Source organism: Solilutibacter tolerans (assembly GCF_900155935.1).
Classification (GTDB): domain Bacteria; phylum Pseudomonadota; class Gammaproteobacteria; order Xanthomonadales; family Xanthomonadaceae; genus Solilutibacter; species Solilutibacter tolerans.
This window is the reverse complement of the sequence record NZ_FTLW01000002.1, coordinates 566,629-624,299: the sequence shown is the minus strand read 5'-3', so window position 1 is coordinate 624,299 and position 57,671 is coordinate 566,629. Positions and strand designations below refer to the sequence as shown.

51 protein-coding genes and 1 pseudogene (2 of these 52 only partly in view) are annotated in these 57,671 nt (G+C 62.9%); 25 read left to right on the top strand and 27 right to left on the bottom strand.

The window, feature by feature from the left end:
• Positions 1-458, top strand: the 3' portion of a protein-coding gene (locus BW989_RS06065) for a PH domain-containing protein (RefSeq protein ID WP_083688294.1). It extends 82 nt beyond the left edge of the window; 458 of the gene's 540 nt are visible here — the last part of the coding sequence; its start codon lies off the left edge, out of view; it ends in the stop codon at positions 456-458.
• Positions 448-1,980: a PH domain-containing protein gene (locus BW989_RS06060; protein ID WP_076586325.1), complete on the top strand. Its 1,533-nt coding sequence runs from the start codon at positions 448-450 to the stop codon at positions 1,978-1,980. Before BW989_RS06065 ends, BW989_RS06060 begins: the two co-directional genes overlap by 11 nt.
• 3 nt (positions 1,981-1,983) lie before the next feature.
• Here BW989_RS06060 and BW989_RS06055 read toward each other — a convergent pair whose 3' ends face one another.
• Positions 1,984-3,015 carry a glycosyltransferase gene (locus tag BW989_RS06055; protein WP_076586323.1) on the bottom strand — a complete coding sequence of 344 codons (1,032 nt, stop codon included), beginning with the start codon at positions 3,013-3,015 and terminating at the stop codon, positions 1,984-1,986.
• A 31-nt stretch (positions 3,016-3,046) separates the two neighbouring features.
• On the opposite strand from BW989_RS06055, the gene BW989_RS06050 reads away from it, so the two are divergent.
• On the top strand, positions 3,047-3,829 hold the full coding sequence (locus tag BW989_RS06050) for a glycosyltransferase family 2 protein (RefSeq protein ID WP_207551619.1): 783 nt from the start codon (positions 3,047-3,049) through the stop codon (positions 3,827-3,829).
• Here the strand turns inward: BW989_RS06050 and BW989_RS06045 are convergent.
• The 4 genes from BW989_RS06045 to def are packed head-to-tail and all read right to left on the bottom strand — an operon-like array spanning position 3,800 to position 8,241.
• Positions 3,800-5,494 (bottom strand): ArnT family glycosyltransferase, encoded by a 1,695-nt coding sequence (locus tag BW989_RS06045; RefSeq protein WP_076586319.1) that lies wholly within the window; start codon positions 5,492-5,494, stop codon positions 3,800-3,802. The two genes, BW989_RS06050 and BW989_RS06045, sit on opposite strands and share 30 nt — an antisense overlap.
• Before the next feature lie 22 nt (positions 5,495-5,516).
• Positions 5,517-6,806 (bottom strand): 16S rRNA (cytosine(967)-C(5))-methyltransferase RsmB, encoded by a 1,290-nt coding sequence (gene rsmB, locus BW989_RS06040; protein ID WP_076586317.1) that lies wholly within the window; start codon positions 6,804-6,806, stop codon positions 5,517-5,519.
• Between the two features lie 3 nt (positions 6,807-6,809).
• Positions 6,810-7,721, bottom strand: coding sequence for a methionyl-tRNA formyltransferase (fmt, locus tag BW989_RS06035; protein ID WP_076586315.1), 912 nt, complete (start codon positions 7,719-7,721; stop codon positions 6,810-6,812).
• A gap of 10 nt (positions 7,722-7,731) precedes the next feature.
• Entirely contained in the window at positions 7,732-8,241 is a 510-nt protein-coding gene (gene def, locus BW989_RS06030) for a peptide deformylase (protein WP_076586313.1), read from the bottom strand.
• A gap of 141 nt (positions 8,242-8,382) precedes the next feature.
• Between def and BW989_RS06025 the strand changes: the two genes are divergently transcribed.
• The 9 genes from BW989_RS06025 (at position 8,383) to BW989_RS05985 (ending at position 17,327) form a co-directional block, all read left to right on the top strand.
• Complete coding sequence (locus tag BW989_RS06025) at positions 8,383-9,543, top strand: LysM peptidoglycan-binding domain-containing protein (protein ID WP_076586527.1); 1,161 nt, start codon at positions 8,383-8,385, stop codon at positions 9,541-9,543.
• A 72-nt stretch (positions 9,544-9,615) separates the two neighbouring features.
• Positions 9,616-10,749, top strand: coding sequence for a DNA-processing protein DprA (gene dprA / locus BW989_RS06020; RefSeq protein ID WP_076586311.1), 1,134 nt, complete (start codon positions 9,616-9,618; stop codon positions 10,747-10,749).
• 45 nt (positions 10,750-10,794) lie between these two features.
• On the top strand, positions 10,795-11,274 hold the full coding sequence (locus tag BW989_RS06015; RefSeq protein ID WP_076586309.1) for a DUF494 family protein: 480 nt from the start codon (positions 10,795-10,797) through the stop codon (positions 11,272-11,274).
• Between the two features lie 39 nt (positions 11,275-11,313).
• Positions 11,314-12,186 (top strand): RDD family protein, encoded by an 873-nt coding sequence (locus BW989_RS06010; protein ID WP_076586307.1) that lies wholly within the window; start codon positions 11,314-11,316, stop codon positions 12,184-12,186.
• 126 nt (positions 12,187-12,312) lie between these two features.
• Entirely contained in the window at positions 12,313-14,808 is a 2,496-nt protein-coding gene (locus tag BW989_RS06005; protein WP_076586305.1) for a DNA topoisomerase I, read from the top strand.
• Between the two features lie 84 nt (positions 14,809-14,892).
• Entirely contained in the window at positions 14,893-15,312 is a 420-nt protein-coding gene (locus BW989_RS06000; protein WP_076586303.1) for an organic hydroperoxide resistance protein, read from the top strand.
• Positions 15,313-15,339: 27 nt separating this feature from the next.
• Entirely contained in the window at positions 15,340-15,903 is a 564-nt protein-coding gene (gene tsaC, locus BW989_RS05995; RefSeq protein WP_076586301.1) for an L-threonylcarbamoyladenylate synthase type 1 TsaC, read from the top strand.
• Between the two features lie 63 nt (positions 15,904-15,966).
• On the top strand, positions 15,967-16,683 hold the full coding sequence (locus BW989_RS05990; protein WP_076586299.1) for a DUF4124 domain-containing protein: 717 nt from the start codon (positions 15,967-15,969) through the stop codon (positions 16,681-16,683).
• Positions 16,684-16,685: 2 nt separating this feature from the next.
• Positions 16,686-17,327 carry a DUF4124 domain-containing protein gene (locus BW989_RS05985; RefSeq protein WP_165688565.1) on the top strand — a complete coding sequence of 214 codons (642 nt, stop codon included), beginning with the start codon at positions 16,686-16,688 and terminating at the stop codon, positions 17,325-17,327.
• Here the strand turns inward: BW989_RS05985 and BW989_RS05980 are convergent.
• The gene (locus BW989_RS05980) at positions 17,315-18,091 is read right to left on the bottom strand and encodes an SDR family oxidoreductase (RefSeq protein WP_076586294.1); all 777 of its coding nucleotides are present in this window, start codon (positions 18,089-18,091) and stop codon (positions 17,315-17,317) included. The genes BW989_RS05985 and BW989_RS05980 overlap by 13 nt on opposite strands.
• 82 nt (positions 18,092-18,173) lie before the next feature.
• Complete coding sequence (locus tag BW989_RS05975; RefSeq protein WP_076586292.1) at positions 18,174-18,566, bottom strand: hypothetical protein; 393 nt, start codon at positions 18,564-18,566, stop codon at positions 18,174-18,176.
• Between the two features lie 87 nt (positions 18,567-18,653).
• On the opposite strand from BW989_RS05975, the gene BW989_RS05970 reads away from it, so the two are divergent.
• Together BW989_RS05970 and BW989_RS05965 are read left to right on the top strand one after the other, a co-directional pair.
• The gene (locus tag BW989_RS05970) at positions 18,654-18,962 is read left to right on the top strand and encodes a hypothetical protein (protein WP_129582831.1); all 309 of its coding nucleotides are present in this window, start codon (positions 18,654-18,656) and stop codon (positions 18,960-18,962) included.
• Between the two features lie 24 nt (positions 18,963-18,986).
• Entirely contained in the window at positions 18,987-19,580 is a 594-nt protein-coding gene (locus BW989_RS05965) for a helix-turn-helix domain-containing protein (RefSeq protein WP_076586288.1), read from the top strand.
• A gap of 61 nt (positions 19,581-19,641) precedes the next feature.
• Here the strand turns inward: BW989_RS05965 and sppA are convergent, their stop codons facing one another.
• Both sppA and BW989_RS05955 read right to left on the bottom strand, forming a co-directional pair.
• Complete coding sequence (gene sppA, locus BW989_RS05960) at positions 19,642-21,591, bottom strand: signal peptide peptidase SppA (protein WP_076586286.1); 1,950 nt, start codon at positions 21,589-21,591, stop codon at positions 19,642-19,644.
• A 67-nt stretch (positions 21,592-21,658) separates the two neighbouring features.
• Positions 21,659-23,047, bottom strand: coding sequence for an MATE family efflux transporter (locus BW989_RS05955; protein WP_076586284.1), 1,389 nt, complete (start codon positions 23,045-23,047; stop codon positions 21,659-21,661).
• 75 nt (positions 23,048-23,122) lie between these two features.
• Here BW989_RS05955 and BW989_RS05950 point away from each other — a divergent pair, with 75 nt between their 5' ends.
• The 3 genes from BW989_RS05950 to BW989_RS05940 are packed head-to-tail and all read left to right on the top strand — an operon-like array spanning position 23,123 to position 24,557.
• Positions 23,123-23,881 (top strand): DUF3667 domain-containing protein, encoded by a 759-nt coding sequence (locus tag BW989_RS05950; protein ID WP_076586282.1) that lies wholly within the window; start codon positions 23,123-23,125, stop codon positions 23,879-23,881.
• 23 nt (positions 23,882-23,904) lie between these two features.
• Positions 23,905-24,240 carry a hypothetical protein gene (locus tag BW989_RS05945; protein ID WP_129582830.1) on the top strand — a complete coding sequence of 112 codons (336 nt, stop codon included), beginning with the start codon at positions 23,905-23,907 and terminating at the stop codon, positions 24,238-24,240.
• A 5-nt stretch (positions 24,241-24,245) separates the two neighbouring features.
• The gene (locus BW989_RS05940; protein ID WP_076586523.1) at positions 24,246-24,557 is read left to right on the top strand and encodes a DUF4286 family protein; all 312 of its coding nucleotides are present in this window, start codon (positions 24,246-24,248) and stop codon (positions 24,555-24,557) included.
• A 14-nt stretch (positions 24,558-24,571) separates the two neighbouring features.
• Here the strand turns inward: BW989_RS05940 and BW989_RS05935 are convergent, their stop codons facing one another.
• Together BW989_RS05935 and BW989_RS12590 are read right to left on the bottom strand one after the other, a co-directional pair.
• A complete protein-coding gene (locus tag BW989_RS05935) occupies positions 24,572-25,147 on the bottom strand; it encodes a DUF3106 domain-containing protein (RefSeq protein WP_076586278.1) in 576 nt (191 codons plus the stop codon).
• Complete coding sequence (locus BW989_RS12590; protein ID WP_165688564.1) at positions 25,137-26,045, bottom strand: hypothetical protein; 909 nt, start codon at positions 26,043-26,045, stop codon at positions 25,137-25,139. Before BW989_RS12590 ends, BW989_RS05935 begins: the two co-directional genes overlap by 11 nt.
• Positions 26,046-26,474: 429 nt before the next feature.
• Here BW989_RS12590 and BW989_RS05925 point away from each other — a divergent pair, with 429 nt between their 5' ends.
• The gene (locus tag BW989_RS05925) at positions 26,475-28,679 is read left to right on the top strand and encodes a primosomal protein N' (RefSeq protein ID WP_076586274.1); all 2,205 of its coding nucleotides are present in this window, start codon (positions 26,475-26,477) and stop codon (positions 28,677-28,679) included.
• Here BW989_RS05925 and BW989_RS05920 read toward each other — a convergent pair whose 3' ends face one another.
• Positions 28,680-30,317 (bottom strand): phosphoethanolamine transferase, encoded by a 1,638-nt coding sequence (locus BW989_RS05920; RefSeq protein ID WP_076586273.1) that lies wholly within the window; start codon positions 30,315-30,317, stop codon positions 28,680-28,682.
• On the bottom strand, positions 30,314-31,057 hold the full coding sequence (locus BW989_RS05915) for a phosphatase PAP2 family protein (protein WP_076586272.1): 744 nt from the start codon (positions 31,055-31,057) through the stop codon (positions 30,314-30,316). The genes BW989_RS05920 and BW989_RS05915 overlap by 4 nt, the downstream gene beginning before the upstream one ends.
• Positions 31,058-31,213: 156 nt before the next feature.
• Here BW989_RS05915 and BW989_RS05910 point away from each other — a divergent pair, with 156 nt between their 5' ends.
• From BW989_RS05910 to BW989_RS05900, 3 genes are read left to right on the top strand one after another with little or no spacing between them, the layout of a single operon-like run.
• The gene (locus tag BW989_RS05910) at positions 31,214-31,888 is read left to right on the top strand and encodes a response regulator transcription factor (protein ID WP_076586270.1); all 675 of its coding nucleotides are present in this window, start codon (positions 31,214-31,216) and stop codon (positions 31,886-31,888) included.
• The gene (locus BW989_RS05905; protein WP_076586268.1) at positions 31,875-33,137 is read left to right on the top strand and encodes a histidine kinase dimerization/phospho-acceptor domain-containing protein; all 1,263 of its coding nucleotides are present in this window, start codon (positions 31,875-31,877) and stop codon (positions 33,135-33,137) included. Before BW989_RS05910 ends, BW989_RS05905 begins: the two co-directional genes overlap by 14 nt.
• 41 nt (positions 33,138-33,178) lie before the next feature.
• Positions 33,179-33,715 carry a pyridoxamine 5'-phosphate oxidase family protein gene (locus BW989_RS05900; RefSeq protein ID WP_083688280.1) on the top strand — a complete coding sequence of 179 codons (537 nt, stop codon included), beginning with the start codon at positions 33,179-33,181 and terminating at the stop codon, positions 33,713-33,715.
• 94 nt (positions 33,716-33,809) lie between these two features.
• Here the strand turns inward: BW989_RS05900 and rpoH are convergent, their stop codons facing one another.
• The 6 genes from rpoH to rhlB form a co-directional block, all read right to left on the bottom strand.
• Complete coding sequence (gene rpoH / locus BW989_RS05895) at positions 33,810-34,688, bottom strand: RNA polymerase sigma factor RpoH (protein ID WP_076586266.1); 879 nt, start codon at positions 34,686-34,688, stop codon at positions 33,810-33,812.
• A gap of 143 nt (positions 34,689-34,831) precedes the next feature.
• Positions 34,832-35,548, bottom strand: a complete 717-nt coding sequence (gene ung, locus BW989_RS05890) for a uracil-DNA glycosylase (protein ID WP_076586264.1) — start codon at positions 35,546-35,548, stop codon at positions 34,832-34,834.
• Entirely contained in the window at positions 35,545-36,396 is an 852-nt protein-coding gene (locus BW989_RS05885; protein ID WP_076586262.1) for a response regulator, read from the bottom strand. The genes ung and BW989_RS05885 overlap by 4 nt, the downstream gene beginning before the upstream one ends.
• Positions 36,396-37,331 carry a permease-like cell division protein FtsX gene (gene ftsX, locus BW989_RS05880; RefSeq protein ID WP_076586259.1) on the bottom strand — a complete coding sequence of 312 codons (936 nt, stop codon included), beginning with the start codon at positions 37,329-37,331 and terminating at the stop codon, positions 36,396-36,398. The genes BW989_RS05885 and ftsX overlap by 1 nt, the downstream gene beginning before the upstream one ends.
• Positions 37,324-38,013, bottom strand: coding sequence for a cell division ATP-binding protein FtsE (ftsE, locus tag BW989_RS05875; RefSeq protein ID WP_076586257.1), 690 nt, complete (start codon positions 38,011-38,013; stop codon positions 37,324-37,326). Before ftsE ends, ftsX begins: the two co-directional genes overlap by 8 nt.
• 67 nt (positions 38,014-38,080) lie before the next feature.
• On the bottom strand, positions 38,081-39,763 hold the full coding sequence (rhlB, locus tag BW989_RS05870; RefSeq protein ID WP_076586255.1) for an ATP-dependent RNA helicase RhlB: 1,683 nt from the start codon (positions 39,761-39,763) through the stop codon (positions 38,081-38,083).
• A 153-nt stretch (positions 39,764-39,916) separates the two neighbouring features.
• Between rhlB and trxA the strand changes: the two genes are divergently transcribed.
• Together trxA and rho are read left to right on the top strand one after the other, a co-directional pair.
• On the top strand, positions 39,917-40,243 hold the full coding sequence (gene trxA / locus BW989_RS05865) for a thioredoxin (protein WP_076586253.1): 327 nt from the start codon (positions 39,917-39,919) through the stop codon (positions 40,241-40,243).
• Between the two features lie 187 nt (positions 40,244-40,430).
• Complete coding sequence (rho, locus tag BW989_RS05860; RefSeq protein WP_076586251.1) at positions 40,431-42,131, top strand: transcription termination factor Rho; 1,701 nt, start codon at positions 40,431-40,433, stop codon at positions 42,129-42,131.
• 69 nt (positions 42,132-42,200) lie between these two features.
• Here the strand turns inward: rho and BW989_RS05855 are convergent, their stop codons facing one another.
• The 4 genes and pseudogenes from BW989_RS05855 to BW989_RS05840 form a co-directional block, all read right to left on the bottom strand.
• The gene (locus tag BW989_RS05855; RefSeq protein ID WP_076586249.1) at positions 42,201-43,151 is read right to left on the bottom strand and encodes an energy transducer TonB; all 951 of its coding nucleotides are present in this window, start codon (positions 43,149-43,151) and stop codon (positions 42,201-42,203) included.
• A gap of 23 nt (positions 43,152-43,174) precedes the next feature.
• Positions 43,175-44,122 carry a GGDEF domain-containing protein gene (locus BW989_RS05850; protein WP_076586247.1) on the bottom strand — a complete coding sequence of 316 codons (948 nt, stop codon included), beginning with the start codon at positions 44,120-44,122 and terminating at the stop codon, positions 43,175-43,177.
• Between the two features lie 113 nt (positions 44,123-44,235).
• Positions 44,236-46,893 (bottom strand): annotated as a pseudogene (locus BW989_RS05845) (ankyrin repeat domain-containing protein); the annotation flags it as partial.
• Between the two features lie 823 nt (positions 46,894-47,716).
• Complete coding sequence (locus BW989_RS05840; RefSeq protein WP_076586519.1) at positions 47,717-47,989, bottom strand: YcgL domain-containing protein; 273 nt, start codon at positions 47,987-47,989, stop codon at positions 47,717-47,719.
• A gap of 119 nt (positions 47,990-48,108) precedes the next feature.
• Here BW989_RS05840 and BW989_RS05835 point away from each other — a divergent pair, with 119 nt between their 5' ends.
• Entirely contained in the window at positions 48,109-50,478 is a 2,370-nt protein-coding gene (locus BW989_RS05835; RefSeq protein WP_076586242.1) for a S9 family peptidase, read from the top strand.
• A gap of 49 nt (positions 50,479-50,527) precedes the next feature.
• Positions 50,528-51,463: an oxygen-dependent coproporphyrinogen oxidase gene (hemF, locus tag BW989_RS05830; RefSeq protein WP_076586240.1), complete on the top strand. Its 936-nt coding sequence runs from the start codon at positions 50,528-50,530 to the stop codon at positions 51,461-51,463.
• A gap of 6 nt (positions 51,464-51,469) precedes the next feature.
• Here hemF and BW989_RS05825 read toward each other — a convergent pair whose 3' ends face one another.
• From BW989_RS05825 to BW989_RS05810, 4 genes are all read right to left on the bottom strand, one after another.
• Positions 51,470-53,500, bottom strand: coding sequence for a diguanylate cyclase domain-containing protein (locus BW989_RS05825; RefSeq protein ID WP_165688563.1), 2,031 nt, complete (start codon positions 53,498-53,500; stop codon positions 51,470-51,472).
• Positions 53,501-53,648: 148 nt separating this feature from the next.
• Positions 53,649-54,119: a DUF421 domain-containing protein gene (locus tag BW989_RS05820; protein WP_076586236.1), complete on the bottom strand. Its 471-nt coding sequence runs from the start codon at positions 54,117-54,119 to the stop codon at positions 53,649-53,651.
• A gap of 51 nt (positions 54,120-54,170) precedes the next feature.
• Entirely contained in the window at positions 54,171-57,260 is a 3,090-nt protein-coding gene (locus BW989_RS05815; protein ID WP_076586234.1) for an efflux RND transporter permease subunit, read from the bottom strand.
• On the bottom strand, positions 57,257-57,671 hold the end of the coding sequence (locus tag BW989_RS05810; protein ID WP_076586232.1) for an efflux RND transporter periplasmic adaptor subunit. Its footprint extends 773 nt past the window's final position; 415 of the gene's 1,188 nt are visible here — the last part of the coding sequence; the start codon falls outside the window, past its right edge; the stop codon is at positions 57,257-57,259. Before BW989_RS05810 ends, BW989_RS05815 begins: the two co-directional genes overlap by 4 nt.

The following is a 57,671-nucleotide window of genomic DNA, read 5'->3' as shown; positions in this document are numbered from 1 at the left end:
CGGCGCGTGGACGCGGCTTGTTTCGCTTGAGCCATGCGGTGTGGATGGGCTTGATCGGTGCAGGCGCAGGCACAGGCCTTGGCGTGTTGGCTCATGGCTTCCTCGACACCCCGATCTGGATCGGCCCCATCGCCGGTTTATTGCTGGGCACGTTGTATGGCGCATATCTCGGCGGACGTCGTCACGGGTATTACCGCTGGAAACTGGACGATGAAGGCTTCGCCGTGCGCAAGGGGCGAATGTGGCAGAGCGAGACGCATGTGCCGGCGACCCGCGTGCAGCATCTGGACGTAAAGCGCGGCCCGCTAGAACGCAGTCGCAAACTGGCGACGCTGGTCATCCATACTGCGGGCACGCGGCTGGAATCGATTCGCGTGCCGTGTCTGGATGAGGATGATGCCGAAGCGTTGCGCAGCACGCTGGCTTCACGCATCGAGCCCGAGCGCGATGACGACTGACATCGTCGCACCACCGGTGCCGCCCGTATCGCCGCTGCAGATCGACGGCGAAGAGCATCGACTGCACGCATGGTCGTGGTTGTTCGTGACCCTGCAGCACATGAAGCAATTCATACTGCCGCTCCTGGTGTTGCTGTTTGCCGGGCGCGGCGATCGCAACGAGCTATGGCCGCTGATTGGCGTGGGCGTGTTGGCGTTGGCATCGATCTGGCAATACTTCACCTATCGCTATCGCTTGCTACCTGACCGCATCGAGATCCGCAGCGGCTTGTTGGAACGCAAACTGCGTCAGATTGCCTACGCACGCATCCACAACGTGGCGCTGCACCAGACGGTACTGCATCGCATCTTCAATGTTGCGGAGGTACGACTGGAATCGGCCGGCGGGATGAAACCCGAAGCCGAGATGCGCGTGCTGCGCTACGACCAGGCCATCGCACTGGAAAAATTGGTGCGCGAACGAGGTGGCGAAGCGGCTCCGCTGACGGGCGACGATGCACATGCCGAGCCAGCATCGACCATCCTGCTTTCATTGCCCACCAGCGAAGTGATACGCCACGGCTTGATATCCAATCGCGGCCTGGTACTGGTCGCTGGCGGTTTTGCCGCGATGTCGCAAATTTCGCCACGCTTCTTCGCCAATTTCAGCGAGCGCTGGGTGAAAGCCGGTGCCGGCTACGCCGAAAGCCATCACTTTGGCTGGGTGGATTACAGCATCGGTGCACTGTCCTTGCTGGCGGTGTTCGTGGTGCTGCTGCGTGCGCTGTCGGTATTGGCATCGCTGCTGCAGTACCACGGCTTCACCTTGTCGGAGACCGGTCGTCGGCTGACCGTGGTGCGTGGCTTGCTGACACGCATACGCACCAGCGCACCGAAGCGACGCATTCAGGCATGGACGTTACGCGAGAGCGTATTGCATCGTTTGTTCAAGCGCCGCGCCTTGTCCATCGACAGTGCGGCCAGCCAAAGCAGCGGCCAACAAGGCGGACGCGGCCTGCGCGAGTTGGCACCGATCGCCAAACCGGAAGTCTGCGATGACTTGATTCGCCACTTCCTGCCCGGTGCGCAGTGGCCGCCTGCAGACTGGCAACCTTTGCATCGCCGCGCCTGGTTACGCATCTGGCTTGGGGATGTGTTGTGGGTGCTGCCCGTCACGGCCGCATTAATCTGGCGCTTTGGTGCATGGGGCGCGTTGTTGCTGTTGTGGCTTCCGTGGTCTGCATTGCTCGCGTGGAAAGCTGCAACCAAGGCCGGTTGGAGTCTGGATGGCCGCTTGGTGGCGGTACGTCGCGGTTGGTGGTCACGCCAATGGCGTTTTGCCGAAGTGGACAAGCTGCAAGCGCTGCAAGTGTCACGCTCACCACTGGACAAGCTGTTTGGGATGCGCGGGATGACGCTGGACACGGCGGGTGCAAATGCGATTTCGCCGACGATGCAGATCGCTTACCTCACTCCGGAAGCCGCAGAGACGTTGCAACGCGCGTTGTCGAAACGGCTGGCGCGTAGTGCGTTGCGTTGGTGAGGCTCAGCCACGCGTGATGCGTGCTCGGTAGAAGGCTTCTACCTCGGCCAACTTGTCATCGATATTGAATCGTTGCATCGGATAGTCACGCCGCACAGGTCGCGCACCGTACATTTGTCGTAGCGACGCCGCCAGCGTATCGGCATCCCCCACCGGCACGAGCGGCGTTTCGATCACATCGCGCAGATGCGTTGCACCTTCACTGGCCGAGGCAAGTATGGGCAAGCGCGCACCCATAGCTTCGAGCAATACCAAGCCGAACGGTTCGCTGCGTGCCGCCGTCACGAACACATCGAATGCTTCAAGCCAATCGCGTGGCACGTCTGTGAAACCTGGCATGACGACATCATCTGCTGCTTGCGCCCGCACGGCATCCCATGCGCCACCCTGCCCGACAATCACCAGCCGCGCATCGGCAGGCAAAGCTGCACGTTTCCATGCATCGACCAGCACATCGAGCCCTTTGCTTGATTCGGCACGACCCAGCGCGCCGAAGACGAAGGCGTCCTGCGCGATGCCAAATTCCTTGCGCAACCGCATGCGTGCATCAGCAGACGCCTCGCGCGGGACTGTCCAGTTGTCGATCTGCACACTCTTCGCACGCAGGCGCGGCGGCATGTCGTCGAACTGCCAGGGCGCGATGGCGATCAGCCCATCCAACTCGTCGTGCTGTTGCGGCTTGTAGCGGATGTGCAAGGTGGCGATGCGTGGGGTGTGGGTACGACGCCATCCTTTCAACGCGCGTGCGCCACCGGACAAATGCGCATGGGCGATGTCGGGCTTCAATTTCTTCAACGCGCGACGCGCCTGCCATGGCGACAGCAGGTCGCCAACCACGATCACGCGGACATCCTTCGACACGCGATGGGCGATGGCATCCGGGCGATCTTCCGCGCCCGCCTTGCGCAGGATGAGGGTGACATCGTGCCCCTGCGCGGCTTGTGCGTTGGCTAGTTCCACTGCGTGACGCTCGGTGCCGGCAAAGCGCCGCGTCAGCAGCAGGTGGGCGATGGAAAGCGGTGCATCGGTGGTCATGCCGAAAGTGTCGCATGACATACTCGGCGCGATGAATCCCGCCGACGACATCGCACAAAAACCGCCGCTCACAGGCGTGGTGGTGGCCAAGAACGAGGGCGACCGCATCGGCCGCTGCGTCGCATCCCTGATGCCGGTGTGTCGCGAGGTGATCGTGCTGGACTCCGGCTCTACCGACGACACCGTCGCGGTCGCACGCGGACTCGGCGCACGGGTGGAGCATCGGGACTGGGACGGTTTCGCGCGACAGAAGAACGCGGCGATCACGATGGCGTCGCAACCGTGGGTGATCCTGCTGGATGCCGACGAGTGGCTAACGCCCTCCGCGCAGGAAGCGTTGCGCGCGCTGTTTGCCGGCGACATCGAACAATCGGACGTGTGGCTGCTACTGCGCCGCACGCATTGGCTGGGCACGCCAATGCGACACGGCAGTTTTTCGCGCGAGGCGATTGAACGGTTGTTTCGCAGCGATTTACGCCACGCCGACATTCCGGTGCACGAATACCTGGATACCCAAGGCCGCACGGTGAAGCGTTCGGACATCGAGTTGGAGCACGACACCGCACGCAACACGCTGGAATATCGCGACAAACTGGCCAAGTACGCGGCGCTATGGGCGAAGGAACGCGCGGCGCGAGGCAAGACGGCATGGCCCGGGCGCGGGCTGCTGGCGGCATCGGCCTATGCGCTGAAGAACCTGATCCTGCAGGGCGGCGTGCTGGATGGAAAAGCCGGCATCGCCTTCCACCGCGAGCACATGCGCTACGTCGCGCTGAAGTACCGGCTACTCCGCGAGCTCGGCCTCGGGCGTTGAATGCGGCGTGGGCGTGCAGCCCGCGCGCATCGCCGCCGCCGGCAAGAGCAGCCAGCGACGCCGGTTGTAGATGCCCATGTCCACCGCGCGGGCTTGATCGATGCACTCATCCAATGCGATGTCGTGCAGCAGTATCCAGCGCGTGGCGGGGGCTTCGCGCTGCCAATCTCGCGCATCGGCCAGTTGCAGGGCGAAATCGCGCTTGAAGCCAAAGGTGCGCGCAGGGCGGTCGGCCATCAAGAGGTTTTGCTCCTTCCAGGCGACCAGCGCCAGCTCGGCCTCCGGCCCGATCTTCGCGCCCACCGCGCGCATCAGGCCCCGCGATGAACTGGCATCGTTGAGCAGCGGATAGCCGATGAAGCTGTAGCCCAGCCACAGCGCGGCCAGCACCGCATACAGCGCCGCGACGCCGCGCCTGGGACGCAGGATGAGCGCGGCGATCAAGCCCGCGCCGCCAATGGCGGCCAGCATCCAGCCGAGTGCATCGCCATCGACCGTGCCGCGAATCGAAGCAAGGCGATCCTCGAAGCCAGGATGGCCGAGCGCCGCCGCCAGCCCTGCGCCGAGCAGCACGCCCGCGAACAACACCGCAGCAATGAACGCGCCGATGCGCACGCCGCGGCGTGATACGACATCGGCCAACCACGGCCCCATCGCCACGCACAGCATCGGCAATGCAGGCAGGATGTAGACCTCGCGCTTGCCGCTGGAGAGCGAGAAGAACAGCAGCACGCACGCCACCCAACCGAGCAAGAGCAAGACGCGAGAATCGCGCGCCTTCAATGCATCGCGCCAACGCGGCGCAATGAAGGGTACGGCCGCGACCGCAGGCACCCATTGTGTCGCCATCACCATCAGGAAATACCACCACGGCTGATGGTGATGCCAGGCCTTCGCGTAACGCTCGGCGGTTTGCTTGAGCAGGATGTTGTCGGCATAGCCTTGCAAGGCAGGGTCACCGCTGGCCTTGACGCTGAGCAGCATCGGGATGAGCCAGAGCAGGATCGGCAGCAGCAACATGCCGATGCCGCCAAGCCACGCGACGCCGCGCACACGCCCGATCCCCAGCCATGCCCGCCACCAGGCGAACGCGGCCGGAATCAGCACCAGCAGCGCCACCACACCCACGCCCTTGCTGATCACGCCAAGGCCCGCCGCGCACCAGCCAATCAACCACCACTTGAGATCCGGGCCGCGCAACAGGTGGCGCAGGATGCCGTACACCGACAGCGTGATGCAGAAGACCACCAGCGGATCGATCTGCGCGCGTTTGGCCTGAAAGGTGAACTGGAAGGCGAAGAGCAACGCCCATGCGGCATACGCGCCGGCCTGCGGGTTCCACAAGCGGCGACCCAGATCGCGCACCAGTGCCAACGTGCCGAGCGATGCGAGCAAGGTCGGCAGCAGGAAGGACAAACGCAGCGACCCGGTGAGCGAATAGAAGATCGCCTGCAGCCACATCAAGAGCGGCGGCTTGTCCGGATACAGCTCGTCGCCGCGCATCGGGAACAGCCATTGCCCGCTCTCGACCATCTGCCTCGCGACCAGGGCAAACCGCGGTTCGTCCGCTGGCCATGGATCACGCAGGCCAAGGCCCGCGAACAGCAGGACGATGGCGGTCAGCCAGAAGAAAAGGCGTTCGCGGCGGGCATCGGAATCAATCATGCCGCGCAGGATAGCGGAGCACTCAGGCTTGCTTGTCGATACGCGCGTAGAAGAAGCCGTCCGTGCCGTCCTCGCCCGGCAGGCGCTGGTGGCCGTGACCGGTATCGCGGCCAAAGCGTGCATCCAGCGGCTGCAGGCGGGCATCGGCATGGCGGGCGATGAAATCCGCCACGTTGCGGGTGTTCTCTTCCGGCAGGATCGAGCAGGTCGCGTACAGCAGCGTGCCGCCGGGTTTCAGCATCGACCAGCTCGCTTCCAGCAAACGAATCTGCAGGCCGATGAGGGCATCGACATCGTCCGCACGACGGTGCAGCAGGATGTCGGGCTGACGACGCACAATGCCGGTCGCGCTGCAGGGTGCGTCGATCACGATGGCATCGAAGCCGCCTTCGGCCGGAATGCTCTTGGGTGATGTCGCATCGGCCACGCCCGTGGCGATATCAAGGCCCAAGCGCGCGAAACCTTCCTGCATGCGACGCACGCGGCGTTCATCGACATCAATCGCCAGCTGACGCGTATCGGGATGACGTTCGGCAATGTGTGCGGCCTTGCCGCCGGGCGCGGCGCAGGCGTCCAGCACCTTCGCATCCGCAGGCAAGCCTTCGAGCGCATCGACCAGGCGCTGCGCGCTGCCGTCCTGCACGGACACCTGCCCTTCCTCGAAACCGGGCAACGCAGTCACGGGGATCGGCGTGTCGAGACGAATCGCATCCTCCAGCACATCGGAGAGATGGTGGTCGATGCCGACTTCGGCCAGCCGCTCGGCGTACAGGGCGCGCGGGATGCGTTGGCGATTCACGCGCAGCCACATCGGCGGCGGTTCGCTGCTGGTAGCGAAGATTTTGTCGGCATCATCGGGCCATGCCGCGCGGATGCGATTCGCCAACCATTCCGGCCATGCAGCATCCACGCGCGCTGGCGGTAGCGGCTCGCGCAGTGCGCGTCGCAACAGTGCATTGACCAAACCTGCCTGATGCGCACGGCCAGACAGGCGCGCGGCTTCGACCGTCGCATCGACCGCGGCATGCGCCGGCAGTTTCATTGCATCGAGCTGCGCCAAACCGATATAGATCAGGCTGCGCAGCAGGCCATCGCGCGCGCCGGGCGGACGCGACATCCACTGCGCCAACGTGTCGGCGTAACGGCCATGCTCGCGCAGCGCCGCCATCACCGCGGCTTCGACCAAAGCGCGATCGCGCGGATCTGGCAGCTTCGGCAAGGCACTGCCGAGTTCGGCTTTCAGCGAACGGCCACGATGCAACACCGCATCCAGCACGTGGGCGGCGATGACGCGGGTGTTGGCGCCGCTCATGGCTTAGTGGGCGCGGCGCGCGTTGACGTAATCGGCGGCGGTGATGGCCTTGCCGCCTTCGCGTTGCAGTACGCGGATGCGCAGCAGGCCATGGCCGGTCGCAACATCCAGCCCTTCGCGCCCTGCACCGACGATGCTGCCCGGCGTCACGCCTTCCCCGCCCGGCACCGCGATGGCGCCATGGATGCGCACGCGCTCGCCATCGAGCATCGCCTCGGCGATCGGCCAGGGATTGAACGCGCGCACCTTGTTGGCGAGCGCCGCGGCCGTCTCCGACCAGTCCAGCTTGGCCTCGTGTTTTTCCAGCTTGTGCGCGTAGGTGACGCCTTCGGTCGCCTGCGCATGTGCACTCGGCAACAAACCGATGCGGAGCAGGCCCAAACCGTCGCCCAAGACTTGCGCACCCAGCCCGGACAAGCGCTCGGTGAGTTCGCCGCCCGTTTCATTGGGCCCAATCGCCACGGACGAACGCAGGTAGACCGGCCCGGTATCCAGGCCCTTGTCCATCCGCATCAGGCAAACACCGGTTTCGGTATCACCGGCTTCGATCGCGCGCTGCACCGGCGCCGCGCCACGCCAGCGCGGCAGCAGCGAGGCATGCACGTTCCAGCAGCCGTGGACCGGGATGTCCAGGATGGACTGCGGCAGGATGAGCCCGTACGCGACCACAATCATCACGTCGGGCTGCAGTTCACGCAGCGCCTTGCGCGCTTCGACCGTGCGCAGCGACTCCGGCTGGCGCACTTCGATGCCGGCTTCGAGCGCGGCCTGTTTCACCATCGAGGGCTGCAGGCCACGTCCGCGCCCGGCGGGGCGGTCTGGCTGGGTATACACGGCGACGACATCACCCTTGCCCATGGCGGCATGCAGGGACGGCACCGCGAAACCGGGCGTGCCGGCAAAGACGATCCTCATGGGCGCGGCCTCAAGCGGCCTTGCGCATCTTGGCGAGCTTCTTCTTCACCATCTCGCGCTTGAGCGGCGAAAGGTAGTCGACGAAGAGCTTGCCATCGAGATGATCCATCTCGTGCTGGATGCAGACGGCCAGCAAGCCATCGGCCTCCATCTCGAAAGGCTGGCCGTCACGGCCATGAGCGCGCACGGTGATGACGTCGGCACGGGCCACATCGGCAAAGATGCCCGGCACCGACAGGCAGCCTTCCTGGTAGATCTGCTCACCCTGGCGGGCCAGGATCTCGGGGTTGATGAAGACCAGCGGCTGATCGTGCTCTTCGCTGACATCGATCACCATGAAGCGCTGGTGGACGTCGACCTGGCTGGCCGCAAGCCCGATACCGGGGGCTTCGTACATGGTCTCGAACATGTCGTCGAGGAGGCGCTGGAAGTCGCTGTCACCTATTTTGGCAACATCGACCACCACCGCCTTGGTGCGCAGGCGTGCGTCGGGGAATTCGAGGATCGAGAGCAGTGCCATGAGCGAAAATCCGAAGTTGGTTGCAGTAATGCAGCCAAATAAGTCACAGGGTTAGGCGTTAATTCTACCGCGATACTTGTGAATCGGGCCCGGATATGGTCTAAATGCCCCGCTAACGGGGAAATCCGTGGGGAAACGATGATGGCCGTCAAAAACAAGCGCATCCGGCAGTGGATGTGGGCACCCATGCTTGCCGCCGGTCTGGTGGCTGTTGCCGGACTGGCAATCGCGCAGGAATATCGCGATGGTCACCCCGACACCTACGTCGTGCAGAAGGGCGACACGCTTTGGGATATCGCTGGACGCTTTCTCAAGCGCCCATGGTTATGGCCGGAAATCTGGCAGGCCAATCCGCAAGTCAAGAACCCGCACCTGATTTATCCGGGTGACGTACTGAGCCTTGCCTACATCAATCGAGGCCCGATGACCGGTGCCCCGATCCCGGGCGTGCCGCTGGCTCAGGTCGAGCCGTTCCTGAAGGACATGCGCATCTTTGATCGCATCGACAACCTGCCTTACGTGGTTGGGCTGGAAGAGGACCGCATGCGCAGCATCCGCGGTCAGGCCGTGTATATCCGCGGCTTGGGTGCGAGCGCACAGGCTGGCCAGCGTTTCGCCATCCTGCGCCCGGTGCAGACCTACACCATGGGCCGCCGCCGCGCGTGCTGCGCCTTGGTCGGCCGCGACAAGCTGGATTACGCCGGACGCCGCAACGATCCGCCGTATGACCGCACCTGGACCGAGATCATGTTGGCTGAAGGCGGCCGCATGGAGAAGCTGGGTATCGAGATGCGCAAGGTCAATGCGGGCGTGATCACCCGCGGCGAAGTCGGCGGCATCGAAGCCGCGACCCTGCTGCTGGACGACCCGAGCTATGAAGTGCGCGTCGGCGACAAGGTCGTGCCGGTCGAAAGCATCCCGTACGACCTGACCTTCTACCCGCATCCGCCCAAGCAGCAGTTCCCGTACCAGAAGGCGCAGGTACTGGCCGTGGCGGACCGCGACGATATCGGCGGACCGCGCGACGTGGTGGCGCTGTCGGTCGGCGCGCGCGACGGCATCGACAACGGCACCGTGTTCTCGATCTGGCGCGTCGGCACCAACGCCGTGGACCGCGTGCAGATCCCTGAGCGCGACCGCGATCTGGTCGGCGCCGATGGCAAGGTCCGCCTGCCCGACGAATTCGCGGGCCACGTGATGGTGTTCCGCACCTTTGACAAGGTCAGCTACGGCCTGGTGATGGACAGCATCCGCCCGACCCGGATCGGTCACGAGCTCAAGCACCCGGACGCAACGTACTGATCGGGGTTTCCTGACAGCTTCCCGCAACGGCGCCCTAGGGCGCCGTTTGTTTTTGCGGGTGATGCTGGACGCATGTCGATCTCGCCCCGTCATGCCCTGTTGCGCCTGTGCCTTGCCGGTGGTCGGCTCGGGCCACGCCGCCACTTGCTGGAGGCCCATGGTGGCGATGCGCTTGCCGTTCTGGGCGCAGGCGCCAATGCCTGGCGCGATGTGGGCCTGACCGCAACACAGATCAATCGCCTGCGCGGCCGGGATGCATCGGCGGATGACGTCGAAGCACGCGCACTGCGCTGGCTGGATGAGCCTGGCCACCATTTGATCGGCTGGATGGATGCGGATTACCCACCGCAATTGCGCCAGATCGCCAGTCCACCACTGGCGCTTTATGTAGATGGCGACCCAGCCTGTCTGTGGCGCCCGCAGGTCGCCATCGTAGGCAGCCGGAATGCCACCCATGGCGGCCAAGACAACGCGCGGCTGTTTGCCCATGCGTTGGCCGAAGCTGGCATTGCCATCACCAGCGGCCTCGCCGCCGGGATCGATGCGGCCGCGCACCTGGGTGCGTTGGCGGCTACGGACGGCGTGACCATCGCCGTCGTAGGAACCGGGCCAGATCGCGCCTATCCGGTCTCCCATGCCGGTCTACGCGACCAGATCACCCTGTGCGGCGCGGTAGTAAGCGAACATCCGCCGGGAACCGCGCCGCTGCGACGACACTTTCCGGCGCGCAACCGGCTGGTGGCGGGCTTATCGCTGGCTACCCTGGTGGTAGAGGCCGCAGAGCAGTCCGGTGCCCTGATCAGCGCGCATATGGCCGCCGAAGCCGGGCGCGAAGTGTTTGCCCTGCCCGGCTCCATCCACAACCCGCTTGCGCGCGGATGCCATCGTCTGCTGCGCGATGGCGCGCAACTCGCCCAATCCCCCGCCGACCTCATGGAGGCCCTCGCCCCGCATCTGCAAAGCGCCGTCAACTCCTTGCGCCGGCGCCTGGACGCCCCCATTTCTGACCCGGTCGCGGATATTGGCGAGACTCAAAGCAACCCCCACCCGTTGTGGGATGCCCTGGGCCATGACCCAATCCCTATGGATGCCCTGGTCATCCGAACGGGATTGACGGTGGCCCAACTCTCGCCCATGCTGCTGGCGTTGGAACTCGAAGGCCGCCTGTCGGTCGAACATGGTCGTTACGCCCGCAAGTCCGCTTAAGACGAAACTCCATCCGCATCGCGCCGTCGGCGCAGGGCGAGGGAAATGAAAGAAAGCATCCTGGACGTGCTGCTGTACCTGTTCGAGCACTACTTCACCAACGAGGATGTCGCGCCCGACGTCCGTGATCGCGATTCGCTGCAAAAAGACCTGTTGCAGGCGGGCTTCAGCCCGGCTGAGATCAATCGTGCCTTCGACTGGCTGGAGGCGCTGGACAATGGCCGCCCCGGTGATCGCCCCGCGCGGGTCAACGGCCCAACCCGCATCTTCCACGGGCCTGAGCTCGACAAACTCGATATCGAGGCGCGCGGCTTCCTGGTCTATCTGGAGCACCACGGCATCCTCGACGCCGATCAGCGTGAGCTGGTGCTGGACCGTGCGATGGCGCTGGACCAGGACGAGATCGACCTGGACGACCTCAAATGGGTGGTGCTGATGGTGCTGTTCAATCAGCCCGGTGCCGAGGCGGCCTACGCATGGATGGAAACCCAGATTTTCAGTGACGAGCCCGAGCCGCTGCACTGATTTGACCCCTCGCTCGCCTTGGTCGCTTACCATCACGCCATGAGCGAAACAGCACACGATCAAGAATGGTTCTACGTCGACGCCGGTCGCCAACAACAAGGGCCGGTGTCCGGCGAGGACCTTCGGTTCCGATACGCACGCGGTGAGCTGCGCGCCGATACCTTGGTCTGGCAGGCAGGGATGAGCGAATGGCAACCGCTACGACAGGCCATGGCGCTGCCCGCTACACCGGCCAACACCCTTGAAGACCCACTGCCTTCGACTGCCTCGATCATGGCACCGGGCACCGAAATCAACCGTACCGACATCGCCTACGCCGGCTTCTGGCGCCGCGTGGCGGCCTACCAGCTGGACTCTTTCATCGTCGGCATCGCGTCCTATTTCGTGATCATTCCTTTTGCGATGGTGATCGGCATGGACGCGCAAATGTCCAGCTTGGAACATGGCGACGACCCGTCCGCTGTTTTCGGCAGTCTGTTGCCGATGCTCGCATTGATGTACCTGTTGATCTTCGCGCTGCAGGCGGTGTACTTCGCCTGGATGCACTCGCGCCCCGCGCAGGCCACTCTGGGCAAGATGGCAGTCGGCATCAAGGTGGCGAATGCCGATGGCAGTCGGATTGGCTTCAGCAGGGGCCTTTTGCGCTGGCTCGGACTTTTTCTGTCCGCACTGCCGCTCGGCATCGGTTTTCTGATGGCCGCGTTCACCGAGCGCAAGCGAGCCCTCCACGACATGGCCTGCGACACGGTCGTGGTTGACCGCTGGGCCTATACCAATCAGCCGGAATTGCAGGAACGTGGGCTGGATGGGGTCACCATCGCCATCCTCATCATCTTCGGTTTGATGACCCTGTTTGGCCTCGCGATGATGGCCTTATTGGTCGCCGCGCTGACCTCGGGGCAATGGAACTGATTCAACATCCCGCTTGACAGCACGGCCCAAGCCGTGATTCCACTATAAATAGAAGCACGACGCCCGGGCCTGCCCGGGCGTTGGTGTCTGCACCCACCCGATGCGGCCGCGCCGCAGGGAAACCCCATGTCCAAGCACTTGCTCATCGTCGAATCCCCCGCCAAGGCCAAGACGATCAATAAATACCTCGGCAAGGACTATCACGTCCTCGCCAGCTACGGCCACGTTCGCGATCTGGTGCCGAAGGAAGGCGCGGTCGATCCGGCCGATGGCTTCCGCATGCGCTATGACCTGATCGAGAAGAACGAGAAACACGTCGCCGCGATCGCCAAGGCGGCCAAGGTGGCCGAAGACATTTTCCTGGCAACTGACCCGGATCGCGAGGGCGAGGCGATCAGCTGGCACATCGCGGAAATCCTGAAAGAAAAGAAGCTGCTCAAGGACAAGCCACTACATCGCGTGGTGTTCACCGAGATCACCCCGCGCGCAATCAAGGAGGCCATCGCCTCCCCGCGCAGTATTTCCATCGACATGGTGGATGCGCAACAGGCACGCCGCGCGCTGGACTACCTGGTGGGATTCAACTTGTCGCCGGTGTTATGGCGCAAGGTGCAGCGCGGGCTGTCCGCGGGCCGCGTGCAATCGCCGGCGCTGCGCATGATCGTCGAGCGCGAGGAAGAGATTGAAGCGTTCATCGCGCGCGAATATTGGTCGATCGAGGCCGAGTGCGCACATCCTTCGCAAATGTTTTCCGCGAAACTGGTGAAGTTCGATGGCAAGAAGTTCGAGCAATTCACCATCACCGATGGCGAATCCGCCGAAGACGCACGCAAGCGCATCGTGGCCGCGGCCAACGGGCGCCTGCACGTCACCGATGTCGCCAGCAAGGAGCGCAAGCGCCGCCCGTCGCCGCCGTTCACCACCTCCACTCTGCAGCAGGAGGCCGCTCGCAAGCTCGGCTTCACTACGCGCCGCACCATGCAAATCGCGCAGAAGTTGTACGAGGGCGTGTCGATCGGCGATGAAGGCACAGTCGGTCTGATCAGCTACATGCGTACCGACTCGGTGAACCTCTCGCAGGAATCGCTGGGCGAGATTCGTGATGTGATCGCCCGTGATTTCGGCACCAGCTCATTACCGGACAAGCCGAACTTCTACCAAACCAAGTCGAAGAACGCGCAAGAAGCCCACGAAGCAATTCGCCCGACTTCCGCGCTGCGCACGCCTTCGCAAATTGCCCGCTACCTGACCGACGAAGAACGCAAGCTTTACGACCTGGTCTGGAAGCGCGCGGTCGCCAGCCAAATGATTCCGGCGACCTTGAACACAGTGTCGGTGGAACTCGCCGCCGGCGCCGAGCATGCGTTCCGCGCCAGCGGCACGACGGTGGTCGTGTCCGGCTTCCTCGCCGTGTACGAGGAAGGCAAGGACAACAAGTCGGCGGAAGACGAAGACGAGGGCCGCAAATTGCCGCCAATGAAACCGGGCGACAGCGTGCCACTGGACAGTGTCCATGCCGACCAACACTTCACCCAACCGCCGCCGCGCTACACCGAAGCATCATTGGTGAAGGCGCTGGAGGAGTATGGGATCGGTCGTCCGTCGACCTATGCCTCCATCATCCAGACTCTTCTGTTCCGCAAGTATGCGGAGCTGGAAGGCCGCGCCTTCAAACCGACCGATGTCGGTCGCGCTGTCTCAAAATTCCTCTCATCGCACTTCACTCAGTACGTGGATTACGACTTCACTGCCAAGATGGAGGACGAGCTGGATGCCGTCAGCCGCGGCGAGGAGGATTGGATCCCGCTGATGGAAAAATTCTGGGGCCCGTTCAAGGAATTGGTCGATGACAAGACCGAGAGCGTGGACCGCACCGATGCCGGTAGCGCGCGCGTGCTGGGCATTGACCCAGTAAGTGGCAAGGAGATCAGCGCACGTATCGGCCGCTTCGGCCCGATGGTGCAGATCGGCACTGTGGACGATGAAGAAAAGCCAAAGTTTGCTTCGCTGCAACCCGGCCAGAGCATCTACTCGATCTCGCTGGAGCAGGCGCTGAAACTGTTTGACATGCCGCGCAAGCTGGGTGAATCCAATGGCGAGGAAGTGAGCGTCGGCGTCGGCCGATTCGGCCCCTTCGCCAAACGCGGCACGACTTACGCTTCGCTGAAGAAGGAAGACGATCCATACACCATCGACTTCGATCGCGCGGTATTCCTGATCGAAGAGAAAGAAGAGATCGCCCGCAATCGCATCATCCAGCAATGGGATGGCAGCGATATCCAAGTGCTAAACGGTCGTTTTGGTCCGTACATTTCGGACGGCGCAATGAATGGCAAGATCCCGAAAGATCGGGATCCAAAATCCCTAAGCTTCGAGGAAGCGACACAGATGCTGGCCGAAACCGGCAAACCAGTGCGCAAGGGCTGGGGCAAAAAGGCCGCGAGCAAGAAGGCTGCAAGCAAGAAAGCGCCTGCCAAGACCGCGACAAAGAAAGCAGCGAAGAAAACCACCGCAAAAAAGGCCGCCAAAAAGACGGTCAAGAAGGCCACGGCAAAGAAGGTGGCGAAGAAGGCGCCCGCAAAGAAAGCCGCCAAACCGGCGGACGACGACGCGCCCTTCTGATCGATTTAACGCGGCCTGTCGCATCATGGGTGGGACGGTGGTCATGCATCATGTCCATCGCCCCACCCTGACAGGAAATACGCTATGAACACCCTCGACAAAGTTCTGTATACCGCTCACGTCCACACCACGGGCGGCGGCCGCGATGGCGGCGTCTCCAAAAGCGATGACGGCCACCTGGAGGTCACCCATACCCCACCAGGCAAGGGCAACGGCACCAATCCGGAGCAGCTGTTCGCCGCGGGTTATTCGGCCTGCTTCATCGGCGCGATGAAAGCCGTCGCTGCCAAGCAAGGCATCAAGCTGCCGGAAGACCTATCCATCGATGCCGAAGTGGACCTCGGCCCGGTCGGCCAGGCCTATGGCGTCGCCGCACGCTTGACGATCCACCTGCCGGGCATGGAGCGCGAGGCGGCGCAGAAGCTGATTGACACTGCGCACATGGTCTGCCCGTACTCGAATGCGACCCGCGGCAACATTCCGGTCACGCTCACCCTCGCCTGAGCCCTGACCCTGCGCCGTCCGATGTCGATGCCGACCGTGCTCACTCCAATCCAAGCCGCCGCCGCGATGCACGCCGGCGGCGTCATCGCCTATCCGACCGAAGGCGTTTGGGGGCTTGGCTGCAATCCGATGGACGATGCTACGGTGACGCGCCTGCTCACGATCAAGCAACGCGACATCGCCAAAGGCTTGATCCTGATTGCAGCAGATGAGCAGCAGCTGGCGCCTTACGTTGATCTGGACGCATTGCCGCGCGAGCGACTAATGGAAGTGCGCGTCAGCTGGCCGGGGCCGAATACGTGGATCGTGCCGGCCAGCGTCTCTGCGCCTGCGTGGATCACCGGCGTGCATCGCGGCATCGCTGTGCGGGTGAGTGCGCATCCCGATGTCATCGCGTTGTGCAATGCATTCGAAGGCGCGATCGTGTCCACCAGCGCCAACCTTGCCGGACAAGCTGCCGCTCGCCGCCGCGATGAACTGGATCCGTCCCTGCTCGCGGATATCGACGGCGTCTGCGCCGGGGAAACCGGCGGACGCAGCAGCCCTAGCGTGATCCGCGACGCGCTCAGCGGCGATGTCTTGCGCGGCTGAACCCGCGACAACCCTCGGGGCCGTGTTCATGCGGCCCGTGGGTGCACATCGCATCATGTTTGCATGTCGATGCACGCGCGACTTCTGCCCTCGTTGATTCTGCTCTCGTTGCTTGGCAGCGCTACGGCGCGCGCCGAGCAGATCAAGATCTATCGCTGCACCGATGCAAAGGGCAAGCAGACCCTGCGAGATTCGCCGTGCCAGCGCGGCGAGAAACAACAAACGCAAGAGATGATCCGCCCAGTCGATGCAAAACCCGTGGCGGCGCGTACAACGAATGTTCCAGCTCGGCGCGAAGTGGAAACCGTGCGCTATGTGATACAGCCGGTAGCGCGCCCTCTGTATGCCTGCACCACGGCGGATGGACAGCGCTATCTCAGTGAAAGCGCGGAAGGCGAGGCACGTTGGACACCAGGCTGGATCGCTGCCCCCTACACGCGCCCTTATCCGTATCCGCCGGTGACCATCGCCACGCATCAAGGTGAGCTGCGTTGGCGCGGCCGGCATGGCTCCGTTGGTGTCAGCGGCGGGCGCCAATACATCGCTGGCGCGCCGGTCATCGGCTCGCCGGTGTACCCGGTGCCGGTGGTGGCTGGCGGTGGTTATTGGGCACGCGATGCGTGCTCGGCGCTATCGACGGCAGAAACCTGCGGCGTACTGTCTGACCGTCGCCACGAAATCCGCGTGCGCTATTCGCAGGCGATGCCGAGCGAGCGCAGGTTGCTGGACAGCGAATCGGCTACCCTCGACACCCGACTGCGACAGGAATGCGGCACGTGACGATGCGACATCCTCCCCTTTTGGCTGTATTCGCATTGATGGTGATGGGTTTGACGATGTTGCTTTTGTCGATGCACCCGGCCACCGCTCAGCAAGTGACGATCTATCGCTGCACCGATGCCAGCGGCAACGTCACCCTGCAAAACGGCATACGTTGCCCGAAGGGACAGAAGCAGGAAACCAAACGCCTGCAGGCGCCTGCGCCCACCGAACCCACATACACCTCGCCCGCACCAGTGATGCAGGCACCGATTAGTGCACCCGTGTATGCAACCCCTGCGCCTGTAGTCAACACCAACGCAACGCCCAGCATCTTGCCGCCTCCACCGCTGTATCGTTGCCATGCACACACAGGCAACAGTTATTTGAGTGAGGATGGTGCGCCGAAGGATCGCTGTGTCGAATTGCAAATCACCGATCTAGCCGGGTCGCAGAACCGCAGCGGTGCGCAGGCCTGCGAAGTGCAGCAGGATCGCTGCGAACGCATCACCGACGAGCAGTTGTGCGAGGCATGGTCGCAATACGACAAGCAGGCGCAATCGCTGGTGGCACTGGACAATCCTGATATCGCAGGAAAGGCCCATGCGATGTATGGCCGCACCCAAAAAGTGATGACGACAACCAGCTGCGCTCAGAACCCGTAACGCAGGAATCCGCCATCCACCGCGATGCATTCGCCGGTGATGTAGCTCGCGGCTGGCAGGCACAAGAATGCGACGGCGGCAGCGACTTCAGCCGGCTCCCCGACTCGCCCCATCGGCGTGCGCATCAGCACTTCATCCAGATAATCCGGATCCGCAAGCTTGGGCGATGTGCGACGCGTGCGGATGTACCACGGGGCAACGGCATTCACGCGCACACCATCCTCTGCCCATTCAACGGCGAGGTTACGGGTCATCTGGTGCATCGCCGCCTTGCTCATGCCGTAGGCGACGCCAGTGCGTACATGGGTGAGCCCGGAGACGCTGCCAACATTGACGATGCTGGAAGTCGCATGGCGCGTCATCAACGGATGCGCGTAGCGTGACAACTCCAATGCGCTGAACGCATTGACCTCGAAAATGTCGCGCCATTCCTGTTCGCTGTAATCGGTCGCCGCGCGGGTCAGGTTGCCACCTGCGTTGTTGACCAGGATGTGCAGGCCATCGCCGAAGTCTTCCACCCAGTCGAGTAGCGCGCGTCGGTCATCCGCATCAGCAACATCGGCAGCAAAGACATGCGCTTCGCCATCGCGCACTTCGGCTTGCAGTTCTTCGCGCACTGAATCCAACGTGGACTCATCGCGCGCCGCCATCAGCACCGTCGCGCCAAAACCCATCAACTCGGCGGCGATCGCGCGGCCGATACCTGCGCTGGCGCCGGTCACCAATGCCAGTTGTCCATCCAGTCGCCAACGTTGGGTTGTCATGGCCGATCCCGTGATGCGTTGTACTTAGGATAACGGCTACGCAAGCCGGCATCGGCAATGCATGGCAAGAACGCTCTTTGACTTAGTCGATGCGTGCCCAGACCTGCCCCTGCATGTCCCGTGCACGAAAAGTGCAGGCATCCTCGATCACGACAAACTTCAACTGGCCATCGGTGTTGGCCCAGCGATATCGGCCCGGCATGCCTTTACAACTCGGCATCGGCAGGCCATCGGCATACCACTCGTCGATCAATGTGATGGCATCGCCATCGATGCGGAAACGGCCTCGGCCCCACACTTCACCCGTCGCACGTGCTGCCCCTTCGGTGCGGCCATCGGCAGTGAACGTGATCTGCACATCGTTGCTGCCGTAGCGCCCCGTCGGAAAAGCCTGGGTTGACGATGTAGGCGCCGAGACGCAGGCAAGCAAACCCGATGCCAAGAAAACCAGGACTACATAGCGAAACGTATTCATCCTTTCCTCTCCCAGCGCGTTATGCGCCATGCACAAACGCTAGTACGTGCTACGCCATGCGAGTGCCGGAATCTTGCTATCTTGCCCATGAAGTCCCACGAGTTAGGGGCCAGCATGCAGGATGAAGTCGCACCAATCTTGCTACGCAAGATCCCGCCCGAGATGATGGCTGCGGTCTCGGCTTATGGCGCATGGTCGTTCTGTGCACTGGAGCGTGCGCGCCTAGGGCCGATCCACCTGGATGCGCCTGGCGCTCCGTTTCATCACATCGGCCTGCAGTTGGACGGCGCGCCTCTCGAGTACGGCATGAACACCGATAGCACCCGCGCGCATGGCTGGCTGCAACGCAACGACATCTCGATCATCGCCGCCCACGACGCCGGACAGTTCTGGTGAAACCGTGAAGCAGAAAGTGCCTGCGTGTATTTCACCGATCTTGCACTGAACCGTGCGCTGGGGCGGCCTTTCACCCCGGCCGAACACGGGCTGACATCGCAGGTAGCGCTGCACTCGCCCATCGCTGCGGATTTGCTTCGCGCCTTGCTAGCCGACTTGCACGCCGGTCAACCGCATGGCGCGCTGGTGGGCGATGCGATCTTCATCGCGCTGACGGCGCTACTCTTGCCTCCCAGTGCAATCGCACACCAGCCGCAGAAAGCCAGCAGCCAAGAGCGACGGATACGACGCACACTCGACTACATCCTTTCGCACCTGAATGACCCGATATTGAACCTGGAACGCATCGCGGCGGCAGCATCGAGCAGCCCGTTCCATCTCAGCCGCTGCTTCCGTTCCGCGATGGGGTGCTCCCCCTGGCAGTACGTCCTGCGCGAACGAGCACGACCGGCGTTGATGTTGATGCCACGGCGGCGATTGAGTTTGCAAGAAGTGTCACAGCGTGCGGGTTTCCATGCCTACTCAAGCTTCAGTGCCTCGCTGCGTCGTGAATATGGGTTGAGCCCGATCAGCTTGCGCACTGCATTGCAAAGCCCGAAACACATGACGACGCATTGAGTCCGCAAAAAGCAAAGGCGCCGGATATCCGACGCCTTCGTGTATCACTTGTCCTTCCGGGTCACGGCCCGCAGAAGCAATGCGCCGTCGCGCGTACACGCGGCCCATTGCGGTCTTGGGCCTGCGCTTCAAGGAAACGAAGCGGCTCGGCAAGCTCGGGCGATGCCATGCCCAACAAGCCGCGCAGCCACGCCGACTCCTGCAACATGACCATCCCCATTCGGGCTTGAGCAAAGCGGCCCAGCCAGTTCTCGAACGGCGTGACCGGCTCTTCCACATAACGCACGACATAGCTATCGGCCTTGCCAAGCTTGGCGCGCTGGGCGGCATCAGCAACGGCATCTTGTACACCGCCAAACGCATCCACCAACCCGCGCTCCTTCGCCTGCGAACCGCTCCACACGCGGCCGCGGGCGACCGCATCGATGGCTGCGACCGGCTGCTTGCGCGCGGCGGCGACCTTGCCAGTGAAGTCGCGATAACCCTTGTCGATCACCGACTGGATGACACGACCTACTTCCGGATCCAATGGACGCGTCGGATCGAACGCGCCCGCCCAACGCGTGGTGCCAACACCATCGCTATGCACCCCAATCTTGTCGAGTGCGCGAGTGAAATTGGGAATCAAACCAAAGATGCCGATGGAGCCGGTGATGGTGTTGGGCTCGGCATAGATGCGGTCCGCGTTCATGCTGATCCAGTAACCGCCCGAGGCTGCGACATCGCCCATCGAAACCACGACAGGCTTGCCGGCTTTCTTCAACTGCTCGACTTCGCGGCGGATTTGCTCAGACGCATACACGCCGCCACCGGGCGAGTTCACTCGCAGCACTACGGCCTTCACGTTGTCATCGTCACGCGCATCGCGCAGCAAGGCGGAGACGGTCTCGCCGCCCACCACGCCACGCGGCTGGTCGCCATCAACGATCTCGCCTTCGGCCACCACCACCGCGACTTGCGGGCGCGTATCGGCCTCAATCGGCAGTTTGGGCGCGATGTGGCGCATGTAGTTGCCGAGCGTAATCTGACGGAAACCGCCATCGGCCTTGTCGTCGGCAATGCCTCGCTCGGCCATCAAGGCCTCGACTTCTTCTCGCGTCTTCAAGCCATCGACCAGCTTCTGCTGCAATGCATATTGGTTGAGGTCACCCTGCGCCGCCTCGATGCCTACGGCCATGCCATCGATATTGGCGGCCAATTGCTGCGCATTGAGTTTGCGCGCCGCGGCGATCTGTCCCAGGTAGCGGTTCCATACATCGCTCATCCAAAACAGCGACGCTTCCTTTGACTCGGGCGATGCCGAATCACGCACGTAAGGCTCGGCAGCAGATTTGTATTCGCCCACCTTGAACAGTTGGAAGTCGACGCCCAACTTGTCTTGCAGGCCTTCGCGGAAATACGGACGATAGCCCGACAAGCCTTCCAACAAGATGCCGTAACCATCCGGGTCGAGGTAGAGCTCATCCGCTTGTGCGGCGAGCAAGTACTGACCTTGGGTCATACCCTGGGTGAAGGCGACGACTTGCTTGCCCGACTTGCGCAGGCGCTGCAAGGCGCGCGCGACTTCATCCGTGGATGCAAAACCGCTGGGCTGCAGTTGATCCACATCCAGCAACACACGCTCGATGCGCTTGTCCTTCGCGGCGGCATCGATAGCGCCGACAAGGTCACGTACCTGCACTTGCGCGTTGCTATTGTCTCGGCTGGCGCCGGCCAGCGCGCGGCTCAGCGCATCACGGCTGTCCTGTTCCACCAACTTGCCTTCCGGCGCCAGTATCAAGGTGGTGCGGTCTGCCAAGGTCGCGCCTTGTCCGCCACCGATGGCCACTGCGAAGATGATCAGCAGGAACACAAACAACAGAAAGAAAAACAGCAGGTTGAGGATCAACCGGCGGGTGAAGTTCATCGCATCCCATATCCAGATGAAAAAACTGGCGATGGGGCCGTGTTGGGGCGGCGCGACGGGATGCGGGCTGGCGGGCAGCGGTGGGGGCTGCGGAGTACTGTTCATGGGTGTCGATTTCCAAGGATGGCGTACAGGCTAGCGTGGGCCGGGTGACCGGCGCATCCACCAAAGGTCACGATCCGGACGCGTCGCCTTGTTCTGACATGGGGATGCGGCGGGCGCTGGACAAGAATCGCCGTGCCAGCAGGAAGGCCGCGCAGCACAGCCCGGCGATCAGGCCCAGCCACATCCCCTTGGGCCCCCAGCCGAGCCCTAGACCCAGCCCGGCGCCGAGCGGCATGCCGATGCCCCAATAAGCCAACGCAGCCAAGAGCATCGGTACGCGAGTGTCCTTGAGCCCGCGCAGTGCCCCGGCGGAGAGCACCTGTATGCCGTCCGGGAACTGGAACGCGGCCGCATACAGCAGGAGGCTTCCGGCCAGAGTCGCGACTGCCACATCCGCGGTGTAGCGCGACGCGATGAAGTCGTGGCCAAAGATCATCAACACGCCCGACAGGAACTGCGTGCCCAGCACCAGCAACAGGCCCGCCTTCGCGGCGCGCAGCAGCTGACTGCGATCACCACGGCCCAGCGCGTTCCCGACGCGCACCGTGGTCGCCTCGGCGATGCCGAAGGGGATCATGAAGCACAGGCTGGCCACGTTAATGGCGATCTGGTGCGCCGCCGCCGGCACTTCGCCCAGGCGCCCGATCAGGAGTGCGGTGACGATGAAGAGGCTGCCTTCCATCGCCACGGTCACGCCAATCGGCAGACCGGTCTTGAGCAGGCTGCCGAGCGCAGCCTTGGCGGGAAGGTCAAAGCGGCCAAACAGGTGAAGGTCGGTGAAACGTTTGGCCGTGGCGAGGTAGATCGTAAAACCCACCGCCTGCGCCCACATCATCGCCGCCGAGGCATAGCCCAGACCGCCCGCACCCATTTCCGGGAAGCCCCATCGACCAAAGGCCATCGCCCAGCCGAGCGGTGCCAGCACCAGCAGGCCACCCAAGCCAAATAGCATCGTCGGCAGCGACCAATGCAGCCCGTCGCAGAGATAACGCATGGCGAGGTAGAGCGTGAGCGCCGGCACGCCCCAGCGGATGCCGTGGATGAACGCGGCCGCGCCCGGACGAATATCGGGCGCGATGCCGATGACATCCAGCGCTAACGGGAACAGCGACATCAAGCCGAACAACACCACCCCCAATGCCGCCGCCAACCAGAGCGCCTGGCGGAACAAGGGCGCGATTTCATGGCGACGGCCTGCGCCATCCATCTGCGAGATCGACGGCGGCAGCGCCATCAGCGTGCCCATCGGGATCATCATCGGCAGCCAGAACATCGCGGTGCCCACCGACACGGCCGCGAGCGTGGCCGTGCCATGGCGTCCAGCCACCAGACTATCCACCAAACCGATCATGCCCGTGGCCAGATGCCCGGCTGCGAGCGGCGCAGCCAGGCGCGCAGTGCGGGCCAGCTCCTGACGCATCGAAGGGCGGGACAGGGGGCTTGTTGGGGAAGGCATAAAGATTTCTTGCAGCGACCGGCATGGCCGAGCCGCGGATGGCCCGCTATCTTACCCGGGCGAAAAGGATGCCCCATGACCAAGCCGTTAGACCCCATCGAACCCGTGACCGCGACGTACCCCACGCATACGCCGTCACAAGGCATCGCCTGCCATAACTGCCAGACCATGCTGCAAGGCGGCTACTGCCATGTGTGCGGCCAGCATGCGCACAACCCGCTGCGCAGCTTTCGTCACGCGGTGGAAGACGTGTTCGAATCGTTCTGGCATGTCGATGGCCGAATTTTCCGCACCCTGCGCGACCTCTTGATCACCGGCAAAGTCAGTCGCGACTACCTGGATGGCCATCGTGTGCGCTACATCGCGCCGCTACGTCTGTACGTGATCCTCTCGCTGATCACCTTTTTCGTCGCGCATTTCCTTACCGCCAACCTCAAGGGCGGGCTCGAGACAATAGCCGATGTAGACAACGCCTCCTCCGCGCAGACGACCGTGGCGGCGGTGGAGCGCGAACGCGACCTGAAACTCGCCTCGCTGGAGAAATCCCTGCAGCAGGCCAGGGATAGCCAAACCACCATCGGCATCACCGCAATCAGCGCTGCGCAGGAGACCGTCAAAAAGCAGGCACAAACCCGTATCGATCAAATCAACCGCGAGAACGCCGATAAAGCTGAGTCGTCCGTTCAGGCCGATGTTTCCCCGGTTCTGGCCGAAGCGACCGGCATGATCAAGACTCGCTCAATCACATCGTCGAGACCAACGCGCGTCTGTTCAGCAAGGACAAACGTACCTTCGTCGAGCGCCTCCTCACGCATACACCCGGCATCCTCCTAGCGCTGCTGCCGTTGTTCGCGCTGATGCTGCGCATCGTCTACCTGTTAAGGCCGATGGGCTATCTGGAGCATCTGGTTGTTGCGCTGTACAGCCATGCCTTCCTGCTGCTGATCGCGTTGTCGTGGATATTGATGTTGCTGCTGGATCGCGCGCTGGGCAGCACTTTCCTGGGTGCCATCGCGGCCACTGTATTCCCGGTTCTGGTACCGGTTTACCTGTTTTTCTCGCAAAAACGTGTTTATGGCGAAGGCTGGTGGATGACGTTGCTGCGCTTTGTGGTGACCTCGTTTCTTTACTTCGTCCTGGCGACACTCGCGACAGTCGCGGTGATCAGCATGGCGCTACTAATCAAGGCGTGAGCCTGATGATTACTTATGAAGTGAATCTGGATGTCGATACGCGGCTGCGTGTCGACTACCTTGCCTGGCTACGCAGACATGTTGGCGAGATGCTGAAGTTTGATGGGTTTCAAGCAGGCCTTATCGAAGAGGTCATCGAGCCGGCGGCGGCCGCAGGGCGCATTTGCTTATGCGTTCGCTATCAAGTGCGTGATCAGGCCAGCCTCGATGATTACCTGGCCCGGCACGCCGCGCGCATGCGCGAAGATGGCCTTGCGCGGTTTGGCGATGGGTTTCGCGCAAGCCGGCGTGTACTGCACGCCTTGCCGCCCGAATAAATCCAGTAAACCCATCAGCGATCCATCTGGGTCATCAACCAACCCAGTCGATCCGCGGGCGGCTGACGAATCAGGGCCTGACGCAAGGCATTACGCTCGGCCGGCGGGGTAGAAAACGCGAGCCTGCCAAGCAACTCCAACTCCTGCGGCGACATCGCATGCAAGGTACGCAGGAGCGGCTCACGCTCGGCCTCTGGCACATAGGCGATGAGCGGATGCAGGCGCGGGTAGTACGCCCCCAACACCGGGCCCAGCCGCCAACCGTGCTTTTGCTCGCCGGACAAAGCAGCGAACTTCACACGCATCGCCGCTTGTTGCTCGGCTGGCAATTGCGAAAACGCTGCGGCCGATGCACGCAAGCCGGCCTGCTGGATGGGCGGCAATTGAAGCCACGCCTGCATCTGCGCACGCGCATCGCGGCGGGAGTCCGGCGTCAGTGCCTGCCACGCCGCGATGCGCGTGCGTAGCGCCTCTTGCTGCGCGGGCGACAAGGGCGGTGACGCTGCCGTGGCGACCATCGCGATCCCGGCCACGACCGCCGATGCCGCCAGCAACACCAACGTGGGTCGGACAGCCCTGTTACGGCGCATCTTGCCCGCCGGTGTCGGTGCTGGATGTCGCGTTCTCAGGCGCCTCGAAAGTCGGCGGCGGCGGCTCGTACGTGGCCGTACCCAGCCGCTCGGCCTGGTACCAGGCGTAGAAGGCGGTGTCACGGGCGATGGCGGCATCCGCCTCGGGAATTTCCAGCAGGGTGCGATCCGGATGCGCAGCAATCGCCAGCTCATCACCAAAGCGCGCCCTCGGCGCTTCCTCCGCCAGCGCGCGGCTGCGGATTCTGGGCTCATCGCCGTATCCACCGAGCGGCCACCAGTAGGTCGCCGCCAGGGCGACGCCCGTCATCGCCACCACGGCCGCCAGCGTGCGTCGAGGCCACGCCGACATCCCCACTACCGGCTCCTGCCATAGCGGGGGTGCCACCGGCAGGCTGCGCCAGCTGGCGATATTCACCAAGCGCGTCGACGGGACTGCCTGCACGCGCATCGCCAACGCCTCCGGCCAGGCCTGCCAGTCTTGATCCCCGGCCAATGCTTCCGCGCGCGCCAAGGCCTTCCGGCAGACTGCGGGGGAGCGCGCCAACAACGCCGCCAGTTCAACCTCATTCAAGCCCGACAACAGCTTTAGCAGCACCAGGACGCGCAGCCCGGGCGGCAATCGCCCCAAATGCCCCAGCGGGGCCGGTAGCGCCGGCAAGGGGCCAAGACGGATGTCCGGGGATCCCAACAAGCCGTGCCAGAAGCGCACAGCCAGCGCCCGCACGGTCGCGCCGGGGTCGGATACCTGGGCGCGCATGGCCTCGGCAACAGCCCGGTCCCCCGCCGCGGCATCGCCTGTACACAGCTCCGCGAAGACGGCAGCAGGCCGCTCCAGCGACTCCTGGAGCCGGCGAAACGCAAGGGGATTGCTGGAGAGAGAGGGGGCTGCTGACATCAACAAAGGCTTCGCAAGTCCTCAGATGATAGCCAGATGCACGGCAGCGACGCGGGATCACACTTTTCCGAATTCCGCAACCATTCCGTGCAGGTTGTGCACAGCCGTCACTAAGTTGTCACTCACCACCCTGAATCAATACGTTCAGCCATGTTTCATGGATGTTTCACGCGCAAGTTATTGTTTTAATTGAAATTGCCTCTTTTGGCACTTTTTTCACCAATACAACGATGCCCCTCGTTTTCAGGGGCGTTTTTACACACGGCGCAATGAGTACACAGAGTTATCCACAAACGATGTGGATAAACGGCTTTGTCTTTTTGCGCCAATGACTTGCGTCGGTTTCATCAATCAGTCGGACAGCTTTCGGGCGCAAGTGTCCTTGCCAATCTGCTGATGCCCCATCCATCCGCCCGTAGAATCTCCTCCATGCCCGCGACCGCGCTTCAGCTCGCCCTGCCCGTTCCGCTGCCGACCCTCTTCGACTACACCCCGCCGCCGGGCCACATGGCGGGGCCGGGCGATGTCGGACGTCGGCTGCGGGTGCCGTTCGGCCCGCGCGAGATGGTCGGTATCGTCACCGGACTTGTACCCAGCGCGCCCGACGCCCCGCCGCTGCGCGAGGCGCTGGGCTTCCTTGAGCCATGCCCCGTCCTCACTGGCGAGCTATGGGACTCCCTGCATTGGCTGGCCCGCTACCTGCACGCGCCGCTGGGCGAGGTGCTGGCGACCGCACTGCCGGCCACGCTGCGCCGCGGCGAGGCGCTGCCCGACATCGCCGACCACGGCTGGCAGCTGACCGAAGCCGGCTACACCGCCTTGCCCAGCCTGCGCGCCGGCGCGCCCCGACAATTGGCGGAATGGTTGCAGGCGCAGGGCCAGTGCCCTGAGATGCGGCTGGATATCGCCCAGCCGGGCTGGCGCGCGCCGATGCGCAGCCTGCACAAGCGCGGGCTGGTCGAAGAAATCGACATGACGATGTGGCCTCCCGTGCCCACACCGCAAATCGGGCCAACGCTCAACCACGCGCAGCAAGCCGCCGCCGATGCGATTCGCGCCGCCAATGGCTATGCGCCCTTCCTGCTGGATGGCGTTACCGGCAGCGGCAAGACCGAGGTCTATCTGGATGCGATCGCCGATTGTCTGGCACGTGGCCGTCAGGCGCTGGTGCTGGTGCCGGAGATCGGCCTGACCCCGCAAATGCTCGCGCGCTTCGAGCAGCGCCTGGGCGTGCCCGTGCACGCGCTGCACTCCGGCCTCAACGACAACGAACGCGCTCGCACCTGGTGGGCGGCGGCGAATGGCAGCGCGCAAGTCATCGTCGGCACCCGCTCCGCGGTCTTCGTGCCGTTACCCAATGCTGGCCTTATCGTCATCGACGAAGAGCACGACAGCAGCTACAAACAGTTCGACGGCATCCGCTATCACGCGCGCGATTTCGCCATCGTTCGCGCCAAGACCATGGGCATACCCGTGGTGCTCGGCAGCGCCACACCCTCGCTGGAAACGCTGCAGAACGCGCAGGCAGGGCGTTATTCGATGTTGCGTCTGACCGAACGCGCGGGCGATGCCAAACCACCGCGCGTGCGCGTGCTTGATGTGCGCAAGCGCCCGCTGCAGGCCGGCATGGCGCCGGAGATGCTGTCTGCGATCCGCAGTGCGATCGATGCCGGCGGACAGGTGTTGGTGTTCAAGAATCGTCGCGGCTACGCGCCCATGCTGCTCTGCCACGACTGCGGCTGGAGCGCGCATTGCCCACGCTGCAGCACGCCGGACAAGCCAACACCCATGACCGCGCATGCCGGCGGCAAGCGCCTGCAATGCCACCATTGTGGCAATCGCCGTCCGGCGCCATCGGCATGCCCGGATTGCGCCGGGCTGGCGCTGGAGCCGCAAGGCAACGGTACCGAACGCATCGAGGAATTACTTGCCGCGCAGTTCACCGACGTCCCGGTGATCCGCATCGACCGCGGCAGCACTCAACGCCGCGATGCGCTGCAACAGCACTTCGACACGCTGGGTAGCCAGCCCGGCATCCTGATTGGCACACAGATGCTGGCCAAGGGCCACGATCTTCCCAACCTCACCCTGGTCGCCGTGGTCGGTATCGACGAAGGCTTGTATTCGGCGGATTTCCGTAGCGGTGAAAAACTCTCGCAACTATTGGTTCAAGTTGCCGGTCGCGCCGGTCGCGCCGACAAACCGGGCGAGGTGCTGTTGCAGACCCATCATCCCGACCACCCCCTGCTGCACACGCTGATCAACGGCGGCTACCACGCCTTTGCCGATGAAGAGCTGGCCTTGCGGGATGCGGCATCCCTGCCGCCTTATGCGCACCTGGCCGTGCTGCGCGCGGAAGCCAAGCACGTGGATGCACCCACGCGCTTCCTTGCCGAGGCGAAGCACCTGCTCGAAGGCGTCAATGCCGATGTTCAGGCCATGCAGCTGCACGGCCCGCTGCCTGCACCGATGCCGCGCCGTGCTGGCTACCAACGCATGCAGCTGGTGATTTCCGCTTCCCAACGCAAGACCTTGCATCAAGCACTCGGCACCGTGATGCCTACGATCCGCACCCTGCCCGACGCGCGAAAGCTGCGCTGGTCGCTCGATGTGGACGCAGTGGACCTTTATTAATTAAGGCTTGCGGCAACCCGTCAGCAGATCCTGCTCGGGCGCATACACATCCGCGCGCACGCGCATCAGACCCAGCACCGTGCTGAACATCGCATCGTGGGTGCGCGGCGCGATGCGCTTGGCCAGCATGCAGCCCATGTCGATGCCATCCGCCTTGCGCATTTCGGGCGAGAGCCACAACCACATCGGCACTTTCAACTGCATCTCCGGCGCGATGCTGCGCGGCACACCGTGCAGGTACAGGCCGTTTTCGCCCAGCGACTCGCCATGGTCGGAGAGATACAACATCGCCGTATCCCGTGATGGAGATTCCTGCTTGAGCAGTTCAACGGCCTTCGACAACACATCATCGGCATACAGGATGCTGTTGTCGTAGCTGTTGCGGATGGCTTCTGCGTCGCAACTCGCGAGTTGGTCGGTATCGCAGGTCGGTGTGAACTTGCGAAACTCATCGGGATAGCGTCGGTAATAGGCCGGCCCGTGGTTGCCCAACATATGCAGCACGATGATGGCATCGCCCTTGGTTTCATCGATCTTCGATTTCAAACCATCCAGCAACACGCCATCGAAACATCGTCCATCACTGCAATACGCGGGAATTGCCAGTTGCGACATCGCCTCAAATGGCAAGTCGGAGCACACACCCTTGCAGCCGCTCTGATTGTCACGCCAAAGCGTTTTAACGCCCAGGCGATCAAGCAAATGCAACAAGGACTGCGATTCGCGAATCGCCTTGCGGTCGTAGGCGCGCAAGCCTTGCGGCGAAAACATGCACGGGAGCGAGACTTCGGTATTGGTGCCGCAGGCGGTGACATCGGGATAGTTGATGCCATCCTGCAAGGCCAGCTTGGGCGTGGTTTGTCGGCCATAGCCATCCATGCCCCAGTTGTGCGCGCGCACCGTTTCGCCGACCACCAGCAACAACAAGCGCGGCCGTGCATTCGCCGGGCGCTCGATCGCCGCGCCCTTGCCGATCTCGGCCTTGGGCCCATTACTCGCCTTGTCATCCATCAACACCTTGACCAGCGAAACGACCCAGTTGCCCGGGGTGATCAGATGGCGAATGTCCTGCTGATTGCGCATCAGCGAAGCCAAAGGCTGATAGGCCAAACCGATGGCAGCAGCTGCAACGATCAGTGACAACAGCAAGCCCGCCGCATGCATGGCCAACCCGCGCGACACACTCCGTTGCACCGGGCGCGAACGCCATACCAGCAGGCACGGCAACAGGCCGCATACCAACAAACTTACCAGCAAGCCGGGCGTCAATAGTTCGCTGGCTTCCTTGCTATCGGTGACCAGCACGTTGCGCACCATGTCCGGATCCAAATACACCCGGTAGTGATTCATGTAGTAAACCGCTGCGGCCGTGACCATCAGCAGCAATGGCAGGAGGATTTTCATCGTCCATCGGTTCAACACCAGGATAAACAAGGCCGTGTGCAACGCGACCATGCCGATGAACAAACCGATCACCAATCGCCATGCGCCCGGCTCTTGCCAAGCACTGGTCGCCGCGAATGCGTGCCAGAAAGCCCCATTGCAGGCGATCGCAAAAAACAAAGCTGCGCCCAGCGCCATCCACTCACTCGCGACTTCACGACGGGTGCTTTTCCACCACTGCTGCCAACGACTCATGCCTGCGCACGCCCCCTGAATACGCCATACAACAACAGCGAAACACCCCAACAGATCATGATCGTGGTCAGATCATGGGAAAGGAAGTGCGCACCACGCAATTCCTGCGATGCGGCGAACACCGTGCCCATCGCCAACCCGAACCCAAGCCCCCACCAGCGCCAGTGCGGGCGAACGTGCAGAAAGAAAAAAAACAAGGCGATCCATGCGAATCCGGAGCTGGCATGCGCGGCCGGAAAGCAGGCGTTGCGTGGGATGTTGACTGGCCACGCTTCAAACAGGCCGATGTGCATGCCGCTGCCGCCATAGCGCTGCAGGCCCCACGGGCACTGCATCGGCACGGCATGCTTGATCATCGCCACCACACCTGTCGCCAACACCACGCTGGCCATCAAGATGAGGAGAGGCCGCCGCCAAGCGCGCCACTCAGGCCGATGCCAGATGATGCCGGTGAAGATGGCCGTGCCGAGCCACATCAACTGGCTGAGCATTTTTCCATCCTTATGAATCACCCCCACGGTCAGCCAGTGCTCGCGCAACCGCCAGCCGCCTCCTCGGAGCGCATACAGCCAATCAGCAATGACAAAGTCGCCCTCTCCCAGCATCAACCACGTCATCGCCAGCAGATAGATCGCCAAGGCGATACACCAAGGGCGCAGACAGGCATCGAACTGGACATGGGAAACTGGCGTGGAGGGCGCATAAGCAATCGCAAGCGCGTGCGGGTTTGACAAGGACATGTGCCGACGCAGATAGAAGACGGGCACAGCCTGTCGGATCCAGCGGCAAGATCCGCTCGGACAAATCTCGCCAACTTGTTAAACGCTTCGACCAACAGATGTGAAATCCTTGTCGGCATGCGTGCCCACACACCCTTCGCCCCCCACCCGAGATCGATGAACGTGTTGATCGTGGAGGATCAGCACGACATCGCGGCCAATATCTGGGATTTCCTGGAGCGCCGCGGCCACCGCGCCGACCACGCGGCCGATGGTGCCAGTGGCCTGGCCCGCGCCATGGCAGGGCAATTCGATGCCATCGTGCTGGATCTCGGCCTGCCTCGCATGGACGGATTGGAACTCTGCCGGCGGATGCGCGAAGCCGGACACGGCACGCCTATCCTCATGTTGACTGCGCGCGACACACTGGACGACAAGCTCAAGGGCTACGCCGAAGGTGCGGATGATTACATGGTCAAACCTTTCGAGTTGCGCGAACTCGAAGCGCGATTACGCGTGCTTTGTCGTGATCGCCAGGCCGCGACCAAAGCGGCTGCCTACGGCCCGCTGCGCTTCGACGCCGCTAGCCTCCTGGCGTGGCGCGATGGCAAGCGCATTCCGCTCAACCGCAACCAGGGCCGCTTGCTCGAACTCCTCCTGCAAGACGCGCCGCGCATCGTCAGCCACCAACGCCTTGCCCATGGCCTGTGGGGTGATGCGCCGTTCGATACCGCGCGCCTGCATGATCATCTTTATGCATTGCGCGCACTCATCGACAAACCTTTCCCGACGGCATTGATCCATTCCGTGCATGGCCTGGGTTATCGCCTGCTGGCAGATGACGATGCGTAAACACATGAGCTTCCGCGCGCGGGTCATGTTGATGGCCATCGGCATGGGGCTGACCATGAGTCTGGTTTTCGCCGCCGCGGCGATCTTCATCACAGAGCGCTACGAACACGTGTTGGTCGGCGCCCTGCTGCAAGACGAGGCGAATGCCTGGGCGGAACGCCTGTTTGAAGACCCCAATGCACGTCTGCCATCCAGCGAACTGCAGCGCGCGTATCTGCGCCGACCGGGCGAAACCAACCCCTTGCCGACGCACTTGGCCGGTCTGACACCGGGCGTGCATGAAGACCATTCTTCTTCCAGCGATGGCCTGCATGTCGGCGTCTTCGACACCCCTGCCGGGCGAATCTATCTTGAAATGGATTTGCGCGAAATAGAGGCGCTCGAGCGTTACTTGCTCCACATCCTGTTTGCCGTCATCTTCGCCGGCGCATTGCTTAGCAGCCTGCTGGGCTGGTGGCTGGCACGCAGCGCGACACGGCCATTGCGCCGCTTGGCAGGTGAGGTGGAGCGGCTGGACACGGCCCCGCATATCACCGACTTGGCCGCTCACCATCCACGCGATGAACTGGGCCGTGTGGCACTCGCCATCGACAGCTATCAGCGCCGTTTGGTGGAAGCAGAGGAGGTCGAGCGCGCGTTCTTTGCCGATGCCAGTCATGAGCTGCGTACACCAGTTGCCGTGGTCCGTGGCGCATTGGAGCTATTGGAAGAAGATGTACAGGCGCAACCGCGATTGCAGGCTCCCATGCGTCGCCTACGCCGTGGCGTGGATGAAGTCTCAACCCTGCTGGAGGCCTTGCTTCGCTTGGCCCGGCGACAATTGGCCGAACGCGAAGTGATGGATGTCGATGCCTGGGCGCATCAATTCCTCACTACCTTGGTGCAAGGATGCGCAGCGCCTGTGACGGTCAGCATCGAAGGTCGTGCCGGCACACTGCCTCTGCCGTTGCGTGATGCCGAGCTGATACTAAGCAGCCTGTTGCGCCCACTCTTGGCCAAACCCATCGGCGACATACTGACGGGCGTACTGTCCCCGCAAGGCATCGAACTGCATTTTCATACCGTGCAAGAAGACGTGCCCCGCTTGACATCGCCTATTCGCAATATGGCCTCGCGCAGTGATCGAAACCTGGGGACCAGCTTGATCGGTCGGTTGGCGAAGGCTCATGGATGGCAGGTCGACATGCTCGATGAAAAATCCCTGTCGATCCGCTGGCCTCATCCCGCCCCAACGACGCAAGTCAATTGAGATTCATCCACAGGACTCTGAATTCTCGCCTCGCTCACGTCATGTCCGAGACACTGTCACGCCCGACCAGGCATATCGACATGACCCATCACGACACCGGCGCGCAACGTGAAAAACTGGCTGAGCTGATCAGCAAATTCCGTACTGCGATGCTCACCACATTGGACGCCGCCGGCCACATGAGCTCGCGCCCTATGACGCCCCTGGGTGATGGTTTTGATGGCGCGTTCTGGTTCGCCACTGAAATCGACAACGCCGCGGTGCAAGCCATTCAGTCGCAAGCTTCCGTCAACGTCAGCTTCATGCACGAAGGCGACAACCACTATGTCTCGGCCAGTGGTCGCGGCCACATCGTCACCGACCGCGCCGAGATCGAACGCTTGTGGTCTCCGGCGCTCAGCGTTTTCTTCAAGGGCGGCAAGGACGACCCGCGTGTCTGCCTCATCCGTGTGGACGTTACCGAGGCAGATTATTGGGATGGCCCGGGCAACCTGCTGACCAAGCTCGCGTTCTTCGCGACGGTCGCCACCACCGGCAACCACGAGGCCCTGAGCGATACCGGATCGGTCAAGCTCTGATCGCCCCGACGCTTGCCGCCCTCTGCCAAGCCACGAATCGCACCTCAACGAAAAACGGCCCGATTTCCCGGGCCGTTTTTTTTCGCCTGTCGAATCAGGCCGCGAATAGCGCCTTCATCTTCTTGAGTGCATTCGCTTCGATTTGGCGGATACGCTCGGCACTGACGCCGTATTCGTCGGCCAGATCCTGCAGGGTCACCTTGCTATCGGCATCCAACCAGCGGCGCTTGATGATGTCGCGACTGCGTGCATCCAGCCCGGCCAGACTCTCACGCAACATCGACAACTGATTGTCTTCGCTGTCAAAGCGCTCGTAAGCCTGCGCCGGGTCTTCGGCATCGGCGACCAGGAACGTCGCCGGCGACGGCGGTGCACGCTCATCATCGTCCGAATCAGGCGCATCGAAACCGATATCGCGACCCGACAGGCGCGCCTCCATCTCCATCACTTCGGAGACCGGCACGTTGAGGTCTTCGGCGATCGTGCGTGCTTCCTCCGCGTTCATCCAACCCAGGCGCTTCTTCGACTTGCGCAGGTTGAAGAACAGCTTGCGCTGCGCCTTGGTGGTCGCGACCTTGACGATGCGCCAGTTCTTGATGATGAACTCGTGCATCTCGGCGCGGATCCAGTGCACCGCAAAGCTGACCAGGCGCACGCCCATGTCGGGGTCGAAGCGTTTGACGGCCTTCATCAAACCGATGTTGCCCTCTTGCACCAGGTCGCCTAGTTGCAGGCCGTAGCCGTTGTAGCCACGCGCCACGTGCACGACGAAACGCAGGTGCGCGAGGATCAGGTTCTGTGCAGCCGTCAGGTCGTTGTCGTCGCGCAGGCGACGGGCCAAGTCCTGCTCTTCCTCGACGGTCAGGACCGGGATCTGGTGCACCGCGCCGATGTAGGACTCCAGGGAGCCCAGCGCGCTCGGGATCGGCAGGTTATTGGGGATCAGCGGGTAAGTTGCAGCTTGTGCATTCATGCGCGTGATTTTAGCAGTCGTCATGGGTGAGTGCTAATGGCCGAAAGTCACCCTTTGCGTTCCATTCATGGAACGAGGGCCGCCCCCGGACGACCACGCCAAATCGTGGCCGTTGCATTGATTTGGGGGCCCGAAACGGGTTCTCAAGGCCCTGCTTCGGCTAATTCGACCCGGGCTGGCAGCGTCCAGTCGATAGGGGTTTCGCCCCGTTGCAGCAGGTATTTGTTGGCTGCCGTGAAGTGCCCACAACCCAAAAACCCCCGATGCGCCGACAAGGGGGAAGGATGGGGTGCCCGCAAGACCCGGTGGCGGCGCGTATCGATGACCTTGCCCTTGGCCTGCGCGTAACTACCCCACAGCAGGAAGACTAGATTTTCGCGCTCACGATTGAGCACATCGACCACATGATCGGTGAAGCCTTCCCAGCCCTTGCCCTGGTGACTACCGGCGCGCCCCTCTTCCACCGTCAGCACGCTGTTGAGCAGCAATACGCCTTGCTTTGCCCACGGCACCAGATAACCGTGGTCAGGCCGAACGAAGCCGACATCGGCCACCAACTCTTTGTAAATGTTGACGAGCGATGGCGGCACAGGCACGCCCGGCAATACCGAGAAAGACAAGCCATGCGCTTGCCCGGGCCCGTGGTAGGGGTCTTGGCCAAGAATGACGACTTTGACGTCCTCTAATGGTGTCGCATCGAAGGCGGCAAAGATGTCGGCGGGCGCAGGATGGATGCGCGCACCGGCGGCGCGACGCTCACGCAGAAAAGCAGAAAGCGCCTGCATGTCATCGCGGGCGAACCAGTCGCCGACACGTGCTTTCCACGATGGCTCCAACCGCAGCTCGCGTGTCTCGCTCATGCGATCGCGGCGCGCGCCTCGGGCAAGGCGGCCAAACGCAGCTGAAACAAGGTCTTGGTCACCAAGAGGCGTTCTTCGATGGGCTTGAGCACCAGGTCATTGGCACCCAGCTGGATCAGTTCGCGCTGGTTCTTGGCGTTTTCGTCGCCCGTCATCACCAGCACCGGCAACTGGCGCTTGCCATGCCCCAGCCGCTCACGCACATGATCTAGTACATCCTTGCCGGTCAGCTGACCTGTCAGGTACAGATCGGTCAGGATGAGATCGCAGCCCGGCACATCGCCTTCGGCTGCGCGTGCATCCATCCATTTGATCGCATCCTCCGCGCTGGAGACGTGCGTAACCCGGAGCGATTGCGACTCCAGCATGCGCTTGGTCGCGAGCGCGACGACGCGGCTGTCTTCCACATACAAGACATGTGCACCCGGCACCGTCTGCGGCTGCACATAACCGCGAATGAACGCAGCCAACGCCCCCATGCCCAGCGCCTTGTCGAAATAGTCGGTGACATCATCGCCCAGCGTGCGTGCTTCAAGCCGCGCCTGCGCTTCGCCCGACACCACGATCACAGGCACGTAGGCTTGACCTGCCGAGGCGCGCACGGCATCGGCGATCGCAAGGCCGTCGCCATCGGGCAAGGCGAGCGACGTGGTGACGAGATCGACATCGCCCGCCGCCAACTGCTCGCAGGCCGCGGCCACGCTCTCGCAGGTCAGTACGGTGACGCTGGGCAACTCTTTCACCAGCACATCGCGGATCAGCTTGCGCACCAGCTTCGAGCCATCGACCACCATCACCCGTGGCGCGTCGGAAACGACGTGGCGCAAATCGTGACGTTGTCCGCCCATCAGTGCTCCGGTCGCGTCTGGCGTAGATAGTGACCGGTGACGATGCCGCCGCCGAGCCAACCCAGCAGACCAGCGCCCAACACCACCAACAAGGCCTGCAAGGGATTGAAGCCCTGCAAGGCGAAACGACTGCCATAACTGGCCGCGAGCTGTGCCAATGGCGGCGCGAGGTAATGGTTGGCCAGCGTTAGCAAGCCGATGGCCAACGCACCGGCGGCGAGGCCATACCACGCACCCAGATACAGGAACGGGCGGCGGATGAAACCATCGGTCGCACCGAGCAGTTGCAGCACGCCGATCTCTTCTTTGCGCGACTGAATGTCCAATCGCACGGTATTACCGACCACCAACAGCGCGCCGATGCCCAGCAGCAGCGCCAGCACCCAAGCCAAGCGCGTACCGAATTGCAGCCACTGATTCAGGCGCTCACGCCAAACCACGTCGTGCTGGACTTCTTCGGCTTCCGGCAAGGCACGCAAGGCCTCGGCTAGGGCAACCTCATTCGACTTCGGCGTGACGATATAGAGATGGGGCAGTGGATTGCCTTCGAGCTGATCGATCGCATCACCGAACGCGCTGCTTTCACGAAAATCGGCCAGACCTTCTTCCGGCGTCACCCATTGCAGGTTGGCGATGTCGCTGCGTTCGCGCAGTGTTTCAGCGAGTGCACGCGCGCGCTCCAGCGAAGTGTCTTGCTTGAGGAACACGCTGATCTCGCGCGACTGCTGCACGTTGCCCGCGAATCGTTCGACGTTGGCAAGGATCAGACCCAGGCCCAATGGCAAGGACAGCGCCACCGCCATCACGCCGATGGTGAGCAAGGTCGCGCCCGGTTTGCGGATCGCGCGGCCAAGACTCGCCATCAGGCTGTAGAGATGATGGTCGAACCACGTGCCGATGCCCGATTGGGTGACGGAGGTATTCGGCTTATTCATCAGCCAGGTCCTCCGGCGAAATGTCATCGGCCAAACGCCCGTGATCCAACACCAGCACGCGTTTCTTCATCCGTTTGACCAAGCCGAGGTCATGGCTCGCAATCAACACGCTGGTGCCGCGTTCGGGGAGCGACGCGAACAAGTCCATGATTTCGGCGGACAAGGTCGGATCCAGGTTGCCGGTTGGCTCATCGGCCACCAGCAGGCGCGGCTCACCGATCAATGCACGCGCAATGCCCACGCGCTGCTGCTCACCCGCGGAGAGCTGCGTCGGCAATGCCTTCTCGCGCCCGCCCAGGCCCATGCGCTCGACGATGCCGCGCACGCGCTTGCCGATTTCGCCGCGACGCATGCCGCGCAAGATCAGAGGCAATGCGACATTTTCGTAAACACTGCGATCGGTCAGCAGCTGATGATCCTGATACACCACGCCGACATCACGCCGGTGCATCGCCACCCTGCGGCCACGTACCTTTAAAAGATTCTTTTCATCAAACAGCACCGCGCCACGACTGGGGCGCTCGGCCAGCTGGATCAGCTTCAGCAGCGTGCTCTTGCCCGCACCGGAATGACCGGTGATGAACAGCATTTCGCCCGGCTCGACGGTGAAACTGACCTCTGCCAGTGCATCCTGCCCACCGGCGTAGCGCTTGCTCACGTTGTCGAAGCGAAGGATTCCCATGCGCTGATTATGCCTGCGCCGGGCCGGTTATCGACGGCGCGGCACGTGCCCGCCGTCGCAACCCGGATCAGTGCGTGCGCGACGGCCCGCGCGTGACCAACGATTTCAGTCCGCGGCCAATGCGCGACAACAACGAGCCCTTTTCGCCTGCGGGCGTAGCGACCTTGGCTGCCGGCACGTCCGGCGTGCGCTTGGCCTGCGCGATCGTCTGCGTGTTGGCGCTGTTACCCGCAGCTGCGCCATCGACCGGCTTGCCGCGACGGCGACGGCGACGCTTGCGCGGGGCCTTGTCGGCGTCGGCGGCCTGCACGGGGTTGGGCGATGCGGCATCGGCATTGCCTGTGTCCGGGCGATCCGGGCGCGGGCCACGACGGCGACGCTCGCCGCCACTGCCCTCGCCTTGCTTGCGCGGACCGCGACTGCCGCGGCCACCCGAGCCGGAACGCTCGCCGCGACCGCCACCACGCTTGGCGTCTTCGGCGGCGCGGGCTTCGCGTGCTTCCTTGAAGATTTCGCCGATGCTTTCGCCCTCCTCGGCCACGGCTTCCACCTGCGGCTTGGGGGCGCGCGGCAAAGCGGTGAGGAGCTCCTGCGTCACCGGCTCGGACGGGATTTTTTGTTCGATGTAGGCCTCGATATCGGGAAGCGACATCGCATACCGTTCGCAGGCAAAGCTGATCGCGTCGCCTTCCGCGCCCAGGCGCGCCGTGCGGCCGATGCGATGCACGTAATCCTCGGCATCGAACGGCAGGTCGTAGTTGAAGACATGCGACACGCCATCGATGTGCAGGCCACGCGCAGCAACGTCAGTGGCGACCAAAAGTTCCAATTGACCAGCCTGGAATTTCTTCAGCAGCGATTCGCGCTTCTTCTGCGGCACGTCGCCGCTGAGCACACCGACGCGATAGCCGGCTTTCTCCAGCGCACGCGCAACGCGCTCGACGAAGGCCTTGGTGTTGACGAAGACCATCGTGCGTGCGCCTTCGCTGCGCGAGAGCAAGCCCAGCAGCAACGGCAACTTTTCTTCGTCCGCCGGGTAATACAGCACCTGGCGTACGCGTGCGGCAGTGACCGTTTCCGCTTCGACCACCAGCTTCTCCGGCTCATTCATGTGCTCGTAGGCCAGCTCCAGCACGCGGTGGCTGAGGGTGGCGCTGAACAGCAACGTCTGTCGCTCAGTGCGCACCGGCATGCGGCGCAGCAGGAAGCGGATGTCCTTGATGAAGCCGAGATCGAACATGCGATCGGCCTCGTCCAGGATGCAGACCTCGCAGGCGTGCAGGCTGACGACCTTGTGCTGCTTGACGTAATCGATCAAGCGACCGGGCGTGGCGATGATGATGTCCGCACCGGCCTGCAACTGCGCGCGCTGCTTGTCGTAGTCCACGCCGCCATAGACGAGCGCGATCTTGAGGCCGAGGTCGGACGCGAACTTCATCGCATCCTTGTGGATCTGGATGGCGAGCTCACGCGTCGGTGCCAGGATCAGACAGCGCGGGTCCTCCGGATTGCGCTCGGCCAGTGCCGGCCGGGTCAGCAGGCGATTGATGGCCGCGATCAGGAAGGCCAGCGTCTTGCCGGTGCCCGTCTGCGCCTGGCCAGCGACATCTCGGCCCGCCAAGGCGACCGGCAAGGTCATCGCCTGGATCGGCGTGCAGCGGGAGAACCCGGCGGCTTCCAGCCCGGCCAACAGGCTCGGGTGCAGGTCGAATGAGGAAAAAGGTACGTCGGTAAGGGGTTTGTCAGACATGTATTCAGTAGGCCGGCGCAACACGCGCTTGCAAGTCAGGGAGGCGCGCCGCAGACTTCAGGCAGTGCTGCGCGGGCATTGGGCGGGGTTGAAACCGCCCGGAAACGCCCCAGTTTAGCAAGGCACGCCCCCTCCCACCCATTTGGAGCCACCATGAGCGACAACGTCTTCCACGCCACCGATGCCGACTTCACCCAGCAAGTGCTGGAATCCGACGTCCCGGTGCTGGTGGATTTCTGGGCGCCCTGGTGCGGCCCCTGCCGCATGATCGCGCCGTCACTGGACCAGTTGGCCACCGAGTACGCCGGCAAGGCGAAAGTGGTGAAGGTCGACATCGACCAGAACCAGGCCACCGCGCTGAAGTACCACGTGCGCTCGATCCCGATGCTATTGATGTTCAAGAACGGCCAGGTCCAGGCGACCCAGGTGGGCGCCGTCGGCAAGCCGCAATTGGCGCAATTGATCGACCAGGTGCTCTGACCCGAAAGCTGTACGGCGGCCGTGCAATGCGGCCGCCGAAACCCCAAACGCTTGCTACGCCGCCTCAGCGGTGCTAATTTCAGGGTGTCCGGCGCTTCCTGCCCAGCAGGCCAATCCCGCCGCACCCTTCTGATTCACTCCCCAAGACGCCCCGCCTACCGAATGCCGGGCGCTCGCCATTGCGAGGATTTCCCGCTTGTCCGACGACACCCAAACCCCCGAGGCCCCCGCGCCCAAACGCCGCGGCCGTCCGCCCAAAGCACGTCCCGAAGCCGATACCAGCGCGGCTACGCCGGCGGCATCGACCGAATCGCCCGCACCCAGCGCGCCTCCGGTAAAAGAAGCGCCCGCCGCTCCGCCGCCGCCCGCAGAACCTGCTACGCCGCCCCAGGCGAGCGAAGGGAGCCAAGGCCAGCAAGCCCCTGAAAGCGCAAACACGCAGCAGCAGGAAGGCGGCCACTACCAGAACCGCGACCACAACGGCCCGCGCAACAACAACCGCCGCGACCGTTTCAAAAACCGGCGCGATCGCAACCGCGACCGCAACCACGGCTTCCCGGACGACAACGGCCAGCAAGAGAACTTCGAGCCGCGCCCGCATCCGCAGGTGCCGGAAGGCTTCCCGACCTACTCGCTGGGTGATCTCAAGCGCATGCCTGCGCCGAAATTGCTCGACATCGCCGAGCAACTGCAGATCAGCGAAGGCGTCGCCCGCGCGCGCAAGCAGGACATCATCTTCGGCATCTTGAAGGTGCTGACCCGTCATGGCGAAGGCGTGGCCGCCGACGGCGTGCTGGAAATCCTGCCGGACGGCTTCGGCTTCCTGCGTGCGGCCGAGGCCTCGTACCTGGCTGGCCCGGACGACACCTACATTTCACCCAGCCAGATCCGCCGCTTCAACCTGCGCACCGGCGATCACATCTCCGGCCGCATCCGCTGGCCGAAAGATGGCGAGCGCTACTTCGCGCTGAACATCGTCGACACCATCAATGGCGAGCCGATCGAAGCCTCGAAGAACAAGGCATTGTTCGAGAACCTGACCCCGCTGTTCCCGCGCAAGCGCTTCAAGCTGGAGCGTGGCGATGGTTCAAGCGAAGACATCAGCGGCCGCATCCTCGACTTGATGGCGCCGCAGGGCAAGGGCCAGCGTTCGCTGATCGTGTCGCCGCCCAAGGCCGGCAAGACGATGATGATGCAGCAGATCGCCACCGCGATCACGACCAACCACCCGGAAGTGCATTTGATCGTGCTGCTCATCGACGAGCGCCCGGAAGAGGTCACCGAAATGCAGCGCACGGTGCGCGGCGAAGTGATTTCGTCCACCTTCGACGAGCCCGCCGCGCGCCACGTGCAGGTGGCCGAAATGGTGATCGAACGCGCCAAGCGCCTGGTCGAGCACAAGAAGGACGTGGTGATCCTGCTGGACTCCATCACTCGCCTCGCCCGCGCCTACAACAACGTGCTGCCGTCGAGCGGCAAGGTGTTGACCGGCGGCGTGGACGCCAACGCCATGCATCGCCCGAAGCGTTTCTTCGGTGCGGCGCGTAATGTCGAAGAAGGCGGCTCGCTCACCATCATTGCCACCGCGTTGGTCGACACCGGCAGCGCGATGGACAAGGTGATCTACGAAGAGTTCAAGGGCACCGGCAACAGCGAAATCCATCTGGACCGCCGCATCACCGAGAAGCGCGTGTACCCGGCGATCGGCGTGAACCTGTCCGGCACGCGTCGCGAGGATTTGCTCATCGAGCCCGACCTGCTGCAGAAGATCTGGATCCTGCGCAAGCTCATCCACCCGATGGACGAGATCGCGGCGATGGAATTCCTGCTCGACAAGATGAAGCAGACCAAGTCCAACGACGAGTTCTTTGCTTCGATGAAGCGCTGAGTACTGTTTGTTGCCATGAAAGAAAAAGCCCCGGTTGTCCGGGGCTTTTTTTGGGTGATGCTGCTTCGATCAAAGCGTGGGCACACCCGAGAGCGGCTTGAGGTTGCTGGAGCGGGAAGGCAGGAAGCCCTCGACTCCCGTCACATCCGAGATGCCAACGCGCTCGATGCCCTCCTTCACCTCCCACAATGGGGCACGACGTGGCCCTCGCTCTTCGATTCGCCACTGGCCAGCGCGACGGCCTGCATCCGTATCGTTTTTCTTGCCCACCATCTGGAAGAAAACCGGGATTACTCCCAATCTATTGCGAATCTCCGAGAGGTCTGTCCCGGGAGCAAACGTGTAACGCGTGCGCTTCATCGCCTTCAGGACATTGCGCTCCATTTCTGCACGCGCCTTGTCCAATATGTCTGCATCACCTTTGGCGTTGAAAAGCGCGGATTGCACGATCACCACGTCTTCGACGCTGCCATCGGGTGCAATCAGCAGCTGGGCCAATGCCGCACCGTTTACATCGTTGCCAAGCATCAACGGCGGGTAATCAATGCGCGGCTTCGAAACCAGGCGGACACCCGATTTTCCATCGATCAGTGCGTGCTTGTCTGACTTGGACTTGCCACGCCTGCCCTCACCATCATGGAATCGCGCATTCTCTACCAGTGCGCTGTAATTTCCGTCGCCTTGCTTGCGTGCAACCACGGTAAGACGCATGTACGTCTTGGCGTGCGTGGGGTTACCCAGTTGATCCTTGACCGGCTCGAAACGCCACGCTGCCATGTTCTTGTCAATCAAGGAAAGCACTTCTGCCGGCAGTTCGGTGGTGATGCGATGCTCGGTGACTCGACCATCCGGTGAAACGACCATTTCCCCGTCAACGCGCATGCTCAGCACCGATTCGGACTTGGTCAGTTCGACCCCGTTAGTCACAGGTTTGGCTGCTTGCGCCATGGCATCTTGACCAACGCTCATCGCCGACAAGGCCAGCATCAACATCGCCAGCGGAAATTTTCCGTTTCCCATCCTTAGCTTCTCCCGAGGTTCAATCAAGCCAACGCTGACAACCCATGCACGACTACCCGGTTGCGTCCCTTTCCTTTGGCACGATACATGGCCGCATCGGCACGCATCAACCAAGTGGTCGCAGTGTCGCCTTGCTGCCAACCGGATGCACCAATGGAGGCGGTGACCGTCTCGCCACGACAGCGAAGATTGGACTCGATGCGCGCACGCAGGTTTTCCATGCGCGCATGCATGCCCGCGACATCGGCGCCCGGTAACAGCAGCACGAACTCCTCACCGCCTATGCGAAACAAGCGATCACTGGCGCGCAGATAGTCGCTGATCAACCGCGAAAGCTCACGCAGCACGGCGTCACCCGCCTCATGTCCGTGCGCATCATTGATTTCTTTGAATCCATCAAGATCAAGCAACGCCAAACCGAAAACTTGTTTCCCCTCCGCAGCTTCGTGCAGGGCTTGCTCGATGGCGTTTTCAAAGGCACGACGATTGTCCAATCCAGTGAGCGGATCACTCAGGGCAAGATTCTCCAGCTCACGCCGCTGATTCTCAGCGCGGGTGGCGAAGACGTAGGAGAACAAGATCGTCATCACCAGTGTCACCACGATAGTGGTGTGTTGGAAAACCGAGTGCGGCGAATCGACCAGCAAGGTCACGATCACAACCACCAACGAAAGCAATGTGGCGATGTCTGCGCGCGGCAACAGCATCGCATTAGTCAGGATGGCGACGAAGATCCAGTAATAGCCGCTCTCGGGCGAAACCAAGCTGATGGTGGCAGCAAAGGCCGACACCGGCAGCGTGGCGAAATAGGCAATGTGCCGGATCTGACCGCCTCGCCAAGCCCAGATCATCGCGATGGCGATCACCGCCAAGAGGCCTGCATCAAGCCCTGCCAGCCAGTATTCGTGGCGCAGCCAGCGCCAAACGGCGAACGGGGTAATCGACAAGATGCCGACCGCACCCAAGGCCATGGTGACGGCGAACCTGAAGTCGGTTTTCAGGCGATGGATGGACAGACAGTGTTCCGTGAAAGCGTGGTTCTTGCGTGCAGCATACGGAATGCCGAGGCAATATTCTGAATACGTTAACGCTCGGCGTCACGCAGGAAACGTGCCATCGACAGCGAAGGTGTATCGGTGGCGAATTCCGCCGCGACATCCATGTAGCCGCGCATTGCGGCGATGTCGCGAGGCGTGCGATTGAGGCGATCACGCAAATGTGGATCTGCGCCCGCCTGAAGCAACGCGCGCACCACCCTGCCAAGGCCATGCAAGGCCGCCAGGTGGAGTACGCCGAAACCGCGTTGATCCTGCACGGGCAACGTGGCGCCATCCTCCAGCAGTCGCTCCATGCCGGCGATCACCACATCTTCGTCACACGGTGTACCAGGCTCGGCGCGCGCACCGAGCAACAGCAGCAAGGGCGTGAGCCCGGTCGGAATGGCTTCATCCGCCGACGCGCCCGCCAGGTGCAAGGCATCGATCAAGGCGAGCAAGCGACTGCGGTCGCGGGTCGAGAAGCCGAACAGCGCGGCACAGTGCATGGGCTTGAGGCCCTCGACATCACCAGCATCGATATCCGCACCTGCGGCCAGCAGGCGTGAGAGGACATCGGGCAGTCCCAGCGCGGCTGCCAACATCAGTACGGTCACGCCACCGGGCATCCGCTGATCCAAGTCGACGCCCGCTGAAAGCAGGCGATCCAGCACACCGATGTGTCGCATGCTGACTGCTGCGGACAAGGGCGTGGCGCCACTATCAGCCGCCAAACCGGTGTCTGCGCCCGCCGCGAGCAACCGCGCGACCACCGCTTCATGGCCACCGCCTGCCGCACGCAACAAGGCGGTGCAGCCTTGTGTGTCCCGAGTGTTTACACCGAACCCCAGGTCCAGCAAGCGCTGCACGGCATCGGCATCGCCCAGGATGGCGACGGAAGCCAAGTCACGTGCATGCAAGCGACGGCCCGGATGCGGCCAACCACGCCAGTCCAGCCACGCCGCCAGATCCCGCTTGCCACTGGCCAAGGCCACGCCGAGCGCGGTTTGCCCATCGCCTGCACGCAAAGCTGGTTGCGCGCCGTAACGTAACAGTATCGGCACCAGCTCAGGCATGCCGAGCGCCGTCGCCACATGCAGCGGAGTCAGGCCGCGCGCATCGGTTTGGTTGGGGGCGGCGCCCAGCTCCAACAGATGTACCGCAAGGCGCGACCAGCCCAACCGCATCGCCAGCAGCAAGGGGAGGTCGCCTTCATGCGCGCCGAATCCGTCCGCGCCGCGCGAGAGCATTTCAAAGGCCAGCGGCGCGCCCTCGTCCTGCGCGACACGCATCGCCAAACAGGCGGCGAGATAGCGTGCCAACCCCGCAGGGCCGGCTGGTGCTGCGCCGGCTGCCAGCAGCAGCGTCATCGCCTTGCGCGCTTCGGGCAAACCGGCGCTATCCATCAATACGAACAACGCGGTGTCGCCTTGCGGGCCGCGCACATCAAGCTGGGGGTGGTGCGGCAGCAACATCGATATGCGCGAAGGATCATTCGATGCCGCTTCGACCAGGGCACGCCCCAACTCTTCGGCTGACAGGAGCTTGGCCAAGCGGGCAGTGGACGCCGCATCGTCAGCAGCCAACGCTTCGCTCAGCAGTTGCATCGGCGGGCGCGCGACTTCGACCTCGTCATCTGCATGGATATTCGCGGTGGGCAGCGGGTAGTTGGGATCAATTGCCGCAACCAGCGACCAACGGCCAGATGCCACCGCGCGATCCAGCGCCCGCTGGCCATGGATATCCAATCGCTGCGTATCCATGCCCCGCTCGCGCAGCCAGCGCGCAAGCGCCGCATTGGCTTGGCCGTCATCCAGCGCGCGCATCAAGGCATCGCGACCTTCACCATCGACGGCATCGAGATCCGCCCCTGCCTCGAGCAGGGCTTCCATCACGCCTGTTTGTCCAGCAGGAGCCGCCAGGAGCCATGCATCCAGACTGTTCTCGTCACGCTTGCGCACGTCCGCGCCGGCATCCAGAAGGGTCTGTACGATGGCGACATGGCCCGCGCTCGCGGCCTGATGCAAGGCGCTGCGTCCGCCTTCGCCGGTAGCATTCACCGCGGCCTTGTGGCGCAGCAGGTACTGCACGCCAACCGGGTCGTCTTCCTCGGTACCCGCGGCGGCCAGCAACACCGGGTCACCGCCCGCCGGATGTGCCTGCGCACCGCGTTCGCAGAGGAATTTCGCTAGCCGCCAATTGCCCACCAGACAGGCCATCGCCAGTGGCGATTGGCGCGCGTCATTGATGGCGTCGATCTCAGCGGCGGCATCCAGCAGCAACGCGGCGACACCCGGATCGGTACTGCACGCGGCATGATGCAGTGGCGTGTTGCCTTCGGCGTCGCGCGCACGCGGGTCCGCGCCGTTGGCGAGCAGGGTCATCACCGCCTCAGGGCGGCCATGCCAGCTGTCGCGGGTCGCGGCGAGCAGTGCCGTCAAGCGACCCGGCTCGGCGCCCAAGGGCAAGCCACGCTGGATCAATTCACGTAGCAGGCGCAGGTCAGGCAGGACCACAGCCAGCTGGGCCAGACCGCGTTGGTCACGCTCGCCCGCGGGCGGCGGGGACAACGGATCGGCGCCTTCTTCGAGCAAGGCCAGCGCGCGCTCGACGCGGCCCGCGCGGGCCGCGGCGTACAGCGCGGCGTTGGCAGCTGCGATGTCTTCCGGCGAACGCAGCGCGGGCGTCATCGGTTCGGGCTCGCCGGCGGGTATCAGCAGCGTGGGTTCGCTGCTTGCAGGGATGTTGCTTGCCGGCCTGACTTGGGATGCGACCTCGGCGTCGTGCGATGTGACCGTGTCGACTTCCGCCTTGACGGGTTTGACCGATGCCGCTGCTTGCTCGGCAAACAACGCGTCCAGTTCGATGCGGTCGGCATTGCGCAGGCGCCGTTCGCCCGAGGCTTCTTTCTTTTTGCCAGGCGCTTTCTTGCCCGCTTTGGCCTCGGCTTCGGCGCGTGCAACGCGCTCGGGCGCGCTTTCTCGCTTTATTCGCAATACCGGCCACGCCGCGAGCACCACCAGCAAGGCGGCCAAGCCCCAACGCCACGACATCGCCAACAATTCCGGCCAGCCCAGCGCAATGCCAACCGCCACCAACGCGGTCACCGGCAGCGCCACCTTCAAACCACGCCAAGCCGCAGGATCAATCTCGATCACCCGGCGCCAGTCCTGCAGCGTGTCCAACTCACCGGAGAAGGCACGCGACCATAACGGCCAGCTGCGCCAGGCACCGAGCAGCGTGAGGCCCGCCGCGGTGGAAGCCGCCAAAGCGGAAGACAGGCTGCCGGAGTTGGCCAACCTCGCCAGCGGCCAGCCAAGCAGCAGGCCGCCCAGCAGAAAGGCGGCCAACCACAGGCTGGCCAAGGCCACAAAGGACGGCCTGGCATGGCCGCGCGCCACGGCCAGCCCGCAGCCCACGACGCCCACCAGCACTGCCAGCGGCGCCAGTGGCCCGGCCAGTGGCGATAGTCCGATCGCCGCGATGCCGGGCAGCGCCCACAAGCGTTGGCGATGCGCAAATTTCGGCAAATCAGGCATCCGTGCCCCAATCCTCGCTGAGTGGATCTACCGCCGTTGACGGCGGAAATTGCAGGTGGAAGCCGCGCGCGCCCAGGTTCTGCATGACCTCAGCGGCGTTTTCACGCGCCAGTTTGCGGTCCGGCGTCAGCTCCAGCTCCATCACGAAGGTCAGCGCGCCCAGTTGCGTGCGCAGCGATTCGGGCAGGCGAGCGAAATCATCGCGATCGGCAAGGAAAACGTAGGTGTCGGCGCGTTTCTGGCTTTTGTAGACGTAGGCGAGCATGTGCAGCATCGGGGGATGTCATCCGTGATTGTGCGTGAAAGCGCCCGCGGATTGAACCGCGCATCGTGCCAGCCCCGGGATTGGTAGGCTTGGCGACTTCGACCGACCGGATTTTCACGATGCGCCGATTGTTTGCCGCCTCCTTGCTCGCCCTCGCCTGTGCTGCGCAGGCCCAACCTTCCGAACCTCTGACCATGCAGCAAATCATGGCCGATCCGGACTGGATTGGCCCGGGCGTGGAGGATGCGTGGTGGCGCTGGGATGGTCGCGCGATCGATTTCAAACTCAAGCGCCAGGGCGAGAGCATCCGCGACACCTTCCGCATCGGCATCGACGGCGTGGGCGCACCCGCGCCCATCAGCGGCAGCGAACGTGCGCAGTTGGACAGCGACAGCGCGACCTACAGCCTGGATCACCGCCGCACTGCGTTCGTGCGCAATGGCGACATCTTCATTCGAGATCTTTCGAACGGCGCGCTGACCCAGCTCACCCGCAGCAATGCGCGCGAATCGCGACCGCAATGGAGTGACGATGGCGCCTTGATCTGGCGCCAAGGCAACGATTGGTATCGCTGGGATGGCCGCATCACGACACAGGCGGCCTCGCCGCAGGCGGCCGACAACCCGGGCAAGCCGCCCAAGGCCGATGACCTGCGCGATCGCCAGCTTCGCTTGATCGAAACCCTGAAAGACGATGCTGCGCGCCGCGACGCCGCACGCAAGCAGGACGAGGCCTGGCGCAACGAAGACCCGACCCGCGCGCCGGCGCCGCTTTATCTCGGCAAAAACATGGAGATCGAAGACAGTGCGATGTCGCCCGATGGCCGCTGGTTGGTGGTGGTAACGACCGAAAAGGGTGCCGACAAGGGACAGGACGGCAAGATGCCGAAGTACGTCACCGAATCGGGTTACGAGGAATTCGAGGAAGCCCGCACACGTGTCGGCCGTGGCGACCCGCTGCCGAACAGGTTGTGGCTGGTCGATGTCGCCTCTGGAAATGTGCGCGAGTTGAAATTCGACGCGCTGCCCGGCATCAACATCGACCCACTTGCCGCGATGCGCAAGGCAGCCGGCAAGGAGGCGTTGAAGGGTAATCGCCCGGCGCGCATCGAAACCGATGGCGATGGCAGTGGCCCCGCCATCCACTGGAGCGGCGACTCACGCAATGTCGCCGTACTGGTGCGCGCGATCGACAACAAGGATCGCTGGATCGCGTCAGTCGATCTTGCCAACGCCGCGCTGCAGTCGAAGCATCGACTGACCGATCCGGCCTGGGTCGGCTGGTCGTTCAACGAGTTCGGCTGGCTACCCGATGGCCGCACGCTTTGGTATCTGTCGGAAGAGGACGGCTATTCCCATCTCTACACATTGAATGGCAATGCGCGCAAGCAACTGACCAAGGGCAAGTGGGAAGTCTCATCCGTTGATGTTGCGCGTGACGGCAACAGCTTCTACTTTCGCTGCAATCGCGAATGGCCCGGCGATTACGAAGTGTGCGCAGTGCCCGCCAGTGGCGGCGCGATGCGCGAAATCACCGCACTCGACGGCGTGGAAAGCTTTGCTCAATCGCCCGATGGCTCCAAACTTTTGCTGCGTTGGTCGGCAAGCTACATCCCGCCGCAACTTGGCGTGATCGGCGCAAATGGCGAAGGGCTGAAGAAGCTCACCGACACCCGCACCGCCGCGTTCAAGGCGATCGACTGGGTGCAGCCGCAATACGTGCAAGTGCCTTCCAAGCATGGCGCCGGCACCATCTGGGGCAAGTACTACGGCCCGAAGGACATGCAGCCGGGCAAGCAGTATCCCATCGTCATGTTCGTGCACGGCGCGGGTTACCTGCAGAACGTTGAAGCGACCTACCCCAACTATTTCCGTGAGCAGATGTTCCACAACATGCTGGTGCAGCAGGGCTATATCGTGCTGGATCTCGACTATCGCGCCTCCGCTGGCTACGGCCGCGATTGGCGCACCGCGATCTATCGCTGGATGGGCAAGCCGGAGCTGGAGGATTACCTCGACGGCCTCGATTGGTTGGTCACGAACAAGCAAGGCAATCGCGATCGCGCAGGCATCTATGGTGGCAGCTATGGCGGCTTCATGACCTTTGCGGCGTTGTTCCAGAAGCCGGGCGTGTTCAAGGCTGGTGCGGCGCTACGCCCTGTGACGGATTGGTCGCAGTACAACCACGAATACACCAGCAACATCCTCAACACGCCTGAGCTAGACCCCGAGGCCTACAAACGCTCCAGCCCGCTGGAGTATGCGGAAGGCCTGCAGGACCATCTCTTGATCGCGCATGGCATGATCGATAACAACGTGTTCTACAAGGACTCGGTGATGCTGGCGCAGCGTTTGATCGAACTACGCAAGGACAAGTGGGAGCTGGCCAGCTATCCGCTGGAACGCCATGGCTTCACCCATCCCGACAGCTGGTACGACGAATACCGCCGCATCCATGAATTGTTCGAGAAGACCCTCAAGCAACCATGAAATTGATGGCGATCAAACCCGACGCACTTCGACACGCGATAATCATCGGATGAAAAGCGCTCCTGATTTTGACGCTGTCCGCGATTACCTGACCGGCCTGCAAGACCGCATCTGTTCCGCCATCGAATCCGCCGATGACCAAGCGCGATTCATCGAGGACGCGTGGACGCGCGAAGGCAAAGGCGGCTTGCTGGGTGGCGGCGGACGCACCCGCATCCTGCGCGACGGCGCGGTGTTCGAACAGGCTGGCATCGGGTTTTCCGATGTCTCCGGCACCACCTTGCCGGCATCGGCCACCGCTGCGCGGCCTGAATTGGCTGGCGCAGCCTGGCGGGCGCTGGGTGTCTCGCTGGTGTTTCATCCGCGCAATCCGCACATCCCGACGACGCATGCCAATGTGCGCCACTTCCACGCGGAAAAAGATGGCGAGACCGTGGCCTGGTGGTTTGGCGGCGGCTTCGATCTGACCCCGTATTACCCCTACGACGAAGACGTGCTGCACTGGCATCGTGTCGCGCGCGATCTGTGCGAGCCTTTTGGCGGCGATGAACGCTACAACGCCCACAAGCGTTGGTGCGATGAATATTTTTTCCTCACGCACCGCGATGAAACGCGCGGCGTAGGTGGTTTGTTCTTCGATGATCTGCAGGAAGATGCAGAAGCCGATTTTGCCTACATGCGTGCGGTCGGTGACGGCTTCCTTGATGCCTACCTGCCCATCGTCGAGCGCCGCCGCGTCATCCCTTACGCCGAACATGAGCGGCAGTTTCAACTGTATCGCCGTGGTCGTTACGTCGAGTTCAACCTGGTGTTCGACCGTGGCACGCATTTCGGCCTGCAATCGGGCGGCCGCGCAGAAAGCATCCTGATGAGCCTGCCGCCGCTGGTCCGCTGGGAGTACGGCTATACGCCCGATGCCGATAGCGACGAAGCACGCCTGGCCGATTACCTTCGGCCCCGCGACTGGCTGAGAGAGCTCGGCTAAATCGGTTTAACGCTGACCCTGTGGCAACACAGTGCGTGCATCCAGCCATCCTTTCGCCTGCCAATTGCGTACGGTGTCCGAGGTGATGTTGAAGATCCACGGCCAAGCGTTGTTGCCTGCATCGGTCATCACCAGCCATACCGCCCGACCCCGGCCTTCGGTCTTGGCTTGATACATGCCGAGATCAGCGATGCGTGATGCACATTCAAACGTGTTTGCATCCGGTTTCGCACTTATCGGGATAAGTACGCAACCAATCGAGGCACTTACCTGAAGCGATTCCCCAGCGTGTGAAATCGCCGGCCCGAATGCTCCTAACAAGCCCCGCAGCCATCCCTCCACATCGGTCTGCACAGGCAAATCCTGCACCAGCAAGAACTCTTCGCCGCCCCAGCGAAACACCTCGCCATGCTTGTCGATGCCCTCCCTCAAGCGATGACCGACCTGGTGGAGAACCGCGTCGCCAGCTGCATGCCCATGCCGATCATTAATCGTCTTGAAGTGATCAAGATCGAGCAAGGCCACCGCCCTCACCATTCCGGCGTGCTGTCGCGGTTTTCGGAGCCAGTGAGGAAAGTAGTGCCGATTGAATGCACCGGTCAACGCATCCTTCCACAATGCCTTGCGCTGTTGGCGACTGGCGTACAGCAACAATGCCAGCAAGACCACCAAGCCGATGGCGAGCAAGCTTGCCAAGAGCAAGGCCACGTTACGGGTGCGCTCCTGTTCGAGCCTTGCTTGTTGCAACGTGTTGGCGGAAGAAAGGTCACGAATCTCACGCTCGCGCCTGGCGATGCCTTCTTCCACCTGCAGGCTGGCCACGCCGTGCGCACGATTGCTGTCGTACATACGCAACACCAGATCGTGCTGCTTTTTCAGCGTCACGAAGGCCTCGTGATCGCGATTGGCAGCAGAGAGCACTTCGACCTTTCGTCGCAAACCTTCCTGCAGGGCTACGATGTGTGCAGCCTTTTCGAAATAATCCAACCCTATCTGCATCGTAGCCAAACCGGCATCGACATGCCCAAGCGCCGCATCGGCCGCCCCCTGCAATATCTCCCCTTCCGCCTTGAAGTAAGGCGAACCCGACGCGCTGGCATCGATCATCGCCGTGGCTACCGCCTTTGCTCGTTCGGCCTGTCCCAACTGCAAATACGCCCGCGCCAACTCTTGCCGCAAACGCTGTGTCGCGTTTGTCGGATCGCCTTTGGGCATCCGATCCAACCAAGGCAACATCAAATCGACTGCGTCCTTCACCCGACCGGACAACCTGTAAGCCGCGCCACGCGTGGCGACAAGATGAGTACGTTGCCGCAGCGAGATGGATGAAGGCATGTCACGATCCGCGCGATCAAGCATCACCAGCGCTTGCGACACATCGCTCATGTCCACGTAGAGCCGCGCCAAGGTCTCCGCGCGTTCAACGATGAGCGCAGGGTCGACATCCTCCACCTCTCGCCGCAGGTTCCAGGCCTCGAGCAAATGACGCAGCGCCAACTCGAAACTGCCGACATCCCAATACATATAGGCATAGGCCATCGCCATTGTCTCGCGCACTTCGGCGGATACGCTGTGTGTATCTAGGCGAACCTGATCCAAGGCACGCAGGCTTACCTCGATGTTGTCGTCGGAATGGCTGTCGAAGATATCGCCAATCTGCATCAGATATGCCGTATCCCGATCCCCATTGCGCAAGGCAAGCTCACGTAATGCCTTACGCTCCTCGCTGGTTTTTTCGTGAGTATCGGCCAACTGGATGCGGACCTTGGCCAGCTCCCTCTGGACGGCATAAGGTGGATCAGGCGGTAGTTGCGCCTTCAGCGTGTCGAATTGCGCGCGAACGGCTTCCTCGGGAAGCGAACTGCGTTGCAAGCGCGAGAATTCCGCCTGCCAATGCTTCCAATCCGGCGCGGCAAGTACAGGAAGCGCGCAACCCAACAGGCAGATCAGCAGCAACAAGCGCCATCCCGGACAGAGGTTCTGCGCCGGCACGCCCAAGGCATCGCCATGACCTCGGCGCTGCGTGCTTGCTTGCATGGACCCGCGGAAAACCGGCATCAATAATTCGCGAAACATCATCGACAATATGAACACGCAGGCCCGCCCAGCGGCGTGCGCTGCCCCCTGCATCGCATCGTATAAGGTTATCTGTGTCGCTGCCGATATTGCTCGGCCAACGCCTGGATTATTTCGCCATCACGCTAATCGTGCCGTTGGTTTCAAGCAGGGCAAGGTGGACGTCTTCGACACCCTCCACGCCGTGGGTTCTCAGCGCTTCTTCGAAATCCGCGCTACTCACCAGCTCGCGCCGAAGTACGGATTCAAACACCTTCCCGTCTCGTGCCAACACCACAGGAACACCTTCGACCAAGACTTCCACGCGGCGGCTGCGCGAAGTCCAGAACGCCACGACGTAATTCAAAGCGAACAGGGTGACGGCCATGATCGCCGCACCGGTCAGTGAGTTGTCACCACCATTGATCCCGTTCTGCACTGCATTGCCGACCAGGATCAGCAAAATCAGGTCGAACGGAGTGAACTGACCAACCGCCCGCTTGCCGGAGATACGGACCAGCAACATCACCATGGCGTAGATGACGAAGGCCCGCAGGATGAACTGCCACCACGGGGCTGAAAGCGTGAACAAGTCGGTCATGCGCGGCACCCATGTCGGTATGCCGCATTCTGCGCCAACTTGCGGAGAAGATCAGCCTGCGGTGGCTGCGTGGTCACCTTGATGGCCGCGCCCCAGCTTGCGGCCGAACCAGTCACCAATGTCGTGCAGGACGGTGTACGTCGCCGGGATTACGATCAGCGACAGCGCCGTCGAGGTGATGAGCCCCCCGATCACCGCCCACGCCATCGGCGCGCGGAACGAAGAATCACCCGAGAAACCGAGCGCCAGCGGCAACATGCCAGCGCCCATGGCGATCGTCGTCATGATCACCGGACGCGCACGCTTGCGACAGGCATCGATCAAGGCATCGTGCTGGCTCATGCCGTGCAGGTCTTCGGCCATCACCGCGTAATCGACCAGCAGGATCGAGTTCTTGGTAGCGATGCCGATCAGCATCAGCAAGCCGATCAATGCGGGCAAGGACAACATGTTCTGCGTGATCAAGAGCGCACCGAACGCGCCGCCTGCGCACAGCGGAATCGCCGCAAGGATGGTGAGCGGCTGCATCGGATGCTTGAACAACAACAGCAGCACCATGTAGATGCATACGATGCCGGCCACCATCGCCATCAGGAAGCCGGTGAACAGCTCCACAAAGATTTCCGCATCACCCGTATTGAGGAAGGAGACACCGGCCGGCAAGCGTTGCACCGAAGGCAGTGCCTGCACTTCCGCCATCACATCGCCCAGCGGACGCCCATTGAGCTCTGCCGTCAGCGTGATGTTGCGCTGGCGCTCATAACGGCTGATCACCGAAGGACCACTGCCGGGCACGATGTCGGCCACCGCCTCCAGCGGCACGGGTCCGGCCTTGCCGCGCACGCGCAGCTGGCTGATCGTCGCCGGGTCTTCCAAGGCCTCGCGGTCGAAGCCGACGCGGATCGGGATCTGCCGATCAGGCAAATTCAATTTCGCCATGCGCTGGGTGTAGTCACCGGACGTCGCGACACGGGCGGCCTCGGCAATCGCCGCAGTCGACACGCCCAGGTCCGCGGCACGCGCCGGATCGGGTTCGACGCGCAGCTCGGGTCGCAGCAGCGACGCCGACGACGACACGCTACCCAAGCCCTGGATCTTGCGCACATCACGTTCCACGGCAGCCGCGGCGGCATTGAGCTTTTGCGGATCATCGCCCGCCAACACCAGCATCATCTGCTCGCCCGGCTCGCTGCTGATGTAGCTCAGTTTGACGCCCGGCAGCACCGACAGCTTCTCGCGCACGACGGCCTCCAGTTCCTTCTGGCTGCGATCGCGGTCGCCCTTGTCGCCCCAGTCCAGCGTCAGGACCGCCTTGCGCGGATCGCCGCTGCCGCTCTTGGCCGGGTCGCCGACGTCCGGCACGCTGCCGATCTGCGAGAACACCTGCTCAAGCTCGGGGATGTCGCTCATCAAGGCCCGCGCGCGTTCTGCCACGCGCGTGGTGTCCTCCACGCGCGTGCCCGGCGGCAACTCCAGCGACAGCATGCTGCGGCCTTGGTCGGAAGTCGGGATGAAAGTCGCAGGGATGAACGGAATCATCGCGAGCGATGCAATGAAGAGCACAGTGGCAATCAGCAGTGTCTTCCAGCGATTGCGCAATGCGGTGTCCACCCAACCGAGATAGCGCGTCATGAAGCGCGACTCGCCCTCGTGCTCGGGCTCGGGCTTCAGCAGGTAGGCCGCCATCATCGGTGTCAGCAGTCGCGCGACCAAGAGCGAGAACATCACCGCCGTCGCCGCGGTCCAGCCGAACTCGCGGAAGAACTTGCCCGCGATACCCGGCATGAACGCCACCGGCACGAACACCGCCGCCAAGGTGATCGATGTCGCGATGACCGCGGTGCCGATTTCATCCGCGGCGTCGCTGGCCGCCTCGAGCGGCGTCTTGCCCATGCCGAGATGGCGGACGATGTTCTCGATCTCCACGATCGCGTCATCGACCAGGATGCCGACCACCACCGACAAGGCCAGCAAGGTGATGATGTTGAGGGTGAAGCCAAGGAAATAGATCACCGCGAAGGTCGGGATGATCGACAACGGCAGCGCCAATGCCGAGATCCACGTCGCCCGCCAGTTGCGCAGGAAGAAGAACACCACCACCAGCGCCAGCAACGCGCCTTCGATCAGCATCGTCATCGACGAGGTGTACGAAGTGTCGGTTTCCTCCGTCATATCGCTGACGAGGTTGAACTGGATGCCAGGATGCGACTTCTCCAGCGCGTCCAGCGTCGCCTTGACGTCGTCGCGCACGTCCAGCTCGTCCGATCCTTTCAGCCGCGACAGCGCAAAGCCGACCACCGGCTTGCCATCAAGCAACGCGGCCTGCGAAATATCCGCGGCGCCATCGGTGACCTTGGCAATCGACGATAGCCGCACCGCACGGCCATCCGGCAAGGCGATGCTGTAATCGCGCAATTGCTGCGCATCCGCCACCGTGCCGATGGTGCGAATGGTCTGCTGGTCGCCGCCGAGCTCGGCTTTGCCACCCGGGCGTTCGACTTGCGTCAGTGCGAGTTGCTGCGAGACCTCGCCCGCGGTGATGCCAAAAGCCTCGAGCGCCTGCGGGTCCAGATCCACGCGGATCTGCCGCTCGACGCCACCGATGCGCTTCACCGATGCGACACCATCCACGCCATAGACGGCGCGGGCCACATCACGGTCCACGAACCAGGACAAGTCGGCCTCGCTCATCTTCGGCGCGGAAACCGAATACGTCAGCAGCGAGCCGCCGATCTCGATCTTGGTGACGATAGGCTCCTGGATGTCTTGCGGCAGGTCCATCCGGATGCGGGTGACCGCATCCTTGGTGTCGTTGAGCGCCGTCATCAAGTCGGTGTTGAGATAGAACTCGATGGCGGTGGTGCTGGTGCCTTCCACCACGGTCGAGGTCACCCGCTTCACGTTGGCGATGGTGGCGACCGAGTCTTCCACCTTGCGCGTGACTTCGGTCTCCAACTGCGACGGCGAGGCGCCCGGCTGGATGATCGTCACCACCGTCATCGGGAAGGCGATGTCCGGGAAGCGCGCGACCGGCAATTTGTGGAAGCCCCACAAACCCGCCACACACAGCACGAAGAACAGCATCACCGCGGGGACGGGATTGCGTATGCCCCAGCTGGAAAGATTGCCGCCGCCGCTCATGGCTGCGCGCTCTTGCCGTTGTTGGTGGATGTTGCTGCGGTCGATGTTGGTGCAGGTGCTGTCGCCTTGCTGCTCGGCACCACGCGCACGCGGTCGCCATCGGCCAGGAAGCCCGCGCCTTCGACCACGACTTGCGTGCCATCTTTCAGGCCACTCACTTCAACGAAGCCAGCATCCTTACCTGCCGTTTTCACCTGTTGCTGATGCGCGATGGATTCGGCATCCACCGTGAATACCGTCGGGAACCCATCACGCAAGACGACGGCGGCCTGCGGAATGACCGTCGCCTGACCGATGCCGGTTTCGATGCGGCCCTCCAGATACGTGCCCGGCTGCAAGGTGCCAGCCTGAATCAAGCCCGCCGGCAGATCGGCGTACAAGGTGCCGGTGCGCGTCGTGGCATCCACGCCC

Excerpts from the sequence above, each read along its gene's own strand:
- BW989_RS06060 (WP_076586325.1), top strand. The coding sequence starts at position 448 with ATGACGACTGACATCGTCGCACCACCGGTGCCGCCCGTATCGCCGCTG.
- BW989_RS06055 (WP_076586323.1), bottom strand. The coding sequence starts at position 3,015 with ATGACCACCGATGCACCGCTTTCCATCGCCCACCTGCTGCTGACGCGG.
- BW989_RS06050 (WP_207551619.1), top strand. The coding sequence starts at position 3,047 with ATGAATCCCGCCGACGACATCGCACAAAAACCGCCGCTCACAGGCGTG.
- BW989_RS06045 (WP_076586319.1), bottom strand. The coding sequence starts at position 5,494 with ATGATTGATTCCGATGCCCGCCGCGAACGCCTTTTCTTCTGGCTGACC.
- rsmB (WP_076586317.1), bottom strand. The coding sequence starts at position 6,806 with ATGAGCGGCGCCAACACCCGCGTCATCGCCGCCCACGTGCTGGATGCG.
- fmt (WP_076586315.1), bottom strand. The coding sequence starts at position 7,721 with ATGAGGATCGTCTTTGCCGGCACGCCCGGTTTCGCGGTGCCGTCCCTG.
- def (WP_076586313.1), bottom strand. The coding sequence starts at position 8,241 with ATGGCACTGCTCTCGATCCTCGAATTCCCCGACGCACGCCTGCGCACC.
- BW989_RS06025 (WP_076586527.1), top strand. The coding sequence starts at position 8,383 with ATGGCCGTCAAAAACAAGCGCATCCGGCAGTGGATGTGGGCACCCATG.
- dprA (WP_076586311.1), top strand. The coding sequence starts at position 9,616 with ATGTCGATCTCGCCCCGTCATGCCCTGTTGCGCCTGTGCCTTGCCGGT.
- BW989_RS06015 (WP_076586309.1), top strand. The coding sequence starts at position 10,795 with ATGAAAGAAAGCATCCTGGACGTGCTGCTGTACCTGTTCGAGCACTAC.
- BW989_RS06010 (WP_076586307.1), top strand. The coding sequence starts at position 11,314 with ATGAGCGAAACAGCACACGATCAAGAATGGTTCTACGTCGACGCCGGT.
- BW989_RS06005 (WP_076586305.1), top strand. The coding sequence starts at position 12,313 with ATGTCCAAGCACTTGCTCATCGTCGAATCCCCCGCCAAGGCCAAGACG.
- BW989_RS06000 (WP_076586303.1), top strand. The coding sequence starts at position 14,893 with ATGAACACCCTCGACAAAGTTCTGTATACCGCTCACGTCCACACCACG.
- tsaC (WP_076586301.1), top strand. The coding sequence starts at position 15,340 with ATGCCGACCGTGCTCACTCCAATCCAAGCCGCCGCCGCGATGCACGCC.
- BW989_RS05990 (WP_076586299.1), top strand. The coding sequence starts at position 15,967 with ATGTCGATGCACGCGCGACTTCTGCCCTCGTTGATTCTGCTCTCGTTG.
- BW989_RS05985 (WP_165688565.1), top strand. The coding sequence starts at position 16,686 with ATGCGACATCCTCCCCTTTTGGCTGTATTCGCATTGATGGTGATGGGT.
- BW989_RS05980 (WP_076586294.1), bottom strand. The coding sequence starts at position 18,091 with ATGACAACCCAACGTTGGCGACTGGATGGACAACTGGCATTGGTGACC.
- BW989_RS05975 (WP_076586292.1), bottom strand. The coding sequence starts at position 18,566 with ATGAATACGTTTCGCTATGTAGTCCTGGTTTTCTTGGCATCGGGTTTG.
- BW989_RS05970 (WP_129582831.1), top strand. The coding sequence starts at position 18,654 with ATGAAGTCCCACGAGTTAGGGGCCAGCATGCAGGATGAAGTCGCACCA.
- sppA (WP_076586286.1), bottom strand. The coding sequence starts at position 21,591 with ATGAACAGTACTCCGCAGCCCCCACCGCTGCCCGCCAGCCCGCATCCC.
- BW989_RS05955 (WP_076586284.1), bottom strand. The coding sequence starts at position 23,047 with ATGCCTTCCCCAACAAGCCCCCTGTCCCGCCCTTCGATGCGTCAGGAG.
- BW989_RS05950 (WP_076586282.1), top strand. The coding sequence starts at position 23,123 with ATGACCAAGCCGTTAGACCCCATCGAACCCGTGACCGCGACGTACCCC.
- BW989_RS05945 (WP_129582830.1), top strand. The coding sequence starts at position 23,905 with ATGCTGCGCATCGTCTACCTGTTAAGGCCGATGGGCTATCTGGAGCAT.
- BW989_RS05940 (WP_076586523.1), top strand. The coding sequence starts at position 24,246 with ATGATTACTTATGAAGTGAATCTGGATGTCGATACGCGGCTGCGTGTC.
- BW989_RS05935 (WP_076586278.1), bottom strand. The coding sequence starts at position 25,147 with ATGCGCCGTAACAGGGCTGTCCGACCCACGTTGGTGTTGCTGGCGGCA.
- BW989_RS12590 (WP_165688564.1), bottom strand. The coding sequence starts at position 26,045 with ATGTCAGCAGCCCCCTCTCTCTCCAGCAATCCCCTTGCGTTTCGCCGG.
- BW989_RS05925 (WP_076586274.1), top strand. The coding sequence starts at position 26,475 with ATGCCCGCGACCGCGCTTCAGCTCGCCCTGCCCGTTCCGCTGCCGACC.
- BW989_RS05920 (WP_076586273.1), bottom strand. The coding sequence starts at position 30,317 with ATGAGTCGTTGGCAGCAGTGGTGGAAAAGCACCCGTCGTGAAGTCGCG.
- BW989_RS05915 (WP_076586272.1), bottom strand. The coding sequence starts at position 31,057 with ATGTCCTTGTCAAACCCGCACGCGCTTGCGATTGCTTATGCGCCCTCC.
- BW989_RS05910 (WP_076586270.1), top strand. The coding sequence starts at position 31,214 with ATGAACGTGTTGATCGTGGAGGATCAGCACGACATCGCGGCCAATATC.
- BW989_RS05905 (WP_076586268.1), top strand. The coding sequence starts at position 31,875 with ATGACGATGCGTAAACACATGAGCTTCCGCGCGCGGGTCATGTTGATG.
- BW989_RS05900 (WP_083688280.1), top strand. The coding sequence starts at position 33,179 with ATGTCCGAGACACTGTCACGCCCGACCAGGCATATCGACATGACCCAT.
- rpoH (WP_076586266.1), bottom strand. The coding sequence starts at position 34,688 with ATGAATGCACAAGCTGCAACTTACCCGCTGATCCCCAATAACCTGCCG.
- ung (WP_076586264.1), bottom strand. The coding sequence starts at position 35,548 with ATGAGCGAGACACGCGAGCTGCGGTTGGAGCCATCGTGGAAAGCACGT.
- BW989_RS05885 (WP_076586262.1), bottom strand. The coding sequence starts at position 36,396 with ATGGGCGGACAACGTCACGATTTGCGCCACGTCGTTTCCGACGCGCCA.
- ftsX (WP_076586259.1), bottom strand. The coding sequence starts at position 37,331 with ATGAATAAGCCGAATACCTCCGTCACCCAATCGGGCATCGGCACGTGG.
- ftsE (WP_076586257.1), bottom strand. The coding sequence starts at position 38,013 with ATGGGAATCCTTCGCTTCGACAACGTGAGCAAGCGCTACGCCGGTGGG.
- rhlB (WP_076586255.1), bottom strand. The coding sequence starts at position 39,763 with ATGTCTGACAAACCCCTTACCGACGTACCTTTTTCCTCATTCGACCTG.
- trxA (WP_076586253.1), top strand. The coding sequence starts at position 39,917 with ATGAGCGACAACGTCTTCCACGCCACCGATGCCGACTTCACCCAGCAA.
- BW989_RS05855 (WP_076586249.1), bottom strand. The coding sequence starts at position 43,151 with ATGGGAAACGGAAAATTTCCGCTGGCGATGTTGATGCTGGCCTTGTCG.
- BW989_RS05850 (WP_076586247.1), bottom strand. The coding sequence starts at position 44,122 with ATGGCCTTGGGTGCGGTCGGCATCTTGTCGATTACCCCGTTCGCCGTT.
- BW989_RS05840 (WP_076586519.1), bottom strand. The coding sequence starts at position 47,989 with ATGCTCGCCTACGTCTACAAAAGCCAGAAACGCGCCGACACCTACGTT.
- BW989_RS05835 (WP_076586242.1), top strand. The coding sequence starts at position 48,109 with ATGCGCCGATTGTTTGCCGCCTCCTTGCTCGCCCTCGCCTGTGCTGCG.
- hemF (WP_076586240.1), top strand. The coding sequence starts at position 50,528 with ATGAAAAGCGCTCCTGATTTTGACGCTGTCCGCGATTACCTGACCGGC.
- BW989_RS05825 (WP_165688563.1), bottom strand. The coding sequence starts at position 53,500 with ATGCAAGCAAGCACGCAGCGCCGAGGTCATGGCGATGCCTTGGGCGTG.
- BW989_RS05820 (WP_076586236.1), bottom strand. The coding sequence starts at position 54,119 with ATGACCGACTTGTTCACGCTTTCAGCCCCGTGGTGGCAGTTCATCCTG.
- BW989_RS05815 (WP_076586234.1), bottom strand. The coding sequence starts at position 57,260 with ATGAGCGGCGGCGGCAATCTTTCCAGCTGGGGCATACGCAATCCCGTC.